The 55,355-nt window shown below is 67.1% G+C and carries 53 protein-coding genes and 2 pseudogenes (1 of these 55 running past the window's edge); 20 read left to right on the top strand and 35 right to left on the bottom strand.

All coding sequences use genetic code 11. From position 1 onward, the window contains the following. The 3 genes from DXK93_RS06470 to DXK93_RS06460 all read right to left on the bottom strand — a co-directional run. On the bottom strand, window positions 1-18 hold the start of the coding sequence (locus DXK93_RS06470; protein WP_119449661.1) for an ABC transporter permease. The gene continues 756 nt to the left of window position 1, outside the view; the window shows 18 of its 774 coding nt (coding positions 1-18); it begins with the start codon at window positions 16-18; the stop codon falls past the left edge of the window. Continuing rightward, window positions 15-1,013 (bottom strand): ABC transporter substrate-binding protein, encoded by a 999-nt coding sequence (locus tag DXK93_RS06465; RefSeq protein WP_054453961.1) that lies wholly within the window; start codon window positions 1,011-1,013, stop codon window positions 15-17. The genes DXK93_RS06470 and DXK93_RS06465 overlap by 4 nt, the downstream gene beginning before the upstream one ends. A gap of 70 nt (window positions 1,014-1,083) precedes the next feature. Continuing rightward, window positions 1,084-1,854, bottom strand: coding sequence for an ABC transporter ATP-binding protein (locus DXK93_RS06460; RefSeq protein WP_119449660.1), 771 nt, complete (start codon window positions 1,852-1,854; stop codon window positions 1,084-1,086). Between the two features lie 274 nt (window positions 1,855-2,128). Here DXK93_RS06460 and DXK93_RS06455 point away from each other — a divergent pair, with 274 nt between their 5' ends. The 7 genes from DXK93_RS06455 to DXK93_RS06425 are packed head-to-tail and all read left to right on the top strand — an operon-like array spanning window position 2,129 to window position 8,006. Further along, window positions 2,129-3,370: a CaiB/BaiF CoA-transferase family protein gene (locus DXK93_RS06455; protein WP_119449659.1), complete on the top strand. Its 1,242-nt coding sequence runs from the start codon at window positions 2,129-2,131 to the stop codon at window positions 3,368-3,370. Window positions 3,371-3,419: 49 nt separating this feature from the next. After that, the gene (locus DXK93_RS06450) at window positions 3,420-4,385 is read left to right on the top strand and encodes a tripartite tricarboxylate transporter substrate binding protein (RefSeq protein ID WP_054453953.1); all 966 of its coding nucleotides are present in this window, start codon (window positions 3,420-3,422) and stop codon (window positions 4,383-4,385) included. Between the two features lie 13 nt (window positions 4,386-4,398). Next, window positions 4,399-4,878, top strand: coding sequence for a MaoC family dehydratase (locus DXK93_RS06445; protein WP_054453951.1), 480 nt, complete (start codon window positions 4,399-4,401; stop codon window positions 4,876-4,878). Further along, window positions 4,875-5,657 (top strand): enoyl-CoA hydratase/isomerase family protein, encoded by a 783-nt coding sequence (locus DXK93_RS06440; RefSeq protein ID WP_119449658.1) that lies wholly within the window; start codon window positions 4,875-4,877, stop codon window positions 5,655-5,657. Before DXK93_RS06445 ends, DXK93_RS06440 begins: the two co-directional genes overlap by 4 nt. Before the next feature lie 5 nt (window positions 5,658-5,662). Continuing rightward, window positions 5,663-6,058 carry a Zn-ribbon domain-containing OB-fold protein gene (locus tag DXK93_RS06435; protein ID WP_054454816.1) on the top strand — a complete coding sequence of 132 codons (396 nt, stop codon included), beginning with the start codon at window positions 5,663-5,665 and terminating at the stop codon, window positions 6,056-6,058. Then, window positions 6,055-7,212 (top strand): thiolase, encoded by a 1,158-nt coding sequence (locus DXK93_RS06430; protein ID WP_054453947.1) that lies wholly within the window; start codon window positions 6,055-6,057, stop codon window positions 7,210-7,212. The genes DXK93_RS06435 and DXK93_RS06430 overlap by 4 nt, the downstream gene beginning before the upstream one ends. 17 nt (window positions 7,213-7,229) lie before the next feature. Next, window positions 7,230-8,006: an SDR family NAD(P)-dependent oxidoreductase gene (locus tag DXK93_RS06425; RefSeq protein WP_119449657.1), complete on the top strand. Its 777-nt coding sequence runs from the start codon at window positions 7,230-7,232 to the stop codon at window positions 8,004-8,006. Between the two features lie 51 nt (window positions 8,007-8,057). Here DXK93_RS06425 and DXK93_RS06420 read toward each other — a convergent pair whose 3' ends face one another. Beyond that, complete coding sequence (locus tag DXK93_RS06420) at window positions 8,058-9,662, bottom strand: ABC-F family ATPase (RefSeq protein ID WP_119449656.1); 1,605 nt, start codon at window positions 9,660-9,662, stop codon at window positions 8,058-8,060. A gap of 235 nt (window positions 9,663-9,897) precedes the next feature. On the opposite strand from DXK93_RS06420, the gene DXK93_RS06415 reads away from it, so the two are divergent. The 3 genes from DXK93_RS06415 to DXK93_RS06405 are packed head-to-tail and all read left to right on the top strand — an operon-like array spanning window position 9,898 to window position 13,414. Next, complete coding sequence (locus DXK93_RS06415) at window positions 9,898-11,475, top strand: CHASE2 domain-containing protein (RefSeq protein WP_119449655.1); 1,578 nt, start codon at window positions 9,898-9,900, stop codon at window positions 11,473-11,475. A gap of 6 nt (window positions 11,476-11,481) precedes the next feature. Next, window positions 11,482-11,838, top strand: coding sequence for a hypothetical protein (locus tag DXK93_RS06410; RefSeq protein WP_119449654.1), 357 nt, complete (start codon window positions 11,482-11,484; stop codon window positions 11,836-11,838). Between the two features lie 7 nt (window positions 11,839-11,845). Continuing rightward, complete coding sequence (locus DXK93_RS06405; RefSeq protein ID WP_119449653.1) at window positions 11,846-13,414, top strand: M48 family metalloprotease; 1,569 nt, start codon at window positions 11,846-11,848, stop codon at window positions 13,412-13,414. 35 nt (window positions 13,415-13,449) lie between these two features. Here DXK93_RS06405 and DXK93_RS06400 read toward each other — a convergent pair whose 3' ends face one another. The 10 genes from DXK93_RS06400 to DXK93_RS06355 form a co-directional block, all read right to left on the bottom strand. Further along, on the bottom strand, window positions 13,450-14,487 hold the full coding sequence (locus tag DXK93_RS06400; RefSeq protein WP_054453939.1) for an LD-carboxypeptidase: 1,038 nt from the start codon (window positions 14,485-14,487) through the stop codon (window positions 13,450-13,452). After that, the gene (gene tadA, locus DXK93_RS06395; protein ID WP_054453937.1) at window positions 14,484-14,975 is read right to left on the bottom strand and encodes a tRNA adenosine(34) deaminase TadA; all 492 of its coding nucleotides are present in this window, start codon (window positions 14,973-14,975) and stop codon (window positions 14,484-14,486) included. The genes DXK93_RS06400 and tadA overlap by 4 nt, the downstream gene beginning before the upstream one ends. Window positions 14,976-14,985: 10 nt before the next feature. Further along, the gene (locus DXK93_RS06390) at window positions 14,986-15,834 is read right to left on the bottom strand and encodes an HAD family hydrolase (protein ID WP_059380070.1); all 849 of its coding nucleotides are present in this window, start codon (window positions 15,832-15,834) and stop codon (window positions 14,986-14,988) included. 110 nt (window positions 15,835-15,944) lie between these two features. Continuing rightward, a complete protein-coding gene (locus DXK93_RS06385) occupies window positions 15,945-16,427 on the bottom strand; it encodes a hypothetical protein (protein WP_119449652.1) in 483 nt (160 codons plus the stop codon). A gap of 130 nt (window positions 16,428-16,557) precedes the next feature. Beyond that, on the bottom strand, window positions 16,558-16,899 hold the full coding sequence (gene mnhG, locus DXK93_RS06380) for a monovalent cation/H(+) antiporter subunit G (protein WP_054453932.1): 342 nt from the start codon (window positions 16,897-16,899) through the stop codon (window positions 16,558-16,560). Next, window positions 16,896-17,177 (bottom strand): K+/H+ antiporter subunit F, encoded by a 282-nt coding sequence (locus DXK93_RS06375; RefSeq protein WP_013394078.1) that lies wholly within the window; start codon window positions 17,175-17,177, stop codon window positions 16,896-16,898. Before DXK93_RS06375 ends, mnhG begins: the two co-directional genes overlap by 4 nt. Next, window positions 17,174-17,656, bottom strand: a complete 483-nt coding sequence (locus DXK93_RS06370; RefSeq protein WP_054453929.1) for a Na+/H+ antiporter subunit E — start codon at window positions 17,654-17,656, stop codon at window positions 17,174-17,176. The genes DXK93_RS06375 and DXK93_RS06370 overlap by 4 nt, the downstream gene beginning before the upstream one ends. Next, window positions 17,656-19,287, bottom strand: a complete 1,632-nt coding sequence (locus tag DXK93_RS06365) for a monovalent cation/H+ antiporter subunit D (protein WP_054453928.1) — start codon at window positions 19,285-19,287, stop codon at window positions 17,656-17,658. Before DXK93_RS06365 ends, DXK93_RS06370 begins: the two co-directional genes overlap by 1 nt. Next, complete coding sequence (locus DXK93_RS06360) at window positions 19,284-19,628, bottom strand: Na+/H+ antiporter subunit C (RefSeq protein WP_054453926.1); 345 nt, start codon at window positions 19,626-19,628, stop codon at window positions 19,284-19,286. Before DXK93_RS06360 ends, DXK93_RS06365 begins: the two co-directional genes overlap by 4 nt. After that, window positions 19,628-22,543, bottom strand: a complete 2,916-nt coding sequence (locus DXK93_RS06355) for a monovalent cation/H+ antiporter subunit A (protein WP_054453925.1) — start codon at window positions 22,541-22,543, stop codon at window positions 19,628-19,630. The genes DXK93_RS06360 and DXK93_RS06355 overlap by 1 nt, the downstream gene beginning before the upstream one ends. 560 nt (window positions 22,544-23,103) lie before the next feature. Between DXK93_RS06355 and DXK93_RS06350 the strand changes: the two genes are divergently transcribed. Both DXK93_RS06350 and DXK93_RS06345 read left to right on the top strand, forming a co-directional pair. Further along, window positions 23,104-24,084, top strand: a complete 981-nt coding sequence (locus DXK93_RS06350) for a tripartite tricarboxylate transporter substrate binding protein (RefSeq protein ID WP_059380100.1) — start codon at window positions 23,104-23,106, stop codon at window positions 24,082-24,084. Between the two features lie 463 nt (window positions 24,085-24,547). Beyond that, complete coding sequence (locus tag DXK93_RS06345) at window positions 24,548-25,429, top strand: hypothetical protein (RefSeq protein ID WP_119449651.1); 882 nt, start codon at window positions 24,548-24,550, stop codon at window positions 25,427-25,429. Window positions 25,430-25,463: 34 nt separating this feature from the next. Here the strand turns inward: DXK93_RS06345 and DXK93_RS06340 are convergent, their stop codons facing one another. The 9 genes and pseudogenes from DXK93_RS06340 to DXK93_RS06300 all read right to left on the bottom strand — a co-directional run bounded on the left by DXK93_RS06340 (window position 25,464) and on the right by DXK93_RS06300 (window position 37,093). Continuing rightward, a complete protein-coding gene (locus DXK93_RS06340; RefSeq protein ID WP_119449650.1) occupies window positions 25,464-26,429 on the bottom strand; it encodes a tripartite tricarboxylate transporter substrate binding protein in 966 nt (321 codons plus the stop codon). A gap of 40 nt (window positions 26,430-26,469) precedes the next feature. Further along, window positions 26,470-27,612: pseudogene (locus tag DXK93_RS06335) on the bottom strand (CaiB/BaiF CoA transferase family protein). A gap of 24 nt (window positions 27,613-27,636) precedes the next feature. Then, complete coding sequence (locus DXK93_RS06330; RefSeq protein ID WP_370126351.1) at window positions 27,637-28,692, bottom strand: hypothetical protein; 1,056 nt, start codon at window positions 28,690-28,692, stop codon at window positions 27,637-27,639. Further along, window positions 28,685-29,368, bottom strand: a complete 684-nt coding sequence (locus DXK93_RS06325) for a TetR/AcrR family transcriptional regulator (RefSeq protein WP_119449648.1) — start codon at window positions 29,366-29,368, stop codon at window positions 28,685-28,687. The genes DXK93_RS06330 and DXK93_RS06325 overlap by 8 nt, the downstream gene beginning before the upstream one ends. Next, window positions 29,365-30,546, bottom strand: a complete 1,182-nt coding sequence (locus DXK93_RS06320; RefSeq protein WP_119449647.1) for an acyl-CoA dehydrogenase family protein — start codon at window positions 30,544-30,546, stop codon at window positions 29,365-29,367. The genes DXK93_RS06325 and DXK93_RS06320 overlap by 4 nt, the downstream gene beginning before the upstream one ends. Before the next feature lie 159 nt (window positions 30,547-30,705). After that, window positions 30,706-31,587, bottom strand: coding sequence for a DMT family transporter (locus DXK93_RS06315; RefSeq protein ID WP_119449646.1), 882 nt, complete (start codon window positions 31,585-31,587; stop codon window positions 30,706-30,708). 373 nt (window positions 31,588-31,960) lie between these two features. Further along, a complete protein-coding gene (locus DXK93_RS06310) occupies window positions 31,961-34,588 on the bottom strand; it encodes an AAA family ATPase (protein ID WP_119449645.1) in 2,628 nt (875 codons plus the stop codon). Continuing rightward, a complete protein-coding gene (locus DXK93_RS06305) occupies window positions 34,585-35,712 on the bottom strand; it encodes a DNA repair exonuclease (RefSeq protein WP_119449677.1) in 1,128 nt (375 codons plus the stop codon). Before DXK93_RS06305 ends, DXK93_RS06310 begins: the two co-directional genes overlap by 4 nt. A 79-nt stretch (window positions 35,713-35,791) precedes the next feature. After that, a complete protein-coding gene (locus DXK93_RS06300; protein WP_054453905.1) occupies window positions 35,792-37,093 on the bottom strand; it encodes a D-amino acid dehydrogenase in 1,302 nt (433 codons plus the stop codon). A gap of 135 nt (window positions 37,094-37,228) precedes the next feature. Between DXK93_RS06300 and DXK93_RS06295 the strand changes: the two genes are divergently transcribed. From DXK93_RS06295 to DXK93_RS06275, 5 genes are all read left to right on the top strand, one after another. Next, a complete protein-coding gene (locus tag DXK93_RS06295) occupies window positions 37,229-37,696 on the top strand; it encodes a winged helix-turn-helix transcriptional regulator (RefSeq protein ID WP_013394098.1) in 468 nt (155 codons plus the stop codon). Between the two features lie 127 nt (window positions 37,697-37,823). Next, window positions 37,824-38,483, top strand: a complete 660-nt coding sequence (locus DXK93_RS06290) for a DUF502 domain-containing protein (RefSeq protein ID WP_119449644.1) — start codon at window positions 37,824-37,826, stop codon at window positions 38,481-38,483. Between the two features lie 33 nt (window positions 38,484-38,516). Continuing rightward, window positions 38,517-38,762: an RNA-binding S4 domain-containing protein gene (locus tag DXK93_RS06285; protein ID WP_119449643.1), complete on the top strand. Its 246-nt coding sequence runs from the start codon at window positions 38,517-38,519 to the stop codon at window positions 38,760-38,762. 33 nt (window positions 38,763-38,795) lie between these two features. Continuing rightward, window positions 38,796-39,371 (top strand): restriction endonuclease, encoded by a 576-nt coding sequence (locus tag DXK93_RS06280; RefSeq protein ID WP_054453899.1) that lies wholly within the window; start codon window positions 38,796-38,798, stop codon window positions 39,369-39,371. 13 nt (window positions 39,372-39,384) lie between these two features. Further along, window positions 39,385-39,756 (top strand): DUF2784 domain-containing protein, encoded by a 372-nt coding sequence (locus DXK93_RS06275; protein WP_119449642.1) that lies wholly within the window; start codon window positions 39,385-39,387, stop codon window positions 39,754-39,756. Window positions 39,757-39,764: 8 nt separating this feature from the next. Here the strand turns inward: DXK93_RS06275 and DXK93_RS06270 are convergent, their stop codons facing one another. The 3 genes from DXK93_RS06270 to DXK93_RS06260 form a co-directional block, all read right to left on the bottom strand. Further along, a complete protein-coding gene (locus DXK93_RS06270; RefSeq protein ID WP_119449641.1) occupies window positions 39,765-40,892 on the bottom strand; it encodes an acyl-CoA dehydrogenase family protein in 1,128 nt (375 codons plus the stop codon). Between the two features lie 132 nt (window positions 40,893-41,024). Next, a complete protein-coding gene (locus tag DXK93_RS06265) occupies window positions 41,025-42,842 on the bottom strand; it encodes a glycoside hydrolase family 15 protein (protein ID WP_054453891.1) in 1,818 nt (605 codons plus the stop codon). 3 nt (window positions 42,843-42,845) lie between these two features. After that, on the bottom strand, window positions 42,846-43,667 hold the full coding sequence (locus DXK93_RS06260) for a glucose 1-dehydrogenase (RefSeq protein ID WP_054453889.1): 822 nt from the start codon (window positions 43,665-43,667) through the stop codon (window positions 42,846-42,848). 161 nt (window positions 43,668-43,828) lie between these two features. Between DXK93_RS06260 and DXK93_RS06255 the strand changes: the two genes are divergently transcribed. Continuing rightward, complete coding sequence (locus tag DXK93_RS06255; protein ID WP_082400964.1) at window positions 43,829-44,923, top strand: sensor domain-containing diguanylate cyclase; 1,095 nt, start codon at window positions 43,829-43,831, stop codon at window positions 44,921-44,923. A gap of 60 nt (window positions 44,924-44,983) precedes the next feature. Here DXK93_RS06255 and DXK93_RS06250 read toward each other — a convergent pair whose 3' ends face one another. The 6 genes from DXK93_RS06250 to DXK93_RS06225 form a co-directional block, all read right to left on the bottom strand. Then, window positions 44,984-46,714 (bottom strand): ABC transporter substrate-binding protein, encoded by a 1,731-nt coding sequence (locus DXK93_RS06250; RefSeq protein WP_119449640.1) that lies wholly within the window; start codon window positions 46,712-46,714, stop codon window positions 44,984-44,986. A gap of 116 nt (window positions 46,715-46,830) precedes the next feature. Beyond that, window positions 46,831-47,139, bottom strand: coding sequence for a DUF2160 domain-containing protein (locus DXK93_RS06245; protein WP_054453883.1), 309 nt, complete (start codon window positions 47,137-47,139; stop codon window positions 46,831-46,833). Between the two features lie 19 nt (window positions 47,140-47,158). Further along, window positions 47,159-47,971: a carbohydrate ABC transporter permease gene (locus DXK93_RS06240; RefSeq protein ID WP_054453881.1), complete on the bottom strand. Its 813-nt coding sequence runs from the start codon at window positions 47,969-47,971 to the stop codon at window positions 47,159-47,161. Next, entirely contained in the window at window positions 47,964-48,854 is an 891-nt protein-coding gene (locus DXK93_RS06235) for a carbohydrate ABC transporter permease (protein WP_054453879.1), read from the bottom strand. Before DXK93_RS06235 ends, DXK93_RS06240 begins: the two co-directional genes overlap by 8 nt. Further along, on the bottom strand, window positions 48,851-49,939 hold the full coding sequence (locus DXK93_RS06230) for an ABC transporter ATP-binding protein (protein WP_054453877.1): 1,089 nt from the start codon (window positions 49,937-49,939) through the stop codon (window positions 48,851-48,853). The genes DXK93_RS06235 and DXK93_RS06230 overlap by 4 nt, the downstream gene beginning before the upstream one ends. Continuing rightward, window positions 49,939-51,024, bottom strand: coding sequence for an ABC transporter ATP-binding protein (locus DXK93_RS06225; RefSeq protein ID WP_119449639.1), 1,086 nt, complete (start codon window positions 51,022-51,024; stop codon window positions 49,939-49,941). The genes DXK93_RS06230 and DXK93_RS06225 overlap by 1 nt, the downstream gene beginning before the upstream one ends. Before the next feature lie 210 nt (window positions 51,025-51,234). Here DXK93_RS06225 and DXK93_RS06220 point away from each other — a divergent pair, with 210 nt between their 5' ends. Beyond that, a complete protein-coding gene (locus DXK93_RS06220; protein WP_013394120.1) occupies window positions 51,235-52,026 on the top strand; it encodes a DeoR/GlpR family DNA-binding transcription regulator in 792 nt (263 codons plus the stop codon). 5 nt (window positions 52,027-52,031) lie between these two features. After that, on the top strand, window positions 52,032-53,630 hold the full coding sequence (locus tag DXK93_RS06215) for a glycerol-3-phosphate dehydrogenase/oxidase (RefSeq protein WP_119449638.1): 1,599 nt from the start codon (window positions 52,032-52,034) through the stop codon (window positions 53,628-53,630). 49 nt (window positions 53,631-53,679) lie between these two features. On the opposite strand, the gene DXK93_RS06210 is transcribed toward DXK93_RS06215, so the two are convergent. From DXK93_RS06210 to DXK93_RS06200, 3 genes and pseudogenes are all read right to left on the bottom strand, one after another. Continuing rightward, window positions 53,680-54,279, bottom strand: a complete 600-nt coding sequence (locus DXK93_RS06210) for an HD-GYP domain-containing protein (protein ID WP_054453873.1) — start codon at window positions 54,277-54,279, stop codon at window positions 53,680-53,682. A gap of 165 nt (window positions 54,280-54,444) precedes the next feature. Beyond that, window positions 54,445-55,125 (bottom strand): type 1 glutamine amidotransferase domain-containing protein, encoded by a 681-nt coding sequence (locus DXK93_RS06205; RefSeq protein WP_119449637.1) that lies wholly within the window; start codon window positions 55,123-55,125, stop codon window positions 54,445-54,447. Then, window positions 55,122-55,355, bottom strand: a pseudogene (locus tag DXK93_RS06200) (NADP-dependent oxidoreductase); the annotation flags it as partial. The pseudogene DXK93_RS06200 and the gene DXK93_RS06205, both read right to left, overlap by 4 nt.

Below are 55,355 nucleotides of genomic sequence, written 5' to 3'. Positions count from 1 at the left end.
TCGGGTAGATGCGCTCAAAGCTTGCGAGCCTCTTGCCAGGACAGGTCGACGATGCTGGAGACGTCATACGGCTTGCCGTCGCGCGTTTTCAGCGAACCCTGGGCTTGCAGGATGTCGGCGATTTCCTGCATGCGGCGGGTGTCCTTGTCGGTCAGCTTGGGCGTGAAGACCTGCGTGCCGATGGCTTCGGCGATGACGGTCTCGCGCGGCAGTTCGCCACGGGTCAGGGTCTTGAGCGTGGGTTCGGCGATGAAGTAGGACGCGATCAGCTTGGAAGCCTGCGCGGGTTCCTTCTGCAGCAGCTGGATGGCCTGGTTCTGCGCATCCAGCGCCTTCCAGACGTCGTCCTTGCGCTTGGCCAGCGTCTCGCCGGAGGTGATCACCACCATGCACGGGAACGGCCAGGCCTGGCCCACTTCATAGATCTGCTTGACCGGCGCCACCAGTTGCGCGATGCGATCGTAGGGTTCGAACAGGAAGGCCGCGTCCACGCGCTTGCCCACCAGCGACTGGACCGCCACGGCCGGGCTTACGCCCATGACGTTGACGTCGTCCGCAGCCAGGTTGCCCTGCTTGAGCACCACGCCCTTCAACACCACGTCGGCAGTGCTGCCTTCGGCCTGGGAGGCCAGGGTCTTGCCCTTCAGCCCGGCGATGTCCTTGATGCCGGAGTCTTCGCGCACGATCAGCGAGTGGTAGCCCTGCTGCGCACCGCCCACCACCTTCAGGTCCGCGCCCTTGGAGGCCCAGGCCACCGCGTTGGTGAAGCCCAGCACGCCGATGTCCAGCTGGCCGCCGACGATGGCCTTGATCAGGTCGGTGCCCGACTTGAACTCGATCAGTTCGGAATCCAGGCCGGCCTTTTTGTAGTAGCCGCCCTCTTGCGCGACGATGGCCTGCGCATCGTCCATCACGCGCAGATAGCCCACACGGAATTTCTCGGCCGCCATCGCGGGGGCTGCCGCCAGCAGCGCCGCGGCCAGCGGCAGGGACAGCCATTGCTTCAGTTTCATGGGAAGTGCTCCAAGGTATGCAGGGCCGGCCGACGCGCACGCGCCGCCAGCAAGAATCCAGATCCGGGGGTCAGGCTGCCAGGGCCAGGTCCGCGTGCTCGCCCGAACCGTCCACCGCGATGCCGAGCAGGCGCAGGATCTCGCGCTTCTCGGCCGCCAGGCCGGACAGGTCATGGGTCTTTTCGCGGTGCGCGAGGTTGAACTCGCGCAGCACGCGCGCCGGGCGCGGGCTGAAGACGATGATGCGGTCGGCCAGGAACAAGGCCTCGTCCACGTCGTGCGTCACCAGCAGCACGGTGGGCTTTTCCTGGGCGATGAGCTGGCGCAGGACGTCCTGCAGGCTCAGCCGGGTCAGCGCGTCCAGCGCGCCGAAAGGCTCGTCCATCAGCATGGTCTGCGGCTGGGCGATGAAGGCGCGCGCCAGCGCGGCGCGTTGTCGCATGCCGCCGGACACCTGATGGGGGTAATAGTGTTCGAAGCCGGCCAGGCTGACGCGCGCCAGCCACTGGCGCGCGGCTTCACGGGCGCGGGGCTTGGGCGTGTTCTGGAATTCCAGCGCCAGCGCCACGTTGTCCTCCAGCGTCAGCCAGGGGTACAGCGCGTGTTCCTGGAACACCAGGGTACGGCTGGGATGGGGGCCGGCAACCGCCTTGCCGTCGGCCAGCACGCTGCCTTCGGTGGGCTTTTCCAGGCCGGCCGCCAGATGCAGCAAGGTGGACTTGCCGCAACCCGAGGGGCCCACCAGGGCAACCAGTTCACCGGTCTTGATTTCGCTGCTAAAGCCGTCCACCACCGGCAGTTCGCCGAAGTGCTTGTGAACGTGATCGAAGGTGAGATTCATGGAACGTATCGTGGCGGGCCAAAAATGAGCCTCCAATCTAACAATTCGTTATATGAATCCAAACTATCAATATTGAATGTCTTAACTTCTTTTCGTAATAAAGAACACATCAACAGCGTTCTGCCCGGACTGGTTACGGACATCGAACGGCGGCCCCATCCCGCCGGCAATACTCAATTCGAATCGATAACGCGTAAAACGATATTGGACCCTCGCTACCTCCGTCATTAAGGTGGACCCCAGACATAACGGGGCCCACCCCGATCGGAGCGACATGGAGCGAGACAACACCGCCGCCGCGCAGCCGCGCGGCGCGCTATCCCACCTCAAGATCCTGGACCTGACGCGCGTGCTGGCCGGCCCATGGGCGACGCAGACGCTGGCCGACATGGGCGCTGACGTCATCAAGGTAGAGCGCCCTGGACACGGCGACGACACGCGCGGCTGGGGGCCGCCTTTCCTGACCGGCGCCGACGGCGCTGAGACCCGGGACTCGTCCTACTTCCTGAGCGCCAACCGCGGCAAGCGGTCAATTACCGTGGACATCGCCACGACGGAAGGCCAGGCTCTGATTGCGGAACTGGCGAAGGACTCCGACGTGCTGGTCGAGAACTACAAGGTCGGCACGCTGGCGCGTTATGGACTGGACTACGACAGCCTGCGCGCCATCAATCCGCGCCTGGTCTATTGCTCGATCACCGGCTTCGGCCAGGACGGACCCTACGCGCCGCTGCCGGGCTACGACTTCGTGTTCCAGGGCATGGGCGGACTGATGAGCATCACCGGCGACCCCGCCGGCGAGCCGATGAAATCCGGTATCGCGATCACGGACCTGCTGACCGGCGTCTACGCCAGCACGGCCATATTGGCCGCAGTCGAACACCGCCGCGTCAGCGGCGTGGGGCAGTACATCGACATGTCGCTGCTGGACTGCGTGATCACGATCTCGTCCTACCAGGCCATCAACTACTTCCTGTCCGGGCGGGTGCCGCAGCGCATGGGCAATGCCCATTCCAACATGGTTCCGTACCAGGTATTCGCCTGCAAGGAAGGCTCGGTCATCGTCGCCGTCGGCAATGACGGCCAATACCGCGCCTTCTGCGGCGCCATCGGCCGCGCCGACCTGGCCGCCGACGAACGCTACGCCACGGCCGGCGGGCGCAATCGGAACCGCGACACGCTGATACCGCCGATCGCCGAGGCGATGCTGGCGCGCACCATGCAGGAATGGGTGCAGATACTGCAGGCGGTCAACGTGCCCTGCGGGCCCATCTACAACATCGAACAGGTATTCCAGGACCCGCACGTGCGCCATCGCGGCATGCAGCTGTCGCTGCCCCATGTCTCGGGCGTGGACACGCCGGCCGTGGCCAACCCCATCCGCATGCGCGACACCCCCATGCGCTACGACCGCGCCGCGCCGGCGCTGGGCCAGCACACCGACGCCGTGCTGCGCGAGCGGCTGGGCCTGGACGAAGCCCGCATCGCGCAGCTGAAAGGCCGCGGAATCATCTGACCCCAACCGCCGGGCAGGCGGCCATGACAACAACCCAGGAGACACCACCATGCGCATCATCACCGCCGCAGTCTGCAGCGCCCTGACCCTGGCGGCCCTAGCGGCCGCCCCCGCGTCGGCTCAGGACGCGCCCGTCCGCTTCATCGTGCCCTACCCGCCCGGCGGCGCCGCCGACCAGATCGCGCGCCTGGTGGCGCAGGAAATGAGCAAGGGCGGCGGCGCGACCATCATCGTCGAGAACAAGCCCGGCGCCGCCGGCATGATCGCCGCCGACTACGTCGCCCGCGCCAAGCCCGACGGCAAGACTTTCTTCGTCGGCTCCAATGCCCCGCTGGTGGTGAACCAGGCGCTCTACGCAAAGATGACCTACGACCCGTCCAAGGACTTCGTCCCGGTCTCGGGCATGGCCAAGTCGCCGCTCTTGCTTGTGGTGCGCCATGACCTGCCGGCGCGCGACGTCAAGGCCTTGATCGCCCTGGGCAAGCAATCTCCCGGCAAGCTGACCATGGGCTCGGCCGGCACCGGGAACATCACCTATCTTGCCGGCGAATACGCCGTCAGCAAGCTGGGCTTCCAGGTCACGCACGTACCCTACCAGGGCAGCGCCCCCGCCATCGTCGGCCTGATGGGCAGCAGCACCGACATGATGTTCGACGCCCTGCCCTCCAGCATGACGCAGGCGCAGTCCGGCAAGATCCGCCCCTTCGCCGTACTCGACGACAAGCGCTTCGCCGGCCTGCCCGACGTACCCACCGCCGCCGAGCTCGGCTATCCCGGCATCGACGCCAGCGCCTGGTTCGGCCTGGTGGCGCCCGCCGGCACGCAGACCGCCGTCGTCGATCAGATGAACCGCGGCGTCAACCAGGCGCTCGCGCAGCCGGAACTGCAGCGCAAGCTCACCAGTATCGGCGCGGTGGCCATGCCGGGCGACGCCCAGGTGTTCGCCGCCTTCGTGCAGGCGGAGCGCGACCGCTGGCTGCCGGTCGCCCGCGACCTGGGCCTGAAGGCTCAGTGAAAAGAGCCCCCCCATGATCACCTTGGACTCCATCGAGGCGCTGCGCGCCTTTTCCGGACAGCCTCCCGCGCTGACTCCCTGGCAGACGGTCGACCAGGACACCATCAACCGCTTCGGCCTGGCCACCGGCGACACGCAGTGGATCCACATGGACCCGCAGCGCGCGCAAGCCGAATCGCCCTACGGCGCGGCCATCGCCCACGGCTTGCTGACGCTCTCGCTGCTGCCCAGCCTCTATGCGTCGGCGATGCGCTTTCCGAACCGCAGGCTGGCGGTGAACTACGGCTTTGACCGCGTGCGCTTCACCCAGGCGGTCAAGGCCGGTGCGCGCATCCGCGGCGCGTTTGCGCTGACTGGCGTGGACGAGCTGCCGGATGGCCAGGCGCGCCTGGCGTGGGACGTTCGCATCGATATCGACGGCGAGGAAAGACCGGCGCTGGTTGCGCGCTGGCTCACGCAGATCGCCTATCACGCAGGCAAGGAGCAGGCATGACACTGAAGATCACCCGCCACGGCGCCACCGCCGTGCTGGCCATGGACCGCCCCGACCAGCGCAATGCGCTCAGCCTGGAGATGCGCGAGGCGTTCGCGCGCGCCCTCCCGGAACTGCGCGCGGATGACGGCATCAAGGCCGTCGTCCTGACGGGTTCGGGCGGGCATTTCTGCGCCGGCGGCGACATCAAGTCCATCGCGCAGGCGCATGCCCAGGGCCTGGACGCCTTCGAGGGGCGCGCGCGCATCCGCAAGATCCACCAGTGGTACGACGCGCTGGTGGATCTGGAGAAACCCGTCATCAGCGCGGTGGAAGGCGTGGCTTTCGGCGCCGGCCTGTCGCTGGCGCTGTGCGCGGACTACGCCATCGCGCGGCGCGGCGCCACCTTCTGCGCGGTGTTCGCCCGCATCGGCTACGTGCCCGACATGCTGGGCATGTATCTGCTGCCGCGCGCCGTCGGGCTGGCGCGCGCCAAGGAACTGGTGTTCACGGCCCGGGTCTGCGACGCCGAGGAAGCACTGGATCTTGGGCTGGTGCAGGCGCTCTGCGACGGCGATCCCCTGGAACAGGCGCTGGCCATGGCCGAACGTTTTCACAACGCCCCGACGCAGGCGCTGGGCCTGGCGAAGACCATCATGAACCGGACCTTCGAATCCAGCCGCGAAGACATCTACGCGCAGGAAGCCATGGCCCAGGCCATCTGCCGCGACAGCGCCTTCCACCGCGAAGCCGCCCGGCGCTTCGTGGAAAAGCTGCCCCCCGCCTACAAATGGGATTGAACGACATGCCTACGCAAACCCAAACCGCCGAACCGGGTCCGCAGGCCCGCTACGAGGCCTATCTGAACGAAGGCCGTTTCATGCTGCAGCGCGACCGCGCCAGCGGCGAATTCTTCTTCTATCCGCGCGTAGCCGCGCCGCGCAGCGGTTCGCGCGACGTGGAATGGGCCGCACCCAGCGGACTGGGGCGGATCTACGCCGCCACCGTCATCCACCCCCGGCCGCCCGAAACGCCCTACGGCGTGGTGCTGGTCGATCTGGACGAAGGGCCGCGGCTGATGTCACGGGTGGACGGCATCCCCGCGCAGGACGTGCGCATCGGCGCCCGGGTGCGCGCCCGCGTCGTCCAGGAGGCCGGATGCGGCGTGCTGGTGTTTGAACCTGTGGCGGAGCAAGCATGACCCAAGACCGTTTCCCGCGCGGCAAGGCCGCCATCGTCGCCGCAGCCACCTACGGTATCGGCCAGACCCCGGGGCTGAGCTCGATGGACCTCGCCGTCCAGGCCAGTCTTGCGGCCCTGGACCAGGCAGGGCTGCGCCCGGATCAGGTCGACGGCCTTTTCATCGGTCTGCCCGATGACTTCATGTCCGGCCTGGGCTTTGCCGAATACCTGGGCATCTCGCCTCGCCTGACGGAGAACAACCGCACCGGCGGGTCCTCCTTTCTGACGCACGCCATGTGGGCCGCGCTGGCCTTGGAAGCGGGGCAATGCGACGTGGCGCTGATCGCCTACGGCAGCAATCAGCGCAGCGGCGCGGGCAAACTGGTGAGCTCCATGCGCCCCGCCCCCAACGAAGCGCCCTACCGCCTGGCGCGTCCGGTGGGCGCCTATGCGCTGGCGGCTTCGCGCTACGCCCACCAGTACGGCCTGAAGCGCGAACAGCTGGGCGCGGTGGCCATCGCCGCCCGCCAATGGGCCATGCTCAATCCTGAAGCCTACATGCGCGAACCTCTGGACATGGCGCAGTACCTGTCGGCCCGCATGGTGGCCGAGCCCCTGAGCGTGCGCGACTGCTGCCTGGTCACCGACGGCGCCGCCGCCGTGGTGATGACCCGCGCCGACCGGGCCCGCGACCATTGCGCCCGGCCCGCCTATCTGTTGGGCGCGGCCGCCGCCACGGACCACCGCGAAATCACCAATATGCCGGACCTGACGGTGACGGCGGCCGCGCGCAGCGGCGCGCGCGCCTTTGCCCAGGCCGGCGTGCGGCCGCGGGACATCGACGTGCTGGAGCTGTACGACGCCTTCACCATCAACCCGATCCTGTTCCTGGAGGACCTGGGCTTCTGCGCCAAGGGCGAAGGCGCGGCGTTCGTGGAAAACGGCCGCATCGCGCCCGGCGGCGAGCTGCCCGTCAACACCAACGGCGGCGGCCTGTCCTGCGTGCATCCCGGCATGTACGGCCTGTTCACCATGGTTGAAGCCTACGTGCAGCTGGCCGGCCTGGGCGGCGCGCGCCAGGTGCCCGGCGCCAGCCTGGCGCTGGCTCACGGCAACGGCGGCGAGCTGTCCAGCCAGGCCACCCTGATCCTCGGCACGGCCGAAACCCTCTGAACCCGACAAGGAAAACCATGAACCGCACAGCTTTTCTGCTAGACCAGCGCAGCATCATCGTGACGGGCGCCGCCCAGGGCATAGGCCGCGCCATCAGCGAACTGGCCATGCAATTAGGCGCGCGCGTGACCGCCGTCGACATGAACGCCGACGCTCTCGCCGCATTCGAGCGCGAGGCGCCCAAGGATCAGTTGCTGACCCTGGCCGGCGACGTGTCGGACCCGGCATTCGCGGCCGCGGCCGTCGAGCGCGCGGCGCAGCGTTACGGCGCGGTGGACGGCCTGGTGAACAACGCGGGCATCACCCGCACCGCCATGATAGAAAAAATGACCCAGGAAGCCTGGCAAAAGGTGATCGACGTGCACCTGACCGGATCCTTCCAGTTCCTGCAGGCCGTCGGCCGCCACATGCTGGCTGGGGCGCGCGAGACTGGCAAGCCCGGCGGCTCCATCGTCAACATCACCTCGGACGCGGGTCGCCGCGGCACCATAGGCCAGATCAACTACGCCGCGGCAAAGTCCGGCGTGCTGGGCCTGACGATGAGCGCCGCGCGCGAATGGGGCAAATACGGGATACGCGTCAACACCATCGGCTTCGGCGTGGTGGAAACGCCCATGACGGAGACCATACGGGGGGACAAGTTCCGCGACACCTATCTGTCGCAGATCCCGCTGGGCCGCTTCGGCCAGCCTGGAGAGGTGGCATGGCCGGTGTGCTTCCTGCTGTCGGATGCCGCCTCGTATATGACGGGGCAGCACCTCTATGCCAATGGCGGCATGACCATAGGCATGTAGGGAAAATCCAGGGCCGCGGCCAGATGCTTCTGGCGGCGGCCCGCGGCGGCCTCAGCCGTCGATGCCGCGCGAGGTCAGGTAGTCGTCGTAGCCGCCGCGGTAGTCGACGATCTCGCCCGTGGGCAGGATCTCGATCACGCGCGTGGCCAGGCCGGACACGAACTCGCGGTCGTGGGACACGAACACCAGCGTGCCTTCGTACTTTTCCAGCGCGAACTGCAGCGATTCGATCGATTCCATGTCCAGGTGGTTGGTGGGCTCGTCGAGCAGCATGACGTTGTGCCGGCCCAGCATCAGGCGGCCGAAGGTCATGCGGTTCTTTTCGCCGCCGGACAGCACCTTGGGCGCCTTGGGCAGGTCGTCCGCCGAGAACAGCAGGCGGCCCAGCACCGAACGGATCGACTGGTCGTCGTCGCCCGGTTGGCGATGGTCGCCCATCCAGTCCAGCAGGTTGATGTCGGTCTGCAGGAATTGGTCGGACACGTCCTGGGCCATGTAGCCCAAGTCGGCGTTTTCGGACCACTTCACTTCGCCCGAATCGGGCTGCAGGTCGGTGGCCAGCAGGCGCAGCAGGGTCGTCTTGCCGACGCCGTTGGCGCCGATGATGGCGATCTTTTCGCCTGCGTCGACCATGGCCGAGAACTTGCGGATGACGGGCGCGTCGTAGGCCTTGGACAGGTTTTCGACGGTGACCGCCAGGCGGTGCATGACCTTGTTCTGCTCGAAGCGGATGTACGGGTTCTGGCGCGACGAGGGCTTGACCACGACCTGGTCGGCCTTGATGCGGTCGATCTGCTTCAGGCGCGAGGTGGCTTGGCGCGACTTGGACTTGTTGGCGGCGAAGCGGCGCACGAAGTCCTGCAGTTCGGCCACGCGTTCCTTGGCCTTGGCGTTGTTGGCCACCAGGCGCTCGCGGGCCTGGGTCGAGGCCAGCATGTAGTCGTCGTAGTTGCCCGGATAAATGCGGATCTCGCCGTAATCCACGTCGGCCATGTGCGTGCACACCTGGTTCAGGAAGTGGCGGTCGTGGCTGATGATGATCATCGTGCTCTGGTAGCTGTTGAGCACGTTTTCCAGCCAACGGATGGTGTTGATGTCCAGGTTGTTGGTCGGTTCGTCCAGCAGCAGCACGTCCGGATTCGAGAACAGGGCCTGCGCCAGCAGCACGCGCAGCTTCCAGCCCGGCGCCACTTCGCGCATCGGCAGGTTGTGCTGGTCGACGGCGATTTCCAGGCCCAGCAGCAGTTCGCCGGCGCGGGCTTCGGCGGTGTAGCCGTCGTACTCGGCGAACTTGGCTTCCAGGTCGGCCGCGCGCATGTAGTCGTCTTCGGTCGCTTCCGGATTGGCGTAGATGGCGTCGCGCTCGGACATGGCGGCCCACATCTCGGTGTGGCCCATCATGACGACGTCCAGCACGCGCAGGTCTTCAAACGCGAACTGATCCTGGCGCAGCTTGCCCAGGCGCACGCCCGGCTCCAGCGACACGTTGCCCGCCGAGGGTTCCAGGTCGCCGCCGATGATCTTCATGAAGGTCGACTTGCCGGAACCATTGGCCCCGATCAGCCCGTAGCGGTTGCCTTCCCCGAACTTGACGCTGACGTTCTCGAAAAGGGGTTTGGGACCGAACTGGATGGTGAGATTGGCGGTGGAGATCACGGTATGTTTGAGTCTTTGGGCGTCCGGGGACGCATGCGGAGAAACCCGATAGTGTACCAAGCATCCGTGAATCGCTTCCAGGCCGGGCAAGCTACCTGCTGAAGCATCTGGAAATGCTGCATGGCATTTGATGTCACAACGTAAACATTTGTATTAATTGGGGTACTATTGCGGGCAACTCAGCGCCTATGGCCGCCAGGCCGGTCAGGCGGTTGCAACCCACCTCCCCCGCTACGTGGCAGACGCCAACCACTCCTCCGAGAAAGTCGAGCTTTCCTATGGCCGGTCGCTGATCGTGGCGGCCATCGTCGCGATCGTGATGTTGTGGGCGACGCCCCGGCTCACCCCCAGTTCCGACCTGCTCACCTATGCGGCGGCGCGGCTCCAGGCCCGGCTGGTCGGGGGCCACTACGACATCTCGCACCGCAACGACACCACGGTCGTCCTGATCGACGACGACTCCCTGGACCAGCAGAAAGGCGCCTGGCCGGTGCCTTACAGGACGCATGCGCGCTGGCTGCGCAACATCGGCCTGATCCACAAGCCCAAGGCCATCTTCCTGGACATCACCTTCGGGCGCGAGCGCGACGATCCGACCCTGCCCGAGCTGGCCGCCGCCCTGTGCGAGCTGCGCGACGCCAACATCCCGGTGTTCCTGGCCGCGCTGCCCGATGCGCAGGGCAACCTGAGCCTGCGTTCGGGCCTGGAAGCGCCCGCGGGCGAGAAGCCATGCTTCACCATGGTCGACGTGCGCTACACCCCCAGCAAGGTGGACCGGCTGGTATGGAGCTATCCCCTCTGGTCGGGCGAGCACGCGCGCAGCGCGGCGCTGGCCATCGCCCAGGACGCGGCGGGGGTGGCCATCACGCGCACGCACGAAGCCATGGCCTTGACCTGGGGCGTCGACAACCTGGACCAGCGCCGCTTCAGCATGGAATGCCGGCAGGCCCGCGGCGGCTACATGGAAATGCTGCCGTCCTACGTCCGCAGCCTGCTGGGCGACCCGGACGCCGCCCAGCCCATCTGCCCGTACACGCGCGCGCTGACCCTGTCCGAACTGCGCGCGCCAGAAGCCGACGGCGCCCGCCTGGCCGACATGCTCACGGGGCGCTACGTCATGATCGGCGCCGCGCTCAGCGGCTTCAACGACACCGTGCTGTCGCCCGTGCATGACGCCATCCCCGGCGTGTTCATGCACGCCATGGCGCTGGACAATCTGCTGACCTACCAGGACGACTACAAGCGCGCCCTCGAATGGGAAATCTGGCCGCCCAATGTTCTGTGGCTGTTGGGCATTCCGGTCGTCATGCTGGCCCATTTCCTGCATTGGCTGGCGCAATGGCTGCGCGGTAATACGCGCTTGGGCGGCCGGCTGCTGGCCCCGCCCGCCGAATGGCGGCTTTTTGCCGATGCGCCCGCCCTGCCGCTGCCGCCTGCCGCGCAAGCCGGCGACGGCTGGAAGGCCAAGGCCGGGCGCCTGTCAGCCCTGCTGCGCGACCGCGCCGCGCGCCTGTGGCTGGCGCGCTGGTTGACGTCCAAGCTCTGCGTCGCGGCGTTGCTGCTGCTGCGCAAGGCGGCCGCCATCGTCCTGTCCTCGCTCATCGTGCTGTACATCGTGCTGCTTGCGCAGCGCTGGCTGAACGTGGGCACCCTGCCCATCGTCGACCTGGCAATCATGGCCCTGGCCGCCCACTGGCTCGGCTGGACCAATCGCGCCACCGCCTTTCTTTTTGGCAAACCGGACCGCGCTTCCGCGCCGGCGTCCACGACACCCTCGCGGGAGCCATCCGCTACCCGCCCACAACAGGAGTAGAAACGCATGCCCAAGCCCTCCTCCCTGATTACCGCGCTGACCGCGGCCGCTCTTGCGCTGGCTGGCCCGAGCGCCTCGGCGGCGGACGCCATCGTCGGCCTGAACATCAAGCCCGTGCCGCTGTATGCCAAGTCGGACGGCGGCGCGCCCGCGGCCAAGTCCGATGGCCAGGGCATGCCCTGGCCCGTGCTCGAAGAGGCCAATGAGTTCTACCACGTCAAGGTCGACGGCAAGGACTATTGGGTGGACAGCATGCACGTGCGCATCGCGCGAGGCTCCGCCGCGCAATGCGGGCCTGTGATCAAGGGCGTGCCGCCGCCCACCGGCTCGACCGCAGGCGCGGGCGAGAACGTCTGCCGTTGAGCCGCCCATGCGATCCGCCCACATCCTGCGCATGGCCGCCGTATCCGGCGCGCTGCTGCTGAGCGCCTGCTCCACGCTTCCCGGAGGCAAGGGTTTTTCGGTCACGGCCGGCCAATTGCCTCCGCCTCCCGCCGACCGGCAATGGCCCGACGCCAACCTGGACGCGCGCAACCAGCGCGCCCAGGGCATGGGCCTGGTCGCCATGCCGGAGATGGAAACCTATCTGAACGGCCTGCTTGCCCGGATCAAGAACGCCGCGGGCGTGCCGGGCTGGCCTGGCGCGGTTCACGTGACCTCTTCATCGGCGCTGGAAGCCTACAGCACCGGCGCGGGCAACATCTACCTGTCCATGGGCTGGCTGGCCTCGGCGGAATCCGAGGACGAGATCGTCGCCATCCTGTCCCATGAGTTCGGCCACGTCTACCTCGACTACCACCAGATGGAATCGGTCAATGCCGCGGGCGACCAGGTCGCATCGTTGGCGGCCGTGGGCGTGGCGCTGGCCCGCAAGGCCGGCAGCGCCACCGGCTGGAGCCCCGTGGACAGCGTGATCGCCTCGTATACGCTGGGCAAGAACATGCTGGTGCCGGCCTGGGGCCGGCAGCAGGAAGAAAACGCCGACCGTTTCGGCGCCACTGTCAGCCTGGAACTGGGCTACTCGTATACGCAAGGCTTCAAGGCGTTCCTGGAGCGCCAGGCCACCTGGGAAGCCGAGAACGCCCAGGTACAGGCCGAAGCGCGCCAGCGCATGCTCGAGCAGATCAAACAGGCGGCGGCCGACAACACCCGCAAGCGGGAGGCGGCCAAGGGCAACAGCATCGCTCCCCTGACCGAGATGCAGGCCTCGTTGAGTTCCGGCGTGGCCGGCGCCAGCGAAGGTTTGCGCACCGGCCTGGAAGACATCTGGAACAAGCTGACCGTCAGCCATCCCGACACCGGCGCGCGCCTGGCCGCGCTGACCGAACAGGTCATGCCCCTGATGGCAGGAAAGCCGCGGCCTGCGGCCGCAATCGCGCCCTGGAACAAGGCCCGCGCGCAACGCCGCACGGCCGCGCTGCTGAAGAACTACAAGACCGCAGCCGAGGCGCAGCAGGCGCTGCAAGCTCAGGACTATCCGCGCGCCCGCAAGCTCGCGGCCCAGGCCGCTTCGGGGCCCAGCGCCGCGCACGCCCTGCCCTTGCTGACCTTGAGCATGGCGCAGGCGGAGTCCGGCGCGCGCGGGTCCGCCTTGCTGGACCGCAACCTCGCGTCCGAGCCCGACCGCGCGTGGCAGGTGTACGTGCTGCGCGCCAATAATCTGCTGGGCGCGGGCCAGTCCGGGCCGGCCTCCAAGATCATGGGCCAGGGCTTCGAGTACTTCCGTGGTTCGGCGCTGGCATGGCCTGAAGCCATCCGCTTCTATGGTCAGACCCAGGGCTGGGATCAGGCGCGCAAGCTGGCACAGGAATGCGCGTCGCGCTTCGCGAGCCATGCCGGGGAGTGCAGCAAGGCGGCACAGTCGCCCGCCGAGCAGGCCGAGGCCAAGCGACGCAGCGAGCAGAAGGCGCAATCGCTGGTCGACAGGCTGTTCAAGTAGCAATGAGAAGGGGCGCTCGGCGCCCCTTTCCTTTTTTAGTGCGTGTGTTCGTCCAGCACCAGGTGCGCCATGCCTTTCTCGGTGGCCAGGCCCACCTTCTGCCCGATCGGCAGAGTCGCCTTGGTGGCGACATGGCCGTACGGCAGCCCCGTCACCACCGGCACCTTGACCGTCTTGCGCAGCCATGCCACGACTTCGTGCAGGTCGTAGCCGTTGTCGTGCGGCGCCAGCTTGTAGTCCGAGAAGCGGCCCAGCACGATGGCCTTCTGCTTGCCCAGGATGCCGGCCTGCGCCAGCTGGATCAGCATGCGTTCGATGCGGTAGGGATGCTCGGCCACGTCTTCCAGGAACAGGATGCCGCCCCGCACCTTGGGCATGTAGGGCGTGCCCAGCAAGGACGTCAGCATGGCCAGGTTGCCGCCCCACAGGATGCCGCGGCAGTCCACCGCATCGGCGTCCTGGGTTTCGAAGCTGAGGATTTCCAGTTCGCCGCGCATGATCTCGCCGAACAGCGCTTCGGTCAGGTCATCGACCTTCTTGCCGCCGAAGTCATAGACGGCCGAGGCGCCGGTATAGCTGACCGCGCCGGTCTGTGCCAGCAGGCCCAGGTTGAAGGCAGTGAAGTCGCTCATGCCCACGAATCGCTTGCCGCTGTCGGCCATGGCCTTCCAGTCGATGGCGGGCAGCAGCCGGCCCATGCCGTAACCGCCGCGCGTCACCATGACGATGGGCAGCTTCTGCTTGGCGGCGCGCGTAAGGCTGGCCAGGCGCTGCGCGTCGGTGCCGGCAAAGCGCTGGTGCTGCGCGTACGCAGTGCGGTCCACGGCGGTCTTGAAGCCCTGTTGCTGCAGCCGTTCGCGCGCCAGTTCGACGGCGGCCGGATCGCGCACGGCAGACGACGGCGAGATCAGGTAGATGCCGCGGGCGTCGGGCAGCACGTGGGCGTGGCTGTGGTCATGCCCGCAGTCTTCATCACATTCGTGGCCTGCGTGGCCATGATCGTGGTTGTGGTCATGGTCGTGGGCGGCGGCGGCTTTCGCGCCGCGCGCCTTGGCGCCTTGGGATTTGCTCATGCTGCGGATTCCTTGCTGCGGCGTTCGCGGAAGAACCGGCGCAGCAGCTCGCCGCAAGGTTCCGCCAGCACGCCGCCGGTGACTGAGGTGTGATGATTGAGTTTGGGGACCGAGCCCACGTCCAGCACGCTGCCGCAGGCGCCGGTCTTGGGATCGTAGGCGCCGAACACGACGCGCGCGAGCCGCGCATGCAGCATGGCGCCGATGCACATGACGCAGGGCTCCAGCGTGACGTATACGGTGATGCCCGGCAGCCGGTAATTTTCCAGCGCGCGCGCGGCGCCGCGCAAGGCGACGATCTCGGCGTGGGCGGTGGGGTCGTGGTCGATGATGGTGCGGTTGTAGCCGCGCCCCAGGATGTCGCCCTGGGCCGACACCACCAGCGCGCCTACCGGCACCTCGCCGATGTCGTAGGCTGCTTGCGCCTGTTCCAGCGCCAGTTCCATGAAGCTGGCATCCTGCGCGGTCCAGGCCGGGACCGCCGCCATCGGGACTGCTTCAACCACGGTACACCCGGGACTTCAGCGCGATGCGGCCGGCCAGGCTGGTCACGGCCTCTTCCAGCCATTGGTAGAGCTCGGCGTGCTCGTCGTAGCGGGCCTGGTTCAGGTTCGATACCCGGCCCTCTTCGATGAAGCCCCAAGCCCGGCTGCGCTTGTCGCGATGCTTGGGGTCCCAGACACCGAAGGCGAAGCCGCCGGCGCGGCGGATCAGCGAAAAGCACGGGATGTCGGTGTAGCCGTCGCCGACGAACACCATCTGGTCGAACGGCACGCGCAAGCGGTCCTCGGGCACCTTGCGGTTGACCTCGAAAGGCTTGTTGCGGAAGTCGCGGCCGATGATGCCCTTCTGGATATGGAACAGGTAGCGGGTCTTGTCGGTAAAGCTGACGATGCGTCGCGGAAACGCGATGCCGCCGTCCGCGCCGTAGATGAATTCGGACGCCCAGATCTCGGTGAACTCGTGCGCGATGGGCGTAGACCTGACCACGTCGCCGATGCCGCTGGAAATCAGGTAGAACTCCAGCTGCACCTGCGGCTGTTCGGCCCGCACGGCGGCGCGCAGCCGCTGGAACAGCGTGGGCACGCCGTCGTGCAATTCCAGCCGGGCGCCCCAGTCCTTCAGGCGCTGCTGCGTGATGAGGCCGTGCTTGCCCGATTGCGACAGCTGGATCATCTGGTACAGATAGGCGGGCACGGGGTCCCAATCCTGCTGCGAGAGCAAGGGATCGACCTCATCCTTCCAGAAGGATGCCGTGTCCACGCCCATGCTTTCCAGGAAGCCGGACGTGCTGTCCGAGGCCAGCGTGTCGTCGAAGTCGAATATCAGGGCGATGACGTCGGACATGTATATGCGTGAAAAAGGGGCGACAGCCGCCATTTTGCCTGAATGTGGCGGCGGCTGCGCCCCTGGAGGCCCAAGGCGGGCGGCCCTGCCGCCCCGGCCCCGACTGTCGCTTACTGGCGCACCGGCGCGGTCATGGGCGCCGCCGCCGGCGCGGGCGCCATGCCCGGCGCGCTAGTCGCGGGCGGCACGGTATCGGCCGGCACCTGGATCACGGTTTCACGCAGCACGCCCCCGCCCTGCACGCTGCCACGCACATTGGTCGGCGAGGTCATCTGCGTGACGCAGTCCTGGCGCGAGGCGGCCGGCAGGCGATTGCAGCGGTCCAGCATGTTCTGCTGCAGTTGGTCGTTATTGCCGTCCTTGAGGTTGTTGCGGCCGCTTTCCTGGCGCGCCGCGCCGGCTTCGCGCATGCAGGCGGCCTGGTCCTGGCCGGTGGCGCCGCTCTTGCATGCCGCCACGTCCTGCTGGTACTGGGACTGAGCTGAGCCGCGGCCGGTCGCATCAGCCGCGTGGACCGCTCCCGCGGCCAACATCAGGCCAGCGGCACAAAGCGTCGCCGCGAGGCGTTTGGTATGCATGGGTCGTGTAGTCATGGTCAGCTCCTTGAAGTTGATTGAACCGTTACCCACTATCCCACGATGACGCTTCGGCTACATGTCCAGCGACGTGAAATCGTAAGACTACGTTTCAATTGACGCGACGCAACAAACCCTGCCTTTCCCCTTAACTTGCATCGCGCTCGGCGTCGGTCTTGCTCAGGCGATTACGGTAGGTTGCCGCACGCATGAGCAGCATGGCGGTCACGGGCGAAGACACGATCAGCAGCAGCGTGATGATGACTTCATGAAACACAGGCCGCGAGGACAGTGCCGAAAACACCAGGATGGACGCCGCGAGCACGCAGCCGCAACCCATGGTGTTGCCCAAGGTGGGCGCATGGATGCGGGCATAAAAGGTACGGAAGCGCAGCAGGCCGGCCGAACCGGTCAGCGCAAGCAGGCCGCCGAGCACCAGCAGGATGCTCGCGGGTATGGCGGCCCACAGCGGGATCTGGGCGTCGATCATGGCTCGATCACCTCGCCGCGCAGCAGGAAGCGCGCCATGGCGGTGGAACCGACAAAGCCGAACAAGGCGATCAGCAGCGCAATGTCGAAATACACGGAAGTGCCGGAGCGGATGCCGAACACCAGCATGGTCAGCATGCCGTTGATGTAGAGCGTGTCCAGGGCCAGCACGCGGTCCTGCGCGGTGGGACCGCGCAGCAGCCGGATGGCGGCGAAGACCATGCCCAGCGCGAAGCAGAGCAAGGCGAAGGACGCCGCCCAATAAAGTATGTTGTTCATTCGAAAATCTCCATCAGCGGGCGCTCGTAGCGTTCCTGCACCAGCTTGATCCAGTCGCCTTCGTTCTGCAGGTCCAGCACGTGCAGCTTCAGGCTGTGGTCGTCGGTCAGGTCCACCCAGACGGTGCCCGGCGTGTATGTGACGATGCAAGCCAGCATCGCCAGGCCGTGCGGGTCGCGCATGGTCAGCGGGATCATGATGAACCCGGGCGAAAAGTCATTGCGGCGCGGATTCAGGATCAGCCGCGCCACGGCGATATTGGATTTGATGATGTCCGCGGTCACGTGCAGGAACAGCGGCACCGCCTTCCACAGGCGGCGCGGCTTGGCCCTCAGCGGCCGCAGGCGCGACGCCGCCCAGGTGAACCAGAGCGCCAGCGCGATGCCCAGCGCGATCTGGCCCGCGGACGCGCTCTGGTTGAGCACCAGCCACAGGACGAACAGGTAGACGGGCAGGAACAGGAAGTAGAGGCGGCGCATCAGCTTCCTCCCTTGAGGCCGCGCACGGTCTGCGCGGACATGACGGCGTCGATATAGGACTTGGGCTGGTCCAGCGACCGTGCCGCGTCGTCCAGATAGGCCGACACGGGGCCGGCGCCGGCCGCCAGGCCCACGCACAGCAGCAACAGCACGGCCACCGGCCCGGCTTCGATCAAGCGCAGGCGCGGCGTGCTGCGGTCATCGCTGGCCCAGAACACGCGGATGCCGGTGCGGCCCAGGCCGATAAGGCCCGCCAGCCCCGACAGCAACACCGCGGCCACCAGTATCCAGGCGTCCATGGGCACGACCGATTCGTTGGCGGCCGACACCGCCGCCGACAGCAGCGACAGCTTGGCGACGAAGCCCGACAGCGGCGGCAGGCCGGTTACCAGCAAGGCGCAGGAAATGAAGGCCAGGCCCAGGAAGGCCATGGCGGCGGGAATGGCCACGCCCACCACGTCGTCGGAACGGTTGACCGAGGCCGGGTCGTCCAGGTCGAATGCGTCCAGGGTGACCGCCAGCACGTTGGCGCCGAAGCTGCGGGTGCGCTCGATCAACTCAGCCAGCAGGAAGAACGCGCCCGTGGTCAGCACGGAGCTGAGCAGGTAGAACAGCGCCGGCCCCGTCAGCGTCACGCCGGGCATGCCCAGTGCGGTCAACAGCGTGCCGGCCGACACGATCACGCAGTAACCCACCATCTTTTCCAGTTGCTGGGTCGCCAGGAGGCCCAGGCCGCCGAACAGCAGCGTGGCCAACCCCGCCGCGAACATCCAGTCCAGGCTGAAGGCCGCCGGCGCGCCGGTGGGCAGCAGCAAGGAACCGATGCGCAGCAGCGCGTAGATGCCGACCTTGGTCATGATGGAAAACATGGCCGCGACCGGGGCGCCAGCCGAGCCGTAGCCCTTGACCAGCCAGAAGTTCAGCGGCCAGGCGCCCGCCTTGACCAGGAAGGCCACGCCCAGGATGGCCGCGCCCGCCTCGAACAGCATGCGGTCCGCGCCCGCCAGGTTGCCGGCGCGCACCGCCAGGTCCGCCATGTTCAGCGTGCCGGTGACGCCGTAGATCAGCGCGATGCTGATCAGCAGCAGGAACGAGGCCACCAGGTTGACCGCAATGTACTGCAGGCCGGCGCTCACGCGCGCCACGCCCGAGCCGTGCAGCAACAGGCCATAGGACGCCGCCAGCAGCACCTCGAAGAACACGAAGAGATTGAACAGGTCGCCCGTGAGGAAGGCGCCGTTCAGGCCCATCAGCAGGAACTGGAACAGCGAATGGAAATGCACTCCGGCGCGGTCCCAGCGCGCCAGCGCATAGACCAGCGTCGCCAGCCCCAGCACCGCGGTCAGGGCCAGCATCACCGCAGCCAGGCGGTCGACCACCAGCACGATGCCGAAGGGCGCGGGCCAGTCGCCCACCAGATAGACCCCCACCCCGTCCGGCCAGACGCCAGGCACGCCGCCGCCCGCCACCACCAGCAGCGCGATGGCGGCGGCCAGTTGGCCCAGCGTCGAAACCAGCGCAATGGCGCCACGGGTGTAGCGGCGGGTGTCCGCCAGCAGGAGCATCGCCGCGCCAGCCGCCAGCGGCGTGACGATGGGCAATACGGGCAGGTGTTGCAGCCAAAAATTCAAGATTGGGACTCCCGTCCATCAACGTGGTCGGTACCCGTGAGGCCACGCGAGGCCAGCAGCACAACCAGGAACAGCGCGGTGGTGGCAAAGCCGATCACGATGGCCGTGAGCACCAGCGCCTGCGGCAGCGGATCCGCATACCAGGAAGGATCATGGGCCATTGCCGGATCGACCACGGGCGGACGGCCCGAGGTCAGCCGGCCCATGCCGAAGATGAACAGGTTCACCGCGTAGGAAACCAGCGACAGGCCCATGATGAACTGGAAGGTCCGCGGCCGCAGCAGCAGCCAGACGCCCGAGCCCGCCAAGACACCAATAGCGATGGCGTATATCAATTCCATCAGGCTTCCCCTGTTTGTGCGGCCGCCGCCTGGATTTCGACGGCAGCCTTGCGTTGCGCGCGCAGCGATTGGTGGGCCAGCGCCACCAGCACCAGCACGGTGGATCCCACGACCAGCATGTAGACGCCCAGGTCGAACAGCAGCACGCTGGACAGATGCACGTGGCCGATCAGCGGCAGCGCGACATCCCAGGCCAGCGCCGCCAGGAAAGGCTTGTAGGCGAGCCACGCGCTCACCGCCGCGGTGCCGGCGAACAACAGGCCGATGCCGATCCAGTTCTGCGGGTTGAGGCGGCTGCGCGACTCCACCCAGTACACGCCACCGACCATGTATTGCAGGATGACGGCGGTGGCGAAGATCAATCCGCCCACGAAACCGCCGCCCGGCTCGTTGTGGCCGCGCAGCAGGAAGTACACGGAAATCAGCGCGGCGGTGGGCAGCAAGAGGCGCACCAGCACGGTCGGCACCATCATCGAACCCGTGGGCACCAGAGACTTGATGTCCGGCGCGGCCGGCACGCCGCCGTCCTGGTCGATCTGCTGGCGCGGCAGGTCCGCGCTTTCGGCGGCCGGACGGAAGCGGCGCAGCAGCGCGTAGACGGTCAGCGCCACGATGCCCAGCACCGTGATTTCGCCGAAGGTATCGAAACCGCGGAAGTCCACGAGGATCACGTTCACCACATTGGTGCCGCCGCCATCGGGCAGCGCACGGTCGACGAAATACGAGGAGATGGTGTCGCCTTGCGGCCGCACCAGCACCGCATAGGCCAGTGCGGCCATGCCGGTGCCCGCGGCGCCTGCCAGCAACAGGTCGCGCAGACGCCGCCCGCGAGCCCGCAGCGTGGCCTTCAGGCTTTCGTCTTCATCCTGTGCAATGCGCCGCGGCAGCCAGCGCAGGCCCAGCAGCAACAGCACCAGGGTCACGACCTCGACCGACAGCTGGGTCAGCGCCAGGTCGGGCGCCGAGAACCAGACGAAGGTCAGGCAGGTGATCAGGCCGGCGCCGCCCGCCAGCGCCAGCGACGCCAGGCGGTGGTACTTGGCCTGGAAGGCGGCGGCCAGCGCGCAGCCCGCGCCCACCAGCCACAGCAGCGCGAAGGCCGGATCGATCGGCGTCATGCGGCCCGAGCCATCCAGCCAGCCGCCCGCGCGCAGCGGCAGCCAGGCCACGAACAGCGTACCCAGCACGATCAGCAGCATCTGCACCTGCAGGCGCGAGGACGCCAGCCAGCGCAGCAGCCAGGCCGCGGCCACGCTGGAGCCGTCCAGCAGCGCCTCGAAGCTGCGGCGGCCGTCCAGGCGGTAGATGAACGGCACCCGGCCCGGATTGGCGCGCTGATGGGCGCGCAGGGCGAGATAAAGCAGAATGCCGGCCGTGGTCGCAACCAGGCTCATGACCAAAGGCAGGTTCAAGCCGTGCCAGACGGCCAGGCTGTACTCCGGCATGTCCTGACCCAGGATGCTCTGGGCCGCGGTCGCCAGGAACGGGCCGACCGTCAGGCCCGGCACCACGCCCACCAGCAGGCAGATCGCCACCAGCAGCGCGCTGGGGAACAGCATCCAGCGCGGCGGCTCGTGCGGGGCGCGCGGCAGGTCGGTGGCCGGGGGGCCGAAGAACACCTGCAGGATGAAGCGCAGCGAATAGGCCACGCTGAACGCGCCCGCAATGGTGGCCACCAGGGGCAGGCCGATCTCGGTGATGCGGTCGCCGCTGACGAAGGTGGTCTCGGCGAAGAACATTTCCTTGGACAGGAAGCCGTTGAGCAGCGGCACCCCCGCCATCGACGCAGCCGCCACCATGGCCAGCGTGGCGGTGATCGGCATGGCCTTGTACAGGCCGGACAAACGGCTCAGGTCGCGCGTGCCGGTCTCGTGGTCCACGATGCCCGCCGCCATGAACAGCGAGGCCTTGAAAGTGGCGTGGTTGATCATGTGGAAGATGGCGGCCACCAGCGCCAGCGTGCTGTTCAGGCCCAGCAGCAGCGTGATCAGCCCCAGGTGGCTGATGGTGGAGTACGCCAGCACCCCTTTCATGTCCTGCTGGAAGATGGCGGCGTACGCGCCCAGCACCAGCGTGATCAGCCCCGCCCCGCCGATGATCCAGAACCATTCGTCGGTGCCCGACAGCACCGGCCAGAAGCGCGCCAGCAGGAACACCCCGGCCTTCACCATGGTGGCCGAATGCAGGTAGGCGGATACCGGCGTGGGCGCCGCCATGGCGTTGGGCAGCCAGAAATGGAACGGGAACTGCGCGCTCTTGGTCAGCGCGCCCAGCGCCACCAGGATCAGGACGGCTGGATACCAGGGGTCGGCCCGCACCAGATCGCCCGCGGCCAGCACGCGGTCCAGGTCATAGCTGCCGACGATATGGCCCAGGATGAGGACGCCGGCCAAGAGGCACAGCCCGCCGCCGCCCGTGACCGTCAGCGCCATGCGCGCACCCCGGCGGGCGTCCAGGCGGTGATGCCAGTATGCGATCAGCATGAAGGACGCCAGGCTGGTCATTTCCCAGAACATGACCAGCTGGATCAGGTTGCCCGACAGCACCACGCCCAGCATGGCGGCCATGAAAGCCTGGAAGAAGGAGAAAAAGCGCGGCACCGGATCTTCCGGCGACATGTAGTAGCGCGCATACAGCACCACCAGCGCCCCCATGCCGGAGACGATCAGCGCGAACAGCCAGGCGTAGCCGTCCATGCGCAGGGTGAACTGCAGGCCCAGGGCGGGCGCCCAGGGCATGTCGAAGCGGACCACGCCGCCGTTGGCGACCTCGGGATAGAGGCTGATGACCAGCACCACACAGACCAGTGCGATGAGGCCCGCCAGCCAGGCCTCGGCATTGCGGGCGTTGGATGGCAGAAGCGCGGCGCACAGGCTGCCGGCAAACGGCAGAGCGAGGATCAGGATCAGCGACATGGCGTTCCGAGAGTGTCCGGGCCCCCTCCCGCCAGCGCAAGGCAGCGAAAGACGAACAGACCGGGGATTGAAAAACGGACGGAACCCTGGCCCGGTGCGTCGCTGCACTACACGTTGCCCCGCGGGGGGCATCAACCAACGCCATTGAACGGCGCAGACAGAAACAAACGCAATAGCTTTCTTGCAAGACCGGCCAAGAATCTCATACGAAAAATATCAGATTCTTGTAAGTTATGCAGAGATTTATGTGTTTACGATGCGGATGACAGCAAGATAGATGCGCAATCCTTGCGCAATTGAAATATTCCGGAAGCTGTTCATGTCTTTGTCAGCATTGGATTTTTTCGTCTATTGCCGTCTTCTCCGGGCAACGGCGCCGTAAAAAAATAACCCTGGACAAGCCAGGGTCTATCCGGGTTGACCGACGGATATTTACTGTGTGGAATGGCGCCCACGAAGCATCCACCGCGCCAGCATCCGGGCGCGGCAGGCTTCACCGACGCCGGCCCAAGAAGCCGGCCGGGTCGGAAATTCAAATAATCTGGAGAAGACTCTTGACCATGCTGTCCCAAGCCAAGGCCGTCCTGGCCGCCGCCATCGCCGGCCTCTGCCTCACCACCGCCGCGCAGGCAGCCGACCCCTACCCCAACAAACCCATCCGCCTGATCGTCCCGTTCGCCGCGGGCGGCACCACCGACATCGTCGCGCGCATCGTCGCCGAAGGCCTGACCCGTGAGCTCGGCCAGGCCGTGGTGGTCGAGAACCGAGGCGGCGGCGGCGGCTCGATCGGCGCCGATGCCGTGGCGCGGTCCACGCCCGACGGCTACACCCTGGGCGTGGCCACCGTCAGCACCATGGCCACCAACCCGGCCACCAACCCCAAGAACCCGTACAACCCGTTGAAGGACTTCGTCCCCATCACCAATATGGTGAACGTTCCCAACGTGCTGACGGTGAACCCGGCCGTGCCGGCCAAGACCCTGGCCGAGTTCATTGCGCTGCTGAAGGCCAACCCCGGCAAGTACGCCTACGCGTCCTCGGGCGCGGGCGGCATCGGCCACCTGGACGGCGAGCTCTTCAAGTCGCTGACCAAGACCGACATGGTGCACGTGCCCTACCGCGGTTCGGGTCCGGCCCTCAATGACGTGATCGCCGGCCAGGTCAACGCCCAGTTCGACAACCTGCCCTCGTCCATGCCCCACATCCAGGCCGGCAAGCTGCGCGCCCTGGCCGTGGCCGCGCCCAAGCGCCTGCCCGCGCTGCCGGACGTGCCGACCTTCTCCGAAGGCGGCCTGCCGGAAATGGACAACATGGCCTGGTACGGCCTGGTAGCGCCCGCCGGCACGCCGCAGGCGGTGATCGACCGCATCCATGACGCCACCGTCAAGGCGCTCAAGGATCCGAAGATCGTGCAGCGCCTGGCCGACGGCGGCTCGCTGGTGGACGGCAACACGCCCGCCGAATACGCCGCCCAGATCAAGCGCGAGCTGGAACTGCGCCAACGCATCGCCAAGGAACGCAACATCCAGTCGACCAACTGATCGTCAGCGGACAGCGCGCCGGCCCGGTCCGGCGCCGCCCCAAGGCCGGCCTGTTTCCCAGGCCGGTTTTTTTTCGCGCCCGCCTTGCGCCCCCAACGTTCCAAGGGCTGCGCTTGACTGCAATCGCCCCGGTGGTAGCATGTGCGACCGTGCGATCCCATCTTTCTCCCCCTCCCTGCGCCGCCTGCGCGCTTTGCGCCCTGCGCTCGACCCTGTTGAGCTCGCAGGAAGTCGCCGCGCGCTCCGCCTACGCGCGCTCCAAGCCCGGCTAATCGCCCGCTTTTCCCCTTTCTGATTCCTGCACCGGCCCGCCGCCGGCTGCCTGCGCACATTCGCGCATCCGGCAGCCTTGCTGCCGGCCGGCGGACGCCCTGCCGCGTGGCCGGGATCCGCGTCTCGTCCCTCGATCCGCAACGCCAACGCAGGCTTGCGGCCAGGCCACGCACCGACCTATTCAAGCGCCATGCAACTCACCAAGAACTTCGTCAAAGCCAAGAACCCCTGCGCGGGCGGCTACAAATGGTTCATCCGCGACCACAACGGCCAGGGAGACTACCAGGCCGTGCTTGACGCCTTGGTCGCTGACGGCCGCGTCAGCGACGCCTGCTGGCTGCTGGACCAGTTCGGCCCCACCGACGCGGTGCTGCGGCTGGATTCGGTCGACGCCAATGCCATCGTGTTCGCCGGCACGCTGGAAGTGCGCATGGGCATCAATGTGGACAGCGTGGTGCGCGCCGGGCGCAGCATCGTCACGGGCGGCGGCATCCGCGCCGGCGAAACCATCCAGGCGGGCGAGAACATCACCGCCAACGCCAACATCGCCAGCGGCGGCAACCTGCGCGCAGGCGGTGACATCAGCGCCGATTGGGGCATCGAAACCGCCACGCGCCTGGACTGCGGCGGCAATGTGCGCGCCAAGTGGGACATCTGCGCCGGCCAGGACCTGGCCGTGACCGGCCACCTGCATGCCGGGCAGGACATCCAGACGCAAGGCGCCATCAAATGCGGCCAGGGCATCAAGGCCGGCGGCGACGTGCGCGCCGAAAAGGAAATCGACGCCGCCTGCGGCATCCAGGCCGGGGGCTCCATCCAGTGCGGCGAGCACCTCGCTTCCGGCTGGGGCCTGATCGCCGGCGAGGACATCCGCGCCGAAGGCGCGATCCGGGCAGGCGAAGGCGTGCAGGCCGAAGGCGTGATCGAGGCCGGCGCGGGCCACGGCATCTACGCCGGCCTGAGCGTCCGCCTGGACGCCTGGGCCGCCTGCGCGCGGGTGGTGGCGCAGAGCCGGCCCGAGCAATTAGTCAGCGGGCACTGGGACGGCCAGGACAGCGCCGCCTACGCATAACCGCAGCCCCGGCGCAGCCGGGGCGCAAAGCCGCCTACTCCGGCTTGATGTTCGCTTCCTGCATGCGGCGGCCCCAGGTGCCCAGTTGCGCCTCCACGAAAGCCTGCTGTTGCGCCTGCGTGTTCGGCGCGGCCGTCATGCCCAGGGCGGCGAACTTCTGCTGCACCTCGGGACGCGCCAGCGCGTCGTTCACCGCCTTGTTCAAGCGCTCCAGGATAGGCAGGGGGATGCCGGCGGGACCGGCCAGGCCTACCCATACCACCAGGTCGAAGTCCTTATATTCCGTTTCGGCAAAGGTTGGCACATCCGGCAGGTCCGGCAAGCGGCGCTCGGTGCTGATGGCAAGCGCCCGCAGCTTGCCGCCGCGCAGCAGCGGCGTGGCGACCGACAGGTCCGCCATCACGTAATCGACCTGCCCGCCTGCCAGGTCCGTCAGCGCCGGAGGCTGGCTCTTGTACGGCACGCCTTCCGCGCGCACGCCGGCAATGCGGTTGAACGCCGCCGCGCCGACCTGCCCGCCCGGCGAGCCGTAGCCGTAGTTCAAGGAACCCGAGGCCGCCTTCTTCACGAACGTGGCCAAGTCCTTGTACGGACCGTCCGCGCGCACCAGCAGCAGCATGGGCATGGTGGTCAGGCGCGACACGTGGCTGAAGTCCTTCTGCGCATCGTAGGGAAGCTTCTTGAACAGCCCCGGATTGATGGAGTTCAGCGAACTGCTGGAGATCGTCAGCGTGTAGCCGTCGCCCGGCGAACGCACCGCATACTCGGTGCCTATCAGGCCTTGGGCGCCGGGCTTGTTCTCGACGATCACGTTGGCGTTCAGGTCCTTACGCAGTTCTTCCGCGATGATGCGGGCGCTGGTGTCGGTAGCGCTTCCTGGCGAAAAAGCCGCGACGATCTTGATGGGCTTGTCGCCCGGATAGGTCTCGGCCTGCGCCGCGCCTTGCGCGGACAGGTTCAGCAGCGCGCATGCCAACAGCGCGAATCGAATCGTTTTCATGGTCTAGTCTCCTGGTTTTATGGGTACTGCCTGGTTCGCCTTACCGCTCTGACGGCGGTGTTGCGGCGTTCATTTCGCCCAAGCGCGGCGGGCCCCGGCGTATGGCCGCCGGCGTGCCGGACAGTTTTATCGGTATGCCCGGGCCGTGGTAGTCGTCGCGCCGGACCACCATCTGGCGATGCTCGGTATGGGCGGCTGCGGCCACCGATGCCATGTCCAGGATCGGCGCGGCCGGTACGTTCTGCGCCAGCAACTGCTTGCCGAACGCCTCGCCATCGACCTGCGCGAACGCCTGGGCCAGCGCCGCATCCACGGCTTCGCGGTTGACCACTCTTTGCCCGTTGGACTTGTAGCGTTCGTCCTGCGCCATGTCGGCAATGCCCAGCTGCGTACACAGCTTGGTGAAGAGGCGATCGTTGGCGACCGCGATGAATAAGGGGCAGGTCCGGGTCTGGTAGACGTTGTAGGGCACGATGTTGGGATGCCCGTTGCCGCTGGGGCGCGGCGTATTGCCCGACGCCAGGTAATTGGCCAGGAACGGATGCGCCACCGACACCGCGGAATCGTAGAGGCACACGTCCGCCATCTGGCCGCGCCCCGTGCGGTGCCGGGCCTGCAGGGCCAGCAGCACGGCGATCGCGGCGTTCATGCCGGTGGTGAGGTCCACCACCGGCACGCCCAGCCTCAAGGGTTCGCCACCCGCCTCGCCGTTGATGCTGAGCAGGCCGGCCATGGATTGCACCGCGGCGTCGTAGCCGGGCAATTCGCCCAGCGGGCCATCGTCGCCGAAGCCCGTGATGCGGCAATGGACCAGTCACGGAAAGCGCTCGGTGATGGCGGACGGTTCGGCCACGCCCCAAGCGCGCAGCGTGCTGGCCTTGAAGTTCTCGATCAGCACGTCGGCCGTTTCCAGCAATTGCCAGAACGTCTCGCGGCCGGCTTCGCTGTTCAGGTCCAGCACCATGCTGCGCTTGTTGCGGTTCACGGCGCGGAAATAGGCCGAACTGCCGTCCACGAACGGGGGACCGAAACCGCGGCATTCATCGCCTTCCGGCGATTCGATCTTGATTACGTCGGCGCCATGGTCGCCCAGCATCTGGCCGCAGAATGGCCCTGCCAGGACGCGCGACGCGTCGATGACGCGCAGGCCGGCGAGCGCGCCGCCGGTATCGCTGCTATGCATAGTCTGTCTCCTTCGATTTCAGGCTCAGGCCGAAGCGCGGGCGATCAGCCAGCTGAATTCCCTGCCCTGCGCGCCCGCCTGCGTGTTCATGCGCAGCGCAAGCCGGTGATTGTGCGCATCCAGCGCGCCTTCCAGCAGGCCGTTCCAGGCTTGCGCCACGCAGGGGTGTGCATCGGCCACAGCGTCCATCAGGTTCCAGCCGTGTTGCGTCACGCGCACGCCTTCCGCCGTTTCGCTCAACTCGCACGTGTCGCCCTGTGCTTGCGCCAGCGCCACCATGAAGCGCCCGAACTGCAGCGCGGAACTATCCTGCCCCACGCCCAGCGCCCGCGCCGTCTCGTGATAGAACTGCATGCCTATCATTCTTCCCGTCAGGTGCAGCAGCGCGGCCGCGTCCTCCGGCCCCCACAGGTTCACCGCTACGGGCAAGGCGCTGCGCACGTACTCCATGGCGTAGTTGCGGCTGGCCTTGGCCAGGCGCGTCGCGGGCCAATCCACGGTGGGCAGCGTCGGTGCGGCAGCGGCGTCGAAATCGGGCGCGTCCTCATTGCGGCTGAAGCGCAGGCGTTCATGCGGCTGCAGGTCGCGGTCGTACTCGTAGTAGTAGCCCTCCAGCCCCGACTGGCCGTCGACAGCCTGCTTGGTGCATACGAAACCCAGCCGCGGATTGTTGAGCGACACGCCGTTCTGCGCATGCCAGCCCGCCAGCATGGCGCGCGACACCTCCGACGGTATCGCGCACAGCGCGGTGCCCGACCAGATCCAGCGCGGCGCGGAATAGCGTATCCAGGCCTTGCGGTCGGACTCGTACATGTACTGCACCGCCACGCCGCCGATATGGTTGGACAGGTAGTGGTACTGCGCCGCCGCCACCGCGGGCGGCAGATGCGCGATGCCCAGCTTCTTCAGGCCCGGCAGGAAGCGCTCGTTGCGCTGGCGGCAGAAGACTTCGTAGACCAGTTCGGCCGCGCGCGCCGTGCCGCGGCGCGTCACGGCCGACAGGACGATGCCGGTGAAGAATGCGTGATACCACTCGGAAACCGCGCGCCAGCCGCGTTCCTCGGATTGCATGTCATGCATGGCCATTCACTCCAGTGGGAACCGCCACGGAACCGGGCAGCAGGGATTGCATGGACGCGACAGCGAAATCCGCGATGTCGCGCGCGATGGCTTCGCGATCCGCTTCGGATTCGCCGGCCCTGGGGCGATACCACATGGTGGTCCAGTTCAAGGCGCCCAATAGCGGCTTGACCTGCAAGGCCGGCGGACCGCGCCGGAAGTCTCCGGTCGCCATGCCCGCCTCGACCACGCTGCGGAACAGCGACTCGTAGCGGTCGCGCTGCCGCACCAGTTCTTCCAGCTCGGCACGCTGGTTCGCCGTGGTGCGTCCGGCCAGGTGCAGTTCGACGCCCTGCACGGTGACGCGCTGGTACGGCAGGTGCGCCATCATCAGATGCGTGTGGGCATGGGCCATGTTCCAGAGCCGCTGAGGCGGCGACGCGGCCTCGTCCTCCGCCAGCGGCGTCACCGTGTCCAGGTTCAACTGCATGGCGCGCCGGTGCACGGCGAAGAACAGGTCGGTCTTGCTGCGGTAGTAGTAATAGACGCTGCCTTTCGTGACGCCGATCAGGTCGGCGACCGAATCGATCGTGGTCGCCGCGAATCCCATTTCGGTGAAGGCATGCGCGGCCGCGTCCAGCAGCTCCACTTGCCGCAGGGGCATCTCGTCATAAGGAATGGCAGTCTTGGCTTTCATGCGAACTCCCCGCGCTGCGCCGCAGCGCCTGCGCTTTTCTTGATGGCGCGGGCCAGGACCACGCGCTGGATTTCGGAGGTGCCTTCGTAGATTTCGGTGATGCGCTGGTCCCGGTAGCAGCGTTCCACCGCGCTGGGCTTCACATAGCCGCGGCCGGCGAGAATCTGCATCGCGTCGTCCACCACGCTGTGCGAGGTTTCGCTGGCCAGCAGCTTGGCCATCGCGCCCAGCGTGCCGATGTCCTGCCCAGCGTCGTAGGCGCGCGCGGCTTCGTAGGTCATCATCCGCGAGGACGACAGCGCGGTGGCGGCGTCGGCCAGCTTGAAGCCCACGCCCTGGTGGTCGATGATGCTGCGCCCGAAGGTCTGGCGCTGCACCGCGAAGTCTCGCGCCTCGGCATAGCTGCACAAGGCGATACCGTTGGCCTGGGCCGCCACCACCACGCGGCCGATGCTCAAGGTCGCCAAGGCGAGCTTCAGCCCTTCTCCCAGCGTCCCGACCACGCTTTCAGCGCCGACCCAGGTGTCCAGTTTCAGGTTCGTGGTGGTGGTGCCGCGTATGCCCATCTTGTCTTCGTAGTGGTCCACCACCACGCCGCTTGCGTCGCGGTCGACCACGAATGCGCTGATGTTGTTGCGCGCGCCCGGCTCGCCCGTGCGGGCGAACACGATGAAATGGCGCGAATGCCCGCCGTTGCCCAGCCAGCATTTTTCGCCCCGGATGCGCCACCCGTCGCCCTCGGGCACGGCCGTGGTCAACAGGGCCGCCGCATCCGAACCGGCGCCGCGCTCGCTCAGGGCGAAGTTGACCGCGTGGCCGTCGCGCGCCAGGCCGCCCAGCAGCACCATCTTCTGTTCGGCGGTACCTCCCAGGATGACCGGAAACGCGCCCAGCGACAGCGCCGCCAGGATGGCGGCCGTGGAGGCGCAGCCCTGGGCCACGGTTTCCACCACAGCCACCAGCGAGGTCAGCGATGCGCCCGCGCCACCGTACTCGGCCGGAATGAAGAGTCCCGAGATCCCGCTTTCCCGCAACGGCGCCAGGTGCTCCACGGGATAGCGTTGTTCCCGGTCTATGGCGGCGGCCGCCGGCGCGAACGCCCGCGCGGTCAGGTCGGCGGCCTTGTCGCGCCAGGCGCTTGCCTGCGGGTCGAGCGGGGGATTCCAGATCACGGACATCGTTGTCTCCAGCAACATACTAATGAGTATTTAATAAGCTGGATGAGAACATACTACTTGGTATTTTTCTTCGATACCTGGGGAAAACCCGCGACCCAATGAGTTGCCCCGCGGGCGCACTCAAATCCGCTCGCGGGGTCATGCCTCAACTGGCAACGGTCAGGTCTGCACCGCTTTCGCCGCTGGCGCCGGACTGCGCAACACCAGCATCAGGCCCAGCAGGATCGCCGCCATCCCGCCCAGACTCAACGCCGACAACCGGTTGCCCAGGATGAGGTAATCCAGGGCTGCCGTGCCGGCCGGCACCAGATAGAACAGGCTGGTGACATTGACCAGGTTGCCAGCCTGGATCATGCGGTAGAACAGCAGGGTCGCGCCCACCGAGATCACCAGGCCCATCCAGATCAGCGGCAGGATGAAACCGATCACCCACTCCACGCGGATCGGTTGGAATGGCACGAACAGCAGGCACAACGCCAGACTGACGAAGTACTGCAACGGCATGACGTCCATGGGCGCCTGGCGCACGCGTTTCTGCAGCATCGCGCCGCTGGTCATGCAAAGCAGCGCGGCCAGCGCGTAGGCCATGCCGGCCGCGGAAAAACGCGCCATGCCTATGCTCTGGTAGACCACCATCACCAGCCCGCACAAGGCAAGGCCGAGGCCCGCCACGCGCGGCAATGAGTAACGCCTTTCCATCACCGCCAACGTCAGAATGGGCTGCGCGCCCAGCAGCGTGGCCAGCACGCCCGGCGTGATGCCGTGGTCCAGCGCCAGCAGGTAGCAGATGGAGTAGCCGCCGATGAGCAGCAGGCCAGTGGCCGCGACCGTCAGACGCGTGCCCGGCTCTGGCAGCCAGCGCCGCCGCCACGCGCACAACAGCATCAGCGCGGCCAGCGCCAGGATGAAGCGCAACAGCAGGAAGCCGAAGGCGGAGGCGTGGGACAGCCCCCACTTGGCGAAAATCGCGCCGCCGCTCCACAGCAGCACGAACAAGGAAGTGGAGCCATAGGAGGTCCACGCAGATCTATCGAAAGACATGAGGTTTCTACCTGTCGGGGTATGAACAGGCTCCAGCCCCGCCCGCGCAAGCGGGCATAAGCATGCGCTAGACGGATGCAATATGCATCAGGACGTCTGACGAAGCTTTTTGAAAAAAGGCTGGAGTCGCGTTGCGGACGGCGTCAGCCGACGACGACCGCGCTAGGCGGGTAAGCACCCGAGACCACGCCGCAAGGCGGCGCGACCGGCGGCGATACCACCGTGGACACGACAGGAGAAAAACCGGGGGAAACTGCGGAGCGCCGGGACAGCACACGCGCACGCGTATCCGCTGCGCGGGCAGCGGATGCGGAATCGGCGAGGAGCGTGTGGTCAGGCATGGGGCGTAGCCTACCGGCTGCGCGCGGCGCGGTCAAGCGATGCGCCGCTGCTCCACGCCCATGTCGCGCCACGCTTCGCCATGGCAGGTGAACATGAGGATCTGATGCCGCGTGGCCGCGTCGAACAGCGCGCGCTTCATGAAGTCGCGCCGCGCGTCGTCCGTGTGGACCAGCGCGTCGTCGAGCAGCAGCAGCGTCGGCCGCCCTGCTTCGCGCAGCAGATCGGCATAGGCGAAGCGGGCCAGGATGCCCAGTTGTTCGCGCGTGCCGAAGCTGAGCGCGGACAGCTGGTCCTCGCCGCCCGCGCGGCGCAGCGCGGCGGGCAGCAAGGCATCGTCCAGTCGCAGGTCGGCTTCCGGAAACAGCAGTGCCAGGTAGTGGTTCAGCCGGCGCGCCAGCGGCGCTTGCAGGCGTTGCGTCGCCGCCGCGCGCTTGTCTGCCAGCAGCTTTTGCAGGAGTTCCAGCGCAGCGGCGCGGCGGGCGAAGTCGTCGCGCCGCCGTTCCAGGCGTTCGCAGGCGGCCTCTGCTTCAGACAGGCGTTCGCCCAGCCCTTGGGCGCCCGCCTGGTCCAGCTTGCCTTGCAACTGCAGGATTTCGCCGTGGCGCTTGTGCTGCGCCTCGCGCTCGATCGCGGCGGACTTCTCGTAGCGCTGCACATCCTGTTCGACCAGCTCGGGACGGTGGCCAGCCAATGCCGCCTGCGCCTCGCGCACGCGGCGCTCCAGTTCGTCGTGGCTGCTGCGGACCTCGGCGAGCCTGCCTGCGCGGGCCTGCCGCTGCGTCGCGCGCTCGGGCGATTGGAGCTCGGCGCTGCGCGCCGCCGCCTGGTTTTCCAGCAATTGGGCGCGCGCGCCGTCGGTGTCCATGGTGCGCTGTGCGGCGGCCAGCGCGGTCTCGGCCTGCGCCGAAACCGCCTCGGCCTCGCGCAGGGCCTGGAGCGCCCCGGGCAGATCGCCGCCGCCGTCCGCCTGCGGCGCAGCTGGCAGCTTGTCCAAACGTTCCTGCAATTGCACGCGACGCGCCAACGCGTCGTCGCGCTGGCCACGCAGAACGTCCACGCCCTTGGGCGCATGGATGCCCAGCGTCTTGCGCATGCCGTCCAGCTCGCGCAGCAAGGCGCCATGGCGGGCGTAGCGTTGCTCGGCCTGCGCCAGGCTCTCGACGTCCAGGCGTTGCAGCAAGGCCGCGCTGGCCGCCCGAGCCGCGTCGATTTCGCGCTTGAGCGCGGGCAAGTCCTTGCCGCCCGGCTCGATGCGCAAGCGCCCCACGCCCGGCAGCTCCAGTTCGGCGGCCGCCGTCAGCAGGACCTCGTCCGCGCCGCTCAGCATCCGGCCGTCCAGCAGCGCCCGGCCGCCCGCTTCCAGCTGATAGGACAGGCGCGTGGCGCTGGCCTGCTGCTGCAATTGCAGGTTGGCCAGTTCCCGTTCGCTTTTGCGCAGGGCTTCGATGTCGGCGTCGGCGATTTCGATCCGCATGGTCTCGGCCTTGAGCGCGGAGCCCTGCTCGATCAATGCGGTGACTTCCTTCAATGCGCCGTCCAGGCGTTCGATCTCCACGCCCAGCTGGAGCAGTTGATGCTCCAGGTCGCGCCGGTCGGCCACGGCCTGCACCGAAGTAACGCGCTGGCGCGCCGCGTCCACCGCGGCCGCATGCGCCTGGCGCTGCTGTTGGGCGCGCGCCAGCGGTTCGCGCGCGGCCTCGACCCGGGCGCGCGCGGCGCGGGCCTCGCTGGCCAGCGACTGGAGTTCGGCCTCGTCCTGCTGGTCGCGCCGGACCTGGTCCTGCAACAGCGCCAGCGTTTGCGCGGCTTGCGCCTGTTCGCGGCGCAGCCCTTCGAAGGCTTCGCGCTCCTTGGCCAGGGCCGCCAGGCGCGCACGCGCCTCGGCCGCCTTGGCTTCGAAGTCCTTCCAGGGCTCGCCGGCCTGGGCGCGCTCGTGGTCGCGGCGCAATTCGGCCAGGCGGTCCACGTCGGCGTTCAGCTGCGCCATGGCCTGCGCGCACTCGTCGCGTTCGGCCGCGGCGCGCGTCAGCGCATCTTCGGCTTCCTTGTAGACGCCCTTGGGGCGGCCATTGCGTGCGTCCAGCAGCGCGCCGCGTTCGGCGGCCACGCGCTCGTACAGGCGGTCGCCATCGCCCGAAGCCAGCTCGCCGGACAGCTGCGTCAAGGCCTCACGCAGATGCGCGCCCGCATGGCCGGCCGCTTCCTGCAGATTCTGGCCGTCGCCCTGCTGGATCCACAACAGGCCCGGTATGCCCGCCAGGTCCGGCTTGCTCTGGCCGCGTCCCGGCAGTTCAAAGCCCAGCAATGCGGCCAGCGCGTTCTCGGCCTCTTCGCCGTCCAGCCGTTGCGCGCCGCCATCGATCAACAGTTCGCAGCGGGCGCGCGACAGGAATTGCTTCTTCAGCACATAGCTGTGTCCGGCATGCGTGAATTCCAGTTCCACGCTGGGTCGCGCGCCGGACTCGCCGTGCGGCGCCAGGTCAGCGACCTTGCTGGTGCTGTAGCGTTCAAGAAAGGCGGAACGGATGGCCGCGGCCACGGTGCTCTTGCCGGCTTCGTTCGGGCCCACGAACAGGTTCAGGCCGTCCTGCAGCCCTTCCAGCGCCATGGGCTGGCGGAACTTGCGGAATTCTTCCAGGGCGATGCGCGAGAGCTTCATTTGGCGGCTCCCGGCGCGGCGCTTTCGCGCTGGAACCGCAGCAGCAGCCGCAATGCCTCGCCCGCAACCGCAGATTGTTCCGGGTCGGCTTGCAATGCCTGCAATTGCGCCGCAACTTCGCCCACGTAGCCGCTGGCGCGCAGTTCGGCCAGGTCGGCTTCGTCCGGTTCCAGCATGAGGCCGGACAGGTCCGGCAGCAGCGCACGCACCTGCGCCGCGGCCTGGTCCACGGCGCGTTGCAGCGCTTCCCAGGTTTCCATGTTGACGTGCCCTTGCAGGTCCAGCCGCAGCACATCCTCGGCGCGCAGCTCGGCCATGCGCGCGGCCAGCGCCTGCGCGTCCGAGGGCAGGCTCAGCGTTTCCGACCAGGCCGACCAGCGGTACTTGCCCGTAGCCAGCCGCTCGACGGCGGGCGTGGCGCCCGGCGCCTCGATGCGCACATGCAGCGCGTACCCCGGTTCGTTGCCGCGGAAGCGGTCCTGCTCCGGCGTGCCGGCGTACCAGGTGCGCTCGTCGATGGACAGACAGCCGTGCCAGTCGCCCAGCGCCAGATAGTCCAGCCGCGCGCGAACCGCGCGGTCCGGGGCGATGGGATTGGTGGCATCGATGGTGTCCGGCAGGCGGCCCGCCACGCTGCCGTGCGCCAGGCCCACGCGGATGCGGCCGGCTTCGGTTTCCAGCGCGTCGAAGGCCTGGGTCACGTCGTCGTAGGTATGGCGTTGCGTCAGGGGCGCGGCCAGCACGGCGAGATTGATCGCCGCCAGATCGACCACGCCGGTGCGCAGCGGAACATGCACGTTGGAAGGGATGCAGCCCAACTGCATCGCCCGGCTCCAGACGCTGTCGGCCAGCGCGGCGTCGTGGTTGCCGGCGATCATGACCCAGGGGCCGGTGTAAGCGGCCATGGCCGCGAACAGGCGGCGTATCGTGCGGTCCGACACGCCCTGCGTGTCGAACACATCGCCCGCCACCAGCACGGCGTCCACGCCGCGCTCCGCGGCCAGCGCAGCGATGCGGGCGACGACGTCGAAGCGGGCCTCGGCCAGCATGGCGGCATCGTCGGTTTCAAACTGGCCGTATTGTCGGCCGATCTGCCAGTCGGCGGTGTGCAGGAAATGGATCATGCGGGCCATTGTAGATGGCCCATGCGCAGTCCCGGCGGCGATATCCGGAAGAATCGCCGCCGGCTTGCCGCAAGCGGAATCAGGCGCTCTTGCCGTCCAGCACCAGCGACTGGCTGGACGCCGCCTTGCGGTCATAGCGCGACAGGCCCAGGCCGTCGGTGCGGATGGCGGGACGCTGGCCCATGACCAGGTCGGCCACCAGCTTGCCCGAGCCGCAGGCCATGGTCCAGCCCAGCGTGCCGTGGCCGGTGTTCAGGTACAGGTTGCCGTAGCGGGTCGCGCCGACCACCGGCGTGCCGTCCGGCGTCATGGGACGCAGGCCGGTCCAGAACTCGGCCTGGGCCACGTGGCCGCTGCCCGGGAACAGGTCGTTGACGACCAGTTCCAGCGTCTTGCGGCGGGCCTCCTTCAGGCGCAGGTCGAAGCCCGCGATCTCGGCCATGCCGCCCACGCGGATGCGCTGGTCGAAACGCGTGACGGCGATCTTGTAGGTTTCGTCCAGGATGGTAGAAACCGGCGCGGCCGATTCGTCCGCCATGGGGATGGTCAGCGAGTAGCCCTTGAGCGGATACACCGGCAGGTCCAGATCCAGCGGCTTGAGGAAGTCGCGCGTGTAGCTGCCGAAGGCGGCGACATAGCGATCGGCGGTCAGGACTTCATTGCCCACGCGCACGCCGGTGATCTGGCCGCCGGCCGTGTTCAGGCCCGACACCGTCTGGCCGTAACGGAATTCCACGCCCAGGCCCTTGGCCATTTCGGCCAGACGCGTCGTGAACAGTTGGCAGTCGCCGGTTTCGTCGTTGGGCAGGCGCAGGCCGCCGCTCAGCTTGTGCAGCGAGCGCGCCAGGGCGGGCTCGGCCGTCACCAGGCGGTTGCGGTCCAGCAGTTCGTAGGGTACGCCCACTTCTTCCAGCACCGCGATGTCGCGGCGCGCGGCTTCCAGCTGGGCCTCGGTGCGGAACAGCTGCAAGGTGCCGCGGGTGCGTTCTTCGTAGTGGATGCCGGTGGACTGGCGCAGTTCGCGCAGGCAATCGCGGCTGTACTCGGACAGGCGCAGCATGCGCTCCTTGTTCACCGAGTATCGTTCGGCAGAACAGTTGGCCAGCATGGACGCCATCCATTTCAGCTGGAACAGGCTGCCGTCCAGGCGTATGGCCAGCGGAGCGTGTTTCTGGAACAGCCACTTGATGGCCTTCAGCGGAATGCCGGGCGCGGCCCACGGCGTGGAATAGCCCGGCGAAACCTGTCCGGCGTTGGCGTAGCTGGTCTCTTGCGCCGCCGAAGGCTGGCGGTCCAGCACCGTGACTTTGGCGCCTTGACGGGCCAGATAGTAGGCGGTGGTGGTGCCGATGACGCCGCTGCCGAGGACGATGACGTGCATGATTCTTTCCGGTGATTGGTTTTGTTCAGGAATTTCGGTAGTCTATGGGCCTCTCAGCAGTGAAAAGCACTGAAGATTTTGCTTTGCCAGTGCTTTTTCCCGGCCACCTCCTGTTTTTCGATCGCCAAAAGTGAAATGCGCGAGCTAGACCGTATCGACCTGAAAATCCTGGATATCCTGCAGCGGGAAGGCCGTATTTCCGTGACCGAACTGGCCGACCGGATCAGCCTGTCCGCCACCCCCTGCTCCGACCGCGTCAAGCGCATGGAGCGCGAAGGCGTCATCACGGGTTACCATGCGCGCGTCAATCCGGCGGCGCTGGGCAAGAACCTGCTCGTCTTCCTGGAGATCAAGCTGTCGGCCAAATCCGGCGACGTGTTCGACAAGGTCAAGAAAGAGCTGCTGTACGTGCCCGAAGTCATGGAATGCCATCTGGTGTCCGGCGACTTCGACTACCTGGTCAAGGCCCGCCTGACCGAAATGAACGAATACCGCCGTCTCCTCGGCGAAATCCTCAAGCGCCTGCCCGCGTCCGCCGAATCGCGCAGCTACGTGGTCATGGAGGAGATCAAGGAGACCCTGTACCTGCCCGTGGACCGCTAGGCGCGCGCCGCTTCCGCTGATCGCACGCCGATTGTTACCGGTCGGGCCCGCGCCGGCTGCTATGCTGGCGGCCCTTCGGCGCGTGCCTTTGCCGCGTAATCCGACCCTAATTTATTTGCCTATGTCTATGACTCGCCTCTATAAATACTTCTTCCGCGGCCTGATTACCGTCCTGCCGCTGGCCCTGACGATCTACCTGCTCTATATCTTCCTGGCGTGGACCGAAGCCGTGGCGCTGACCTTCCTGCGCCCCTTCATCGGCGGGTTCTATGTGCCGGGCATGGGCCTGGCGCTGGGCATCCTCGGCATCCTGGCCATCGGCTACCTGGTGTCCAAGGAACGCGTGCAGCGCGTGCTGGTGCTGCTGGAAATGCCGTTCACCAACCTGCCGGTGGTCAAGAGCATCTATTCGTCGCTGAAGAGCTTCGCGGACTATTTTTCGCCCAGTTCCAAGAACACCGCCCAGCAGGTCGTGATCCTGCGAGTGCCGGGCCAGCAGCTGGAACTGGTCGGCCTGGTCACCCGCCGCAACATGGAAGGCTTGCCCGAAGGGTTCACCCAGGGCGAGCGCGTGGCCGTATACCTGCCGATGGGCTACATGATCGGCGGCTATACCGTGTTCGTGCCGCAGGAATGGGTCCAGCCCATCCAGATGTCGGTCGAGGAAGCCATGCGTTCGTCCCTGATCGCCTGGATGGCTCGCGCCGAAACCAGCAACAACCGTCCCGCCGCGCAGGAGCCCCCCGCCCCTGCCCAGGACGGCGCCAACGGCGGCGGCCAAGCCTGAGCGCCCCGCCCCCACCTCTACCAGACTCTCGCTATGCCCTTCATCGAATTCACGCTGGCCGAAGGCAGCCCCTATATTGAAGTGAACCAGCTGCTCAAGGCCACCGGCGTGTGCGACAGCGGCGGCGCGGGCAAGATGCTGGTGGCCGAAGGCCACGTCAGCGTGGGCGGCGTGGTCGAAAGCCGCAAGACGGCCAAGATCCGCGCCGGCCAGATCGTGACCTGCGGCGACGTGCGCATCGTCGTGCGCGGCCCCGACGCCGGCGACGCAGACGCCTGAAGCCCTCCACACCACGCATCACCGCGAGCCGCCATGAAACTCAAGATGTCCCAGAACTCCATTTTTGCGGTGCTGCTGCGCTCGCCCTGGTGGATGAGCGCCGGCGTGGCCGTGCTGCTGTCGGCCGCCGGCTTTGCCGCGCTGCCGCTGGAGTACGCCGCGATGGGCGTGTTCGCCGCGGTGCCGTTCGCGGTCATCGCCATCATGGCGGCCTACAAGCAATTGCGCGCGCCCTCGGGCGCGCGGGTGCAGGCCGTGGCCGAAGCCGCCGCCGGCATGTCCTGGGCGGAATTTTCCAAAACCGTCGAAGCGGGCTTTCGCCGCGACGGCTGTGAAGTGCAGCGCCTGCAATTGCCCGGCGCCGATTTCGCGCTGAGCAAGGACGGCCATGTCGCCATGGTCAGCGCCAAGCGCTGGAAGGCCGCCCGCGTCGGCGTCGAACCCTTGCGCGAACTGCAGGCGGCGCGCGAGAAGCGCGGCGCGCGCGAAGCCATCTACATTGCGCTGGGCGAGGTCTCGGACAACGCCCTGCAATACGCCAAGTCGCAAGGCGTGTCGCTGATGACCGCGCCTGAACTGGCCAAGCTGCTGCGGGACCTCAAGCCCTGAGGCGGACACGGCCATGAGCTATCGACTGCTCGCCGACCTGGTGCTCATCGTGCACGGCCTCTTCGTTGCCTTCGTCGTATTGGGCGGCCTGCTGGCGTTGTGGAAGCGCTGGATCGCCTACCTGCACCTGCCCGCGCTGGCCTGGGGCGCGCTGGTGATAGGCATGGGCTGGATCTGCCCGCTGACGCCGCTGGAGATTTCGCTGCGCCAGCAGGCCGGCCAGCAAGGCTATGGCGGCGGCTTCATCGAACACTACATACTGGCGCTGATCTACCCCGAAGGCATCACCCGCGGCACGCAGATCGTACTGGCGGCCTTGCTGATCGCGGGCAACATCGTCGTCTACACGCTATGGGCGCGGCGCGGCCGGCGCCTGCCGGCCTAGCGTTTCGTTCACAGGGCCCGGGCGATCACCAGGCGCTGGATGTCGCTGGTGCCTTCATAGATCTGGCAGACGCGCACGTCGCGATAGATGCGTTCCACCGGAAAGTCCTTCAGATAGCCGTAGCCGCCCAGGGTCTGGATGGCGGCGGAGCAGACCTTCTCGGCCATCTCGGAGGCGAACAGCTTGGCCATGGACGCTTCCGTCAGCGCCGGCCTGCCGGCCTCGCGCAAGGCTGCCGCGTGCAGCACCATCTGGCGCGCCGCATGGATCTGCGTGGCCATGTCGGCCAGCCGGAACGCGACCGCCTGATGCTCCATGATGGGTTTGCCGAAGGCCTGCCGGTCGCGCGCATAGTCGCGCGCGCACTCGTAGGCCGCGCGCGCCATGCCCACCGACTGGGACGCGATGCCGATGCGCCCGCCCTCCAGGTTGGACAGGGCGATCTTGTAGCCTTCGCCCTCAGCGCCCAGCCGGTAAGCCGCCGGAATGCGCATGTCCTCGAACGCGATCTGGCAGGTGTCGGACGCATGCTGGCCGAGCTTGTCTTCCACCCGCAACACCTTGTAGCCCGGGGTATCGGTGGGCACGATGAAGGCCGAGATGCCGCGCTTGCCGGCATCCGGGTCGGTCACGGCGAATACGATCACCACCTGGCCGCTGCGCCCCGACGTGATGAACTGCTTGGCGCCATTCAGGATGTAGTCGTCGCCATCGCGGCGCGCCCGGGTGTGCAGGCTGCTGGCGTCCGACCCCGCCTGCGGCTCGGTCAGCGCGAAGGCGCCGATATGCTCGCCCGTTGCCAGCGGACGCAGGAACTGTTCTTTCTGCGCGTCGGTACCGAACTTCAGGATGGGCATGCAGGCCACCGAATTGTGCACGCTCATGATGGTGGAGCAGGCGCCATTGCCGGCCGCGATTTCCTCCAGCGCGACCGCATACGAGATATAGCCGCTGTCATTGCCGTCCCAGGCTTCGGGCACCAGCATGCCGAAAAAGCCCAGTTGCGCCATTTCGGCGATGGCGTCGGCGGGATAGTGATGGTCGCGGTCCCAGCGTTCCGAGTTGGGCGCCAGGCGCTCCTGCGCGAAGCGGCGCGCCATTTCCTGGACGCTGAGCTGTTCGTCGGTCAAAAGCATGCTTGTCTCTCCTGGATGCGGTGGCGGCCGATGCGCGGCCTGCTCTGTTCTGCGGTTCGGCGCCCGACTTGGGGCGGCCGTCAGATCGCCAGAATACACCGCGCCGGCAGGCGCTGGACGCCGCCGCGCGGCCTATTCCCGCGGCGCGTCCTGCTCGCTGCGCTGACGCGCCGGGCCGCTCGCCCGGCTCAGGTTGTAGGCGGTATTGACCAGCCCGATGTGCGAGAACCCCTGCGGGAAATTGCCCACCAGGCGGCGCCGGCCTACGTCGTATTCCTCGGCCAGCAGGCCCAGGTCGTTGCGCAGCGCCAGCAGCCGCTCGAACAGGCGTTCGGCGTCATCGATGCGCCCCTGCATGACGTAGGCGTCGGCCAGCCAGAAGCTGCAGGCCAGGAACACGCCTTCGTCGCCCGGCAGGCCGTCGCTGGCATGCTGATTGGAGTAGCGCAGCAGCAAGCCATCGCGCAGCAGTTCGCGCTCGATGGCGCGCACCGTCCCCGCCACCCGCGGATCGTCCGCGGGCAGGAAACCCACCTGGGGGATGAGCAGCAGGCTGGCATCCAGCTCATCAGATCCATAGCTCTGCACGAAGCTGCCGCGCGCCTGGTTGTAGCCGTGCTTGCAGATGTCCGCCCGGATGCGGTCGGCAAGCCGCTGCCATTCATCGCGCGGCCCGCGCAGGCCGAAGCGATCACAGGATTGCACCGCGCGGTCGAAGGCCACCCAGCACATCAGGCGCGAATGGGTGAAGGCGCGGCGCTCGCCGCGAACTTCCCAGATGCCGTGGTCCAGGTCCTGCCAACGGCGCTTCAATGGCTCCAGCAGCACGTTCTGCAGGCGCCAGGCCTCGGCCAGCGGCGCCAGATCCGCGGCGCGCGCCGCATACAGGGTTTCGATGAGTTCGCCATAGACGTCCAGCTGGCTCTGGCCGGCGGCGCCGTTGCCCCGGCGCACCGGCAGGCTGCCCTCATAGCCCGGCAGCCAGGGGATTTCCAGTTCGGGCAGCCAGCGTTCGCCCGCGATGCCGTACATGATCTGCAACTGATCGGGATGCCCGGCCACCGCGCGCAACAGCCATTGGCGCCAGGCCTCGGCCTCCTCGCGGTAGCCGGCATTGAGCAAGGCGTAGAGGGTCAGCGCCGAATCGCGCAGCCAGCAATGCCGGTAGTCCCAGTTGCGGCTGCCGCCCAGGGCCTCCGGCAGCGAGGTGGTAGGCGCGGCAATGATGCCGCCGGTGGGCTGGAAGGTCAGCAGCTTCAAGGTAATCAGCGAGCGCACCACGGCCTCGCGCCCTTCTTCGCTGCCCTCCCAGCGACAGCGCTTGGCCCATTCCTGCCACCAGGAAATGGTGCGGTCCATGCTTTCCACGCGATCCGGCACGAAGTGCGGCGTGCGGTGCGAACGGTGGTAGGACAGCGTAAACGGCACCACCCGGCCCGGATGCACGGTGAAGCGCGCCGTGGTGGTGAGTTCGTGCCCCGCCAGGTCCACCGGCGTGTGCAGTTCGACCGCGTCGGGGCCCGCGATGGCGCTCAGGCCATAGTCGCGCCGGCGCACCCAGGGAACGGCCTGCCCATAGTTGAAGCGCAGCGCCATCTCCATGTCCATCTGCACGTGTCCGGATTCGCCGCGCACGATGCGCACCACGTCGGCGCGCTCGTCGTCGTCGCTCAAGGGCATGAAGTCGTACAGCAGCGCCGTGCCCGAGCCGGTTTCGTAGCGCGTTTCCAGCACCGCGGTATCCGGCACATAACGGCGCGACACCGTGCAGCGCTGCGCGTGCGGCGCGATGCGCCAGCGCCCGTGCCGTTCATCGCCCAGCAACGCCGCGAAGCAGGCGGGGGAATCGAAGTGCGGCAGGCACAGCCAGTCGATGGAGCCGTCGCGCGCCACCAGCGCAGCCGACAGCATGTTGCCGATCAAGCCATAGTCTTCCAGGGGCTTGGACATGGCCTAGCCCGCGCCCCGGAATTCGGGATACAGCGTCATGCCGCCGTCGACGAACAAGGTCGTGCCGGTGACGTAATCCGAGGCGTCGCTGGCGAGCCAGACGGCGGCCCGCGCCACGTCTTCGGGTTCGCCGATGCGGCCGTAGGGAATCAGCTGCAACAGCCTGGCCAGGCTTTCCGGCGTATCCCAGGCCGGCTGGTTGATAGCCGTGCGTATGGCGCCCGGCGCAATCGAATTGACGCGTATCCGGGCCGGCGCCAGCTCCTGCGCCAGGGATTTCATCAGCATCGATACGCCGCCCTTGGACGCCGCGTAATTCACCTGGAAGGCCCAGGGTATGACCTCGTGCACGGAACTGATGAAGAGGATGTTGCCCGCCGCCCATCCCTGCCGCGCCGGGTCGACCGGCTGTGACTGGAACTGCTGCGCAGCGGCGCGCGCGCACAGGAACTGCCCCGTCAGGTTCACGTCGATGACGCGCTGCCAGTCGGCCAGCGTCATGTCCGCAATCGGCGCGGGATGCTCTATGCCCGCGTTGTTGACCAGGATGTCCAGGCGCCCGTAATGCTGCAGCGCCTGCGCAAACAGGTGCTCCACCTCGGGCTCCTTGCTGATGTCGGCGGCCGCGGTGACGGCCGAACCGCCCTGCCGCTGGATCGCTTCGGCGACGGCGGCGGCCCGCCCCTGAGAATCGCCGCCCGCGCGATGATTCACCACCACCTGCGCGCCAGCGGCCGCCAGCCCGATCGCGATGGCCCGGCCTATGCCGGAAGATGCGCCTGTCACCACGGCCACCCGGCCGCGCAGTTCGCTCGCGTGATGCATGCCTGCCTCCCTGGCGGCCGCTACGCATCGAGCCCGGCCGCCGCGTGTAGAACGTCCAGCGTAGTCCCGCGAGCGGGTTACATGCAACCCGCGGCACAGCGTGCATAATGGCGGACATGCGCGGCCCGCGCTCCTCACGGAGCGTCGGGCCGCAGGTTCATATGCCCACCCGTATGCCCATGCTTCCTGGAGACGCCGTGCTGGATCCAATACTTGCAGAACTGTCGACCACCCTGCCCGAGGCCAAGTCGGTCGAACAGCTGACGCGACCGCTGCTGGACATGCTGGGCGCGGTGACCGGACTGGAATCCACCTATCTCACGTCCATCGACCTGAAGGCGGATCTCCAGAGCATCCGCTACGCGCGCAACGCCGGCACACTGCAAATCCCCGAAGGCCTGTCCGTGCCCTGGGACGACACCCTGTGCAAACGCGCGCTGGACGAAGGCCGCATGTGCACCAGCGATGTCTCCAGCTGCTGGCCGGATTCCGACGCGGCCCGGCAACTGGGCATACAAACCTATCTGAGCGCCCCGGTGCGCACCGATGACGGCGTGCTGTTCGGCACCCTGTGCGCCGCCAGCGCCACGCGACACCAGATCGAACCGCAGGCCGAATCGGTGCTGAAACTGTTCTCCAGCGTGATCGCCCGCTTCCTGGAACGCGAAATGCTGATGGAGCAGCTGCACGCGGCCAACGTCCAGCTCATGTCATATGCGCTGACCGACACCCTGACCGGCCTGCCCAACCGCCGCGCGCTTTACGAGGCGCTCGACCGCTTGCAGGCGCGCGCCATCCGCGAAGGCGGCAGCGTGCTGGTCGGCGTGATCGACCTGGACGGTTTCAAGGGCATCAACGACGTCTACGGCCACCAGCAAGGCGACGTGTTCCTGCAGGAGGTATCGCGCCGGATCTCCGCGGCCCTGCGCGGCTCTGACATGCTCGGCCGCATAGGCGGCGACGAATTCGTGCTGATCGGCCCCGGCCCTGCTTTGGTGGCGGGTGACGGCCCCCATGGCGTGCACGCGCCGCGCGGCGACGCCGAAGAAGCCGCCCGCTCCCTGGAAGAGCGCGCCACCGCCGCCACCGTGGGCCGCTACCAGCTCGGCGAGGCGACCGTCCCGTACGAAGGCGCCAGCGTCGGCGTGGTGGCGCTGGATCCGCGCGGCCTGGACGCTGAAGCGGCGGTACGCCTGGCCGATGCCCGCATGTATGAAGTCAAGCGCGCGCGCAAGGCGGCGCGCGTCATACACTGACGGGCAAAAAAAGGACCCGGCGCGATGCCGGGTCCAGGCCGTGCGCAGCGTTCGGCCGGCTTACCTCACCTTGCCCTGCTTCCACGCATCCAGCAGCTTCTCATAGGCGATCGTCTCGCCCTTGGGCTTTTCGTTGGCCAGCTTCTTCCACGGCGCGTGCTGGTCCGACAGCCACTTTTTGGGGTCGCTCTTGGGGTTGAGCTTGGGCGCGCACTGCGCCATGCCGGCGCGCTCCAGACGCGCCATGACCTGATCCATTTCATTGGCCAGGTTGTCCATGGCGGCCTGCGGAGTCTTTTCGCCCGTGACCGCGGTGGCGACGTTCTTCCACCACAGCTGCGCCAGCTTGGGATAGTCAGGCACGTTGTTGCCGGTGGGCGTCCACGCCACGCGCGCCGGGCTGCGGTAGAACTCGATCAGGCCGCCGTAGTTCGCCGCGTTCTTGGTGAAGAACTCGCTGTTGATGTCGCTGTCGCGGATGAAGGTCAGGCCGGTGATGGACTTCTTCAGCGACACCGACTTGGACGTGACGAACTGCGCATACAGCCAGGCCGCGGCCATCTTGTCGGGGTTGGTGGACTTGAAGAAGGTCCACGAGCCCACGTCCTGGTAGCCGTTCTGCATGCCGTCCTTCCAGTACGGGCCGTAGGGCGACGGGGCCATGCGCCACTTCGGCGTGCCGTCGTCGTTGACCACCGGCAGGCCCTTCTTGGTCATGTCGGCGGTGAACGCCGTGTACCAGAAGATCTGCTGGGCGATCTGGCCCTGGGCCGGCACCGGGCCGGATTCCGAGAAGGTCATGCCCATGGCCTGCTGGGGCGCGTACTTCTTCATCCAGTCCACGTACTTGGTCAGGGCATAGACCGCAGCCGGACTGTTGGTGGCGCCGCCGCGCGCGACCGACGCGCCGACCGGGGTGCACTTGTCGTCCGCCACGCGGATGCCCCACTCGTCCACCGGCATGCCGTTGGGCAGGCCCTTGTCCGCGGCGCCGGCCATGGAGAGCCAAGCGTCGGTGAAGCGCCAGCCCAGCGACGGGTCCTTCTTGCCGTAGTCCATGTGGCCATAGACCTTCTTGCCGTCCAGTTCCTTTACGTCGTTGGAGAAGAAGTCGGCGATGTCCTCATAGGCGGACCAGTTGGTGGGCACCCCCAGCTCGTAGCCATACTTGGCCTTGAACTTGTCCTTCAGGTCCTGGCGCGCAAACCAGTCGGCCCGGAACCAGTAGACGTTGGCGAACTGCTGGTCGGGCAGCTGATAGAGCTTGCCGTCCGGAGCGGTGGTGAACTTGGTGCCGATGAAGTCCTTCAGGTCCAGGTTGGGGTTGGTCCACTCCTTGCCCGCGCCCGCCATGTAGTCGGACAGCGGCAGGATGGCGCCGTAGCGGTAGTGCGTTCCGATCAGGTCGGAATCGGAGATCCAGCCGTCGTAGATGGACTTGCCCGACTGCATCGAGGTCTGCAGCTTCTCGACCACGTCGCCTTCCTGGATCAGGTCGTGGTTGACCTTGATGCCGGTGATCTCGGAAAAAGCCTTGGCCAGCGTCTTGGACTCGTATTCGTGCGTGGTGATGGTTTCGGACACCACGCTGATTTCATTCACTCCCTTAGCCTTGAGCTTGGCGGCGGCCTCGATGAACCACTTCATCTCGGCCATTTGCTGGTCCTTGGACAGCGATGAAGGCTGGAACTCCGAATCGACCCACTTCTTCGCTTCCGGTTCGCCAGCCCAGGCCGCCGACGTCCCGATCAGTGCGATGGCGGCTGCCATGGCGTGCATGCGCAATTTCATGACCTGTCTCCTCGATAAGTCTTCCCCATCGTTTGCTGCGGACCGCTGGCCGGGGAAGACGCTGGCCGATAGTCCTTACCAACCGCTTGAATACGCGAGGGGTCTGGCGCCCCTCTTCAACCTTTCCTCATGACGAAAGCCAGCAGCAGCATGGACGCGATGAAGCTGATCCACACCGATGGCGGCTCGTCCAGCGAAAACCATTCCGCTGCCTTCTGGCCGAACCCCAGGAACGCCAGGTTGAGCCAGGCCGCAGCCATCAGGCCGATGAAGAGGCGGTCGCCGCGCGTGGTGCGCAGGGGCAGGAAGCCCTTGCGCTCGGCCGTGGGCGATTTCAGTTCCCATACCGTCATGCCTACCAGCATCAGCACGATGCAGGAAAAGAACACAGCGACGGGAGTGGTCCATACCATCCAGCTGAACATGAGCGCGCCCTCCTTGCCTCTACACCCGGCCCATCGCGAAGCCCTTCGCGATGTAATGCCGCACGAACCAGATGACGATGCCGCCCGGCACGATGGTCAGCACCCCCGCCGCAGCAAGCACGCCCCAGTCCATGCCGGAGGCCGATACGGTACGGGTCATGGTGGCGACGATGGGCTTGGCGTTGACCGAGGTCAGCGTGCGCGCCAGCAGCAGCTCCACCCAGCTGAACATGAAGCAGAAGAACGCCGCCACGCCCACGCCCGATTTGATCAGCGGCAGGAAGATCGTCAGGAAAAAGCGCGGGAAGGAATAACCGTCGACATAGGCGGTCTCGTCGATCTCGCGCGGCACGCCGGACATGAAGCCCTCCAGGATCCAGACCGCCAGCGGCACGTTGAACACCAGGTGCGCAAGCGCCACGGCCAGGTGCGTGTCCATCAGGCCGAAGGAGCTATAGAGCTGGAAGAACGGCAGCAGGAACACCGCGGGCGGCGTCATGCGATTGGTCAGCAGCCAGAAGAACACATGCTTGTCGCCAATGAAGCGGTAGCGCGAAAAGGCGTAGGCGGCCGGCAGCGCCACGGCCAGCGAGATCACCGTGTTGATGACCACGTAGATCAGCGAGTTGATGTAGCCCGAGTACCAGGCCGGGTCGGTGAAGATGGTGCGGTAGTGCTCGAAGGTGAAGTCGCGCGGCCACAGCGTCAGGGTGCTGACGATTTCGGTATTGGTCTTGAACGACATGTTCAGCATCCAATACAGCGGCAGGATGGCGAAGACCAGGTACAGGGTCAGGAAGACGCCGCGCCAGCGGGAATTTTTCTCACGCATTTGAGCGCTCCTCGTCAAAGCCGCCGGTGGTGCCGGCGCGTTGCATCCAGTTGTAGAGGATGAAGCACAAGAGCAGGATGATGAGGAAATAGATGATGGAGAACGCGGCCGCCGGCCCCAGGTCGAACTGGCCCACCGCCTTCTGCGTCAGGTACTGCGACAGGAAGGTGGTGGCGTTGCCCGGCCCGCCGCCCGTCAGCACGAACGGCTCGGTGTAGATCATGAAGCTGTCCATGAAGCGCAGCAGCACCGCGATCATGAGCACGCCCCGCATCTTGGGCAGCTGGATGTAGCGGAACACCGCCAGGCGCGACGCGCCGTCGATGCGGGCGGCCTGGTAGTAGGCGTCGGGTATCGCGCGCAAGCCCGCGTAGCACAGCAGCGCCACCAGCGGCGTCCAGTGCCACACGTCCATGACCAGCACCGTGACCCAGGCGTCGACGTCGTTGCCGGTGTAGTTGTAGTCCACGCCCAGCCAGGACAGCGTGGCGCCCAGCAGGCCGATGTCGGTGCGCCCGAACACCTGCCAGATGGTGCCCACCACGTTCCAGGGAATCAGCAGCGACAGCGCGATGATGACCAGCACCGCGGAAGCGCGCCAGCCGCTGGCCGGCATGGACAGTGCCAGCAGGATGCCCAGCGGGATCTCGATGGCCAGCACGGCCAGCGAAAAGCCGATCTGGCGGAACAGCGCGCCATGCAGTTCTTCATCCTGCAGCACGGCGGCGTACCACTCGGTGCCGACGAAGACGCGGCGCTCGGGCGAGATGATGTCCTGCACCGAATAGTTGACGATGGTCATCAGCGGCAGGATGGCCGAGAACGCCACGCACAGCACCACGGGCAGGACCAGGAACCAGGCCCTGTGATCTATGGGTTTCATCGGATCAGCTCCTCGTCGCGGTAAAAGCAGGTGTGCGGATTCAGCGCCGACAACCAGACCGTGCCGCCAGCCGCGGCCGGGACGATGTTGCTGGCCAGCCGGGCGCGCACCGGCGTGCCTTCGAAGTCCGCCACCAGCAGCGTGTAGGTGCCCACGTCCTGCACCCGCTCCACGCGCATGGCCAGGGCGCCGGGCGCGCCCGGCTCGGTAATGCGCAAGTACTCCGGACGCACGCCCAGCTTCACGGGGCCCGCGCCGTCCAGCTTTGCCGCCATCTCCGCCGGCACCCCGGCGACGCGGCTCTTGCCCACCTCCAGGCCGCCGTCGCGCCATTGCGCCGGCAGGAAGTTCATGCCCGGCGAGCCGATGAAATGGCCCACGAAGGTATGTGCCGGCCGCTGGAACAGGTCATCCGCGGTCCCGACCTGCACCGCCCTGCCGCGCGCCATCACCATGACCTCGTCGGCAAAGGTCAGCGCCTCGGTCTGGTCGTGCGTCACGTAGATCAGCGTCAGCTTGAACTCGTGGTGGATTTCCTTGAGCTTGCGGCGCAGCTCCCATTTGAGCTGCGGATCAATCACGGTCAGCGGCTCGTCGAACAGGATGGCCGACACGTCGCTGCGCACCAGTCCGCGCCCCAGCGAGATCTTCTGCTTGGCGTCGGCGGTCAGGCCGCTGGCGCGCCGGTCCAGCACATGCGACATCTCCAGCATCTCGGCGATGCGCCCGACCCGCTCGCCGATGAGCTTGGGCGCCATGCCGCGGTTGCGCAGCGGAAACGCCAGGTTCTCGGCCACGGTCATGGTGTCGTACACCACCGGAAACTGGAACACCTGGGCGATGTTGCGCGCCTGCGGCGTCTTGTCCGTGACGTCCTGGCCATCGAACAGGATGCGCCCGTGCGACGGCCGCAGCAGGCCCGACACGCAATTGAGCAGCGTGGTCTTGCCGCAGCCGGACGGACCCAGCAAGGCGTAGGCCCCGCCGTCCTTGAAGGTGAACGAAAGCGGCAGCAGTGCGTAGTCCTCGTCGGTCTTGGGGTCCGCCACGTAGGAATGGGACAGGTCCAGCTCGATCTGCGCCATCAGGCCGTCTCCCCAGCGCCCGCCGGCTGCCGCGGCGCCGCCAGCAGCGCGCCGCCCGCGCCGAAGGCATAGGTCTGCGCCGGGTCGAAATAGAACTGTACGCGGTGGTCCAGCGTGTAGCGGTGGACCCCGGGCAGTTGCGCCACCACGTCGCCCGCCGCCGTCTGCGCATGCACGAAGGTGTCGGATCCGGAGATCTCGGCCAGCTTCACCACCCCGGGCAGCGCGATGTGGCCGGGTCGCGGCTCGACATCGAGAGCGCCGGCGCGCAGGCCGGCGGTGATCTCCGCATCGGCGCCTTGCGGCAGCGCCCGCTCCACCGCCAGGTCTCCCTGCAGCACGAAGCCCGACCCCGTACGGCGCGCGGGAAACAGATTCATGGGCGGGTCGCTGAAGGCGCGGGCCACGCGGATGGAATTGGGGCGATGGAAGACCTCGGCCGTGGGGCCGTATTGCAGCAATTCGCCCGCATCCAGCACCGCGGTGTGGCCACCCAGCAACAGGGCCTCGCCCGGCTCGGTCGTGGCATAGACCACCGTGGAGCGCCCTTCGGCGAACAATTCGGAAAGTTCGTCGCGCAGTTCCTCGCGCAGCTTGTAGTCCAGGTTGACCAGGGGCTCGTCCAGCAGGATCAGCGGCGCGTCCTTGGCCAGCGCCCGGGCCAGCGCCACTCGCTGCTGCTGCCCGCCGGACAGCTCCGAGGGGTAGCGCTCCAGCAGGTGGTCGATGTGCAGCCGCGCCGCCATGGCGCGGACTTTTTCGCTGATGTCCGCCGCCCCGCGCAGCTTGAGCGGCGAAGCGATGTTGTCGTAGACCGACATGGACGGGTAATTGATGAACTGCTGGTAGACCATGGCGACGTTGCGCTGGCGCACCGGCACGCCGGTCACGTCGGCGCCGTCGACCAGCACGCGGCCCTCGGTGGGCCGGTCCAGCCCGGCCATGATGCGCATCAGCGAGGTCTTGCCCGCCAGGGTGGCCCCCAGCAATACCGTCATGGCGCCCTCGACGGGGGCCAGGCTCATGGGATACAGGAGCGTCTGCGAGCCGGCCCGCAAACCTACCCTGTCCAAGTTCAGCTGCATCTGGTCTCCTCTACCTACTTATACGTCCCTGTTTTTACGGCGGACTTCGGTATTCGGTACAGCGGTCTCGGCCTGCATTCAAGCGAACAACAGGATGAGCATACTCTTTCAGATAGCTTTCGTTTATTGTGCGTTTTACTCAAGAAGCGAACAAAAAACAATCTTGCGGCGCGTCATTATTTTTCGCTTTTGTTGTTTTACTATACGAACATGACACTGAATCCCAGACAGAGCGCCCTGATCGAAATGGTGCGGGCCCAAGGCTCGGCCTCGATCGAGGAACTCGCCAAACGCTTTGACGTCACGCTGCAGACCGTGCGGCGCGACGTCAATATTCTTTCCGAAGCGGGCCTGCTGTCGCGCTTCCATGGCGGCGTGCGCATCGAAGCGTCCACCATCGAGAACATCGCCTACCGCAAGCGCCAGGGCCTGCACGCCGCCGGCAAGCAGCGCATCGCCGAGGCCGTGGCCCGCGCCGTGCCCGACGGCTGTTCGCTGATCCTGAACATCGGCACCACCACCGAAGCCATTGCGCGCGCCCTGCTGCGCCATCGCGGCCTGCGCGTCATCACCAACAACCTGCACGTGGCCGACATTCTCTCGGACAACCCGGACTGCGAAGTCATCGTGGCCGGCGGCGTGGTGCGTTCGCGCGACCGCGGCATCGTCGGCGAAGCCACCATGGACTTCATCCGCCAGTTCAAGGTCGACATCGGCCTGATCGGCATCTCCGGCATCGAGGCCGACGGCACGCTGCGCGATTACGACTTCCGCGAAGTGCGCGTGGCGCGGACCATCATCGAACAGTCTCGCGAAGTCTGGCTCGCCGCCGACAGCAGCAAATTCAAGCGCCAGGCCATGGTGGAACTGGCGCACATCTCGCAAATCGACCGCTTCTTCACCGACGCGCATCCGCAAGAGCCGCTGGCGCAAGTCCTGCTGGACGCCGGCGTGCGCTGCGACGTGGCGGCCGCCCCGAATACCTTGAAGCAAACACCTTGAATCCCATGAACCAACCCCTAGCCTCCGTCGCCCCGCCCGACCGCAACCGCCTCCTGAACACGCTGGACAACACGCACTCCTGGGACGTGATCGTCATCGGCGGCGGCGCCACCGGCCTGGGCACGGCGGTCGATGCCGCTTCGCGCGGCTATCGCACCCTGCTGATCGAAGGCGCGGACTTCGCCAAGGGCACGTCCAGCAAGGCCACCAAGCTGGTGCACGGCGGCGTGCGCTATCTGGCGCAGGGCAACGTCAGCCTGGTGCGCGAAGCGCTGCATGAACGCGGCCTGCTCAACCGCAACGCGCCGCACCTGGTGTGGCCGCTGGGCTTCGTGGTGCCAGCCTACAACCTGTTCGACCAGCCCTTCTACGGCATCGGCCTGAAGATGTACGACATGCTGGCCGGCAAGCTGAACCTGTCGCCCAGCCGCTGGCTGTCGCGCCGCGACACGCTGGCCAATGCGCCGACGCTGGCCGAGAACGTGCAGGGCAAGAATCTCAAGGGCGGCGTGCTGTACTACGACGGCCAGTTCGACGACGCCCGCCTGGCCGTAAGCCTGATGCGCACGCTGTTCGACCTGGGCGGCACCGCGGTGAACTACATGCGCGCCACCGGCCTGACCATGACGGGCGGCAAGGTCGACGGCGTAACGGTGCAGGACGCGATCGGCGGCGCCAGCTTCACGTTGCGCGCGCGCTGCGTGGTCAATGCCACCGGCGTGTGGGTGGACGCGGTACGGCGCATGGAAGACAAGAACGCGCAGACCATGGTGGCACCCAGCCAGGGTGTGCACCTGACCTTGCCGCAGGATTTCCTGCCGGGCAAGCGCGCCATCCTGATCCCCAAGACCGACGACGGCCGCGTGCTGTTCGTGGTGCCATGGAACGGCCACACCATCGTCGGCACCACCGATACGCCGCGCGACGATCTGCCGCTGGATCCGCAGGCGGGCGCGCAGGATGTGGATTTCATCCTCAGCACCGCGGCGCGCTATCTCAGCCGCAAGCCCACGCGCGACGACGTCACCAGCGTCTGGGCCGGGCTGCGTCCGCTGGTCAAGGCCACGGGCGAAGCCTCCACCAAGTCCTTGTCGCGCGAGCACACCATCCTGGTGTCCAAGGCCGGGCTGGTGACCGTCACCGGCGGCAAGTGGACCACCTACCGCCGCATGGCGCAGGACGTGGTCGACACGGCCATCCAGCACCAGCTGCTGACGCAGGCCACCTGCCGCACGGAATCGCTGCCGCTGCATGGCGCGGCGGGCCTGGCGCCGTCGCAGGAGCATGCCGGCACGCCGGACAGCTACTACGGCAGCGACCTGCCGGCCCTGAAGGCGCTGCCCGGCGCGGACCGCATGCTGGTCAGGAGCAGCGGCTTGTCGGAGGCGCACGTGCGTTTCGCCGCACGGTACGAACTCGCGCGCAGCGCCGAGGACGTGCTGGCGCGGCGCAACCGCGCCTTGTTCCTGGACAGCGAGGCCGCGATGCTGGCGGCGCCCGAAGTGGCTCGCATCCTGGCCGAAGAGCTGGGGCATGATGCCGCGTGGCAGCAGCGCACGCTGCAGGAATTGGCGGTGGTGGCAGCGAATTACCGCTTGAAGTGACCGCCCATCCGGAGTGCCCGACCCGTCGGCGATGCTGACGGGATCTGCGCTACGGAACCCTTAGGGGGCTCTTCGCGATCATCGCTTCGAACGTGCGCAACAGGGCCGGGTCGCATTTGGCGCCGGCTTCCTGGTTCAGGATGCGCATGATCTCCGCATGCGTGCGCGCAGGATGGTAGGGACGCGCATCGCCCAGGGCGTCGTAGGAATCTGCCAGCGAAATGATGCGCGAATGCAGCGGAATGTCCTCGCCCGCCAGTCCTGCGGGATAGCCCGAACCGTCGAAGTGTTCGTGATGATGGCGCACCGCCCGCGCGATCAGCTCGCGTTGCGGAATGTCGCTGTGCATGATGATGTCGGCGCCCACTGCGGCGTGCGCCTTCATGATTTCCCAATCGTCCTTGTCCAGCCGCTTCGGCGAATACAGCACACGATCCGGCGTGCCGATCTTGCCGATGTCATGCAGGCGGGCAGCGACCGCGACCGCCTCCTGTTCGGATTCCGGCAGGCCGCAGGCCCGGGCCAGCGCCACGCTCAGCGCAACAACTCTTTCGGAATGGCGGCCGGTGGCCGGGTCGCGCGCCCGCATGGCGGCAAACAAGGCCGCCACGCAGGAGCCAGCGGGATATTCGGGTACGTCTGGAGGCATCGGTCATCGCGCGCAATGGGCTCTTGCCGCTTTGCGCTGTAGCAAAAGGTCGCGATTCTGACACATTGCGCAGCAATCCTTGCCGATCAGATGCCGCGCGCCAGGGCAAAGCAGAGCCGGACCCGCCCCCGCATCCCGCGGGAACCGGGTCCGGCCCGCCAGCGCTCAATCCTTCAACCTGTCCAGCAGCGCCTGCGCCACGCCGACGGAAGATGCAGGATTCTGGCCCGTGACCAGCAAGCCATCGCCGACCACGTGCGGCTGCCAGTCCGGGCCGCTGCTGTACTGCCCGCCCAACTGCTTCAGCTCGTCCTCGACCAGGAAAGGCACCACGTCGCTCAACTGCACGGCCGCCTCTTCGGCATTGGAAAAGCCGGTGACCTGCCTGCCCTGCACCAGCGGCTTGCCGTCGGCCGTCTTGGCGTGGCGCAGCACGCCGGGCGCATGGCATACGGCCGCAACGGGCTTGCCCGCCGCCAGCATGGTCTCGATCAGCGAGACCGAATTGGGATCTTCCGCCAGATCCCACAAGGGGCCGTGGCCGCCCGGGTAGAACACGGCGTCGTAGTCGGCCGCCTGCACCTGCGCCAGCCGCAAGGTGGCGGCCAGTTGCCGCTGCGCGTCCTTGTCCTGGCGAAAGCGCCGCGTGTCGTCGGTCTGGGCGTCGGGGTCGTCGCTCTTGGGGTCCAGCGGCGGCTGGCCGCCTGCGGGCGAAGCCAGCGTGACCTTGGCGCCCGCGTCGACGAAGGCGTAGTACGGCGCAGCGAATTCTTCCAGCCAGAATCCGGTCTTGCGGCCGGTGTTGCCCAGCGTGTCGTGGGAAGTCAGCACGATCAGGATGTTCATGTGGCGCTCCTTTCGTCCGGGCCGACGCGCACAATGCGCTTGCCGGCGTTTTCACCCCTGAGCAGCCCGATCAGGCCGCGCGGCGCGTTCTCCAGTCCATCGACCACGTCCTCGCGATACTTGATGCGGCCTTGCTTGATCAAGCCTTCCATCGCCTCGCGGAATTCGCCGTAGCGGTGCGCGTATTCGTTGAAGATGATGAAGCCCTGCATCTTGAGGCGCTTGGTGAG

Source organism: Achromobacter sp. K91, from assembly GCF_003576205.1.
Taxonomy (GTDB): domain Bacteria; phylum Pseudomonadota; class Gammaproteobacteria; order Burkholderiales; family Burkholderiaceae_B; genus Achromobacter; species Achromobacter aegrifaciens.
The sequence above is the reverse complement of the archived record's forward strand: the minus strand, read 5'-3'. Positions and strand labels throughout refer to the sequence as shown.

Bases quoted from the DNA above. Each gene is read 5' to 3' on its own strand.
- DXK93_RS06375 (WP_013394078.1), bottom strand. From the start codon at position 17,177: ATGAACAACATACTTTATTGGGCGGCGTCCTTCGCCTTGCTCTGCTTC.
- DXK93_RS06325 (WP_119449648.1), bottom strand. From the start codon at position 29,368: ATGAAAGCCAAGACTGCCATTCCTTATGACGAGATGCCCCTGCGGCAA.
- DXK93_RS06405 (WP_119449653.1), top strand. From the start codon at position 11,846: ATGCGATCCGCCCACATCCTGCGCATGGCCGCCGTATCCGGCGCGCTG.
- DXK93_RS06205 (WP_119449637.1), bottom strand. From the start codon at position 55,125: ATGAACATCCTGATCGTGCTGACTTCCCACGACACGCTGGGCAACACC.
- mnhG (WP_054453932.1), bottom strand. From the start codon at position 16,899: ATGATCGACGCCCAGATCCCGCTGTGGGCCGCCATACCCGCGAGCATC.
- DXK93_RS06345 (WP_119449651.1), top strand. From the start codon at position 24,548: ATGCAACTCACCAAGAACTTCGTCAAAGCCAAGAACCCCTGCGCGGGC.
- DXK93_RS06460 (WP_119449660.1), bottom strand. From the start codon at position 1,854: ATGAATCTCACCTTCGATCACGTTCACAAGCACTTCGGCGAACTGCCG.
- DXK93_RS06440 (WP_119449658.1), top strand. From the start codon at position 4,875: ATGACACTGAAGATCACCCGCCACGGCGCCACCGCCGTGCTGGCCATG.
- DXK93_RS06260 (WP_054453889.1), bottom strand. From the start codon at position 43,667: ATGCATCACGCGAGCGAACTGCGCGGCCGGGTGGCCGTGGTGACAGGC.
- DXK93_RS06355 (WP_054453925.1), bottom strand. From the start codon at position 22,543: ATGTCGCTGATCCTGATCCTCGCTCTGCCGTTTGCCGGCAGCCTGTGC.
- DXK93_RS06465 (WP_054453961.1), bottom strand. From the start codon at position 1,013: ATGAAACTGAAGCAATGGCTGTCCCTGCCGCTGGCCGCGGCGCTGCTG.
- DXK93_RS06215 (WP_119449638.1), top strand. From the start codon at position 52,032: ATGAACCAACCCCTAGCCTCCGTCGCCCCGCCCGACCGCAACCGCCTC.
- DXK93_RS06210 (WP_054453873.1), bottom strand. From the start codon at position 54,279: ATGCCTCCAGACGTACCCGAATATCCCGCTGGCTCCTGCGTGGCGGCC.
- DXK93_RS06265 (WP_054453891.1), bottom strand. From the start codon at position 42,842: ATGTCCAAGCCCCTGGAAGACTATGGCTTGATCGGCAACATGCTGTCG.
- DXK93_RS06220 (WP_013394120.1), top strand. From the start codon at position 51,235: ATGACACTGAATCCCAGACAGAGCGCCCTGATCGAAATGGTGCGGGCC.
- tadA (WP_054453937.1), bottom strand. From the start codon at position 14,975: ATGGCGGCGGTCCCGGCCTGGACCGCGCAGGATGCCAGCTTCATGGAA.
- DXK93_RS06225 (WP_119449639.1), bottom strand. From the start codon at position 51,024: ATGCAGCTGAACTTGGACAGGGTAGGTTTGCGGGCCGGCTCGCAGACG.
- DXK93_RS06430 (WP_054453947.1), top strand. From the start codon at position 6,055: ATGACCCAAGACCGTTTCCCGCGCGGCAAGGCCGCCATCGTCGCCGCA.
- DXK93_RS06455 (WP_119449659.1), top strand. From the start codon at position 2,129: ATGGAGCGAGACAACACCGCCGCCGCGCAGCCGCGCGGCGCGCTATCC.
- DXK93_RS06385 (WP_119449652.1), bottom strand. From the start codon at position 16,427: ATGACTACACGACCCATGCATACCAAACGCCTCGCGGCGACGCTTTGT.
- DXK93_RS06400 (WP_054453939.1), bottom strand. From the start codon at position 14,487: ATGAGCAAATCCCAAGGCGCCAAGGCGCGCGGCGCGAAAGCCGCCGCC.
- DXK93_RS06290 (WP_119449644.1), top strand. From the start codon at position 37,824: ATGACTCGCCTCTATAAATACTTCTTCCGCGGCCTGATTACCGTCCTG.
- DXK93_RS06245 (WP_054453883.1), bottom strand. From the start codon at position 47,139: ATGTTCAGCTGGATGGTATGGACCACTCCCGTCGCTGTGTTCTTTTCC.
- DXK93_RS06255 (WP_082400964.1), top strand. From the start codon at position 43,829: ATGCCCACCCGTATGCCCATGCTTCCTGGAGACGCCGTGCTGGATCCA.
- DXK93_RS06295 (WP_013394098.1), top strand. From the start codon at position 37,229: ATGCGCGAGCTAGACCGTATCGACCTGAAAATCCTGGATATCCTGCAG.
- DXK93_RS06435 (WP_054454816.1), top strand. From the start codon at position 5,663: ATGCCTACGCAAACCCAAACCGCCGAACCGGGTCCGCAGGCCCGCTAC.
- DXK93_RS06360 (WP_054453926.1), bottom strand. From the start codon at position 19,628: ATGGAATTGATATACGCCATCGCTATTGGTGTCTTGGCGGGCTCGGGC.
- DXK93_RS06320 (WP_119449647.1), bottom strand. From the start codon at position 30,546: ATGTCCGTGATCTGGAATCCCCCGCTCGACCCGCAGGCAAGCGCCTGG.
- DXK93_RS06275 (WP_119449642.1), top strand. From the start codon at position 39,385: ATGAGCTATCGACTGCTCGCCGACCTGGTGCTCATCGTGCACGGCCTC.
- DXK93_RS06315 (WP_119449646.1), bottom strand. From the start codon at position 31,587: ATGTCTTTCGATAGATCTGCGTGGACCTCCTATGGCTCCACTTCCTTG.
- DXK93_RS06280 (WP_054453899.1), top strand. From the start codon at position 38,796: ATGAAACTCAAGATGTCCCAGAACTCCATTTTTGCGGTGCTGCTGCGC.
- DXK93_RS06350 (WP_059380100.1), top strand. From the start codon at position 23,104: ATGCTGTCCCAAGCCAAGGCCGTCCTGGCCGCCGCCATCGCCGGCCTC.
- DXK93_RS06410 (WP_119449654.1), top strand. From the start codon at position 11,482: ATGCCCAAGCCCTCCTCCCTGATTACCGCGCTGACCGCGGCCGCTCTT.
- DXK93_RS06425 (WP_119449657.1), top strand. From the start codon at position 7,230: ATGAACCGCACAGCTTTTCTGCTAGACCAGCGCAGCATCATCGTGACG.
- DXK93_RS06285 (WP_119449643.1), top strand. From the start codon at position 38,517: ATGCCCTTCATCGAATTCACGCTGGCCGAAGGCAGCCCCTATATTGAA.
- DXK93_RS06390 (WP_059380070.1), bottom strand. From the start codon at position 15,834: ATGTCCGACGTCATCGCCCTGATATTCGACTTCGACGACACGCTGGCC.
- DXK93_RS06300 (WP_054453905.1), bottom strand. From the start codon at position 37,093: ATGCACGTCATCGTCCTCGGCAGCGGCGTCATCGGCACCACCACCGCC.
- DXK93_RS06250 (WP_119449640.1), bottom strand. From the start codon at position 46,714: ATGAAATTGCGCATGCACGCCATGGCAGCCGCCATCGCACTGATCGGG.
- DXK93_RS06445 (WP_054453951.1), top strand. From the start codon at position 4,399: ATGATCACCTTGGACTCCATCGAGGCGCTGCGCGCCTTTTCCGGACAG.
- DXK93_RS06230 (WP_054453877.1), bottom strand. From the start codon at position 49,939: ATGGCGCAGATCGAGCTGGACCTGTCCCATTCCTACGTGGCGGACCCC.
- DXK93_RS06340 (WP_119449650.1), bottom strand. From the start codon at position 26,429: ATGAAAACGATTCGATTCGCGCTGTTGGCATGCGCGCTGCTGAACCTG.
- DXK93_RS06370 (WP_054453929.1), bottom strand. From the start codon at position 17,656: ATGCGCCGCCTCTACTTCCTGTTCCTGCCCGTCTACCTGTTCGTCCTG.
- DXK93_RS06330 (WP_370126351.1), bottom strand. From the start codon at position 28,692: ATGCATGACATGCAATCCGAGGAACGCGGCTGGCGCGCGGTTTCCGAG.
- DXK93_RS06240 (WP_054453881.1), bottom strand. From the start codon at position 47,971: ATGCGTGAGAAAAATTCCCGCTGGCGCGGCGTCTTCCTGACCCTGTAC.
- DXK93_RS06270 (WP_119449641.1), bottom strand. From the start codon at position 40,892: ATGCTTTTGACCGACGAACAGCTCAGCGTCCAGGAAATGGCGCGCCGC.
- DXK93_RS06305 (WP_119449677.1), bottom strand. From the start codon at position 35,712: ATGATCCATTTCCTGCACACCGCCGACTGGCAGATCGGCCGACAATAC.
- DXK93_RS06235 (WP_054453879.1), bottom strand. From the start codon at position 48,854: ATGAAACCCATAGATCACAGGGCCTGGTTCCTGGTCCTGCCCGTGGTG.
- DXK93_RS06310 (WP_119449645.1), bottom strand. From the start codon at position 34,588: ATGAAGCTCTCGCGCATCGCCCTGGAAGAATTCCGCAAGTTCCGCCAG.
- DXK93_RS06450 (WP_054453953.1), top strand. From the start codon at position 3,420: ATGCGCATCATCACCGCCGCAGTCTGCAGCGCCCTGACCCTGGCGGCC.